Source organism: Micromonospora sp. WMMD964, from assembly GCF_029581455.1.
Lineage (GTDB): Bacteria > Actinomycetota > Actinomycetes > Mycobacteriales > Micromonosporaceae > Micromonospora.
Genome location: NZ_CP120860.1, coordinates 228,224 through 285,387, shown reverse-complemented (window position 1 = coordinate 285,387; position 57,164 = coordinate 228,224). Strand labels below are relative to the sequence as shown.

At 72.0% G+C, this 57,164-nt stretch carries 53 protein-coding genes and 1 pseudogene (2 of these 54 running past the window's edge); 30 read left to right on the top strand and 24 right to left on the bottom strand.

What is annotated here, in order from left to right; translation table 11 throughout:
• The 4 genes from O7616_RS01300 to glmM all read left to right on the top strand — a co-directional run.
• Positions 1-1,230: the 3' portion of a nitrate/nitrite transporter gene (locus tag O7616_RS01300; protein ID WP_282305301.1), read on the top strand. The gene continues 153 nt to the left of window position 1, outside the view; only the last 1,230 of its 1,383 coding nucleotides appear in the window; the start codon falls outside the window, past its left edge; the stop codon is at positions 1,228-1,230.
• Between the two features lie 221 nt (positions 1,231-1,451).
• Positions 1,452-1,895, top strand: a complete 444-nt coding sequence (gene rplM, locus O7616_RS01295) for a 50S ribosomal protein L13 (RefSeq protein WP_088987625.1) — start codon at positions 1,452-1,454, stop codon at positions 1,893-1,895.
• Between the two features lie 20 nt (positions 1,896-1,915).
• Positions 1,916-2,380, top strand: coding sequence for a 30S ribosomal protein S9 (gene rpsI / locus O7616_RS01290; RefSeq protein WP_088987626.1), 465 nt, complete (start codon positions 1,916-1,918; stop codon positions 2,378-2,380).
• A gap of 117 nt (positions 2,381-2,497) precedes the next feature.
• Positions 2,498-3,853, top strand: a complete 1,356-nt coding sequence (gene glmM, locus O7616_RS01285; RefSeq protein WP_282305300.1) for a phosphoglucosamine mutase — start codon at positions 2,498-2,500, stop codon at positions 3,851-3,853.
• 12 nt (positions 3,854-3,865) lie between these two features.
• Here glmM and O7616_RS01280 read toward each other — a convergent pair whose 3' ends face one another.
• Both O7616_RS01280 and O7616_RS01275 read right to left on the bottom strand, forming a co-directional pair.
• Complete coding sequence (locus O7616_RS01280) at positions 3,866-4,615, bottom strand: ABC transporter ATP-binding protein (protein WP_282305299.1); 750 nt, start codon at positions 4,613-4,615, stop codon at positions 3,866-3,868.
• A 3-nt stretch (positions 4,616-4,618) separates the two neighbouring features.
• On the bottom strand, positions 4,619-7,441 hold the full coding sequence (locus O7616_RS01275; protein ID WP_282305298.1) for an FtsX-like permease family protein: 2,823 nt from the start codon (positions 7,439-7,441) through the stop codon (positions 4,619-4,621).
• Between the two features lie 75 nt (positions 7,442-7,516).
• Between O7616_RS01275 and O7616_RS01270 the strand changes: the two genes are divergently transcribed.
• Complete coding sequence (locus tag O7616_RS01270) at positions 7,517-8,149, top strand: PadR family transcriptional regulator (protein WP_282264507.1); 633 nt, start codon at positions 7,517-7,519, stop codon at positions 8,147-8,149.
• Here O7616_RS01270 and O7616_RS01265 read toward each other — a convergent pair.
• On the bottom strand, positions 8,115-9,308 hold the full coding sequence (locus O7616_RS01265) for a pyridoxal phosphate-dependent aminotransferase (RefSeq protein ID WP_282305297.1): 1,194 nt from the start codon (positions 9,306-9,308) through the stop codon (positions 8,115-8,117). The genes O7616_RS01270 and O7616_RS01265 overlap by 35 nt on opposite strands.
• A 275-nt stretch (positions 9,309-9,583) precedes the next feature.
• On the bottom strand, positions 9,584-10,090 hold the full coding sequence (locus O7616_RS01260) for an MmpS family transport accessory protein (RefSeq protein ID WP_282264509.1): 507 nt from the start codon (positions 10,088-10,090) through the stop codon (positions 9,584-9,586).
• 880 nt (positions 10,091-10,970) lie between these two features.
• Here O7616_RS01260 and glmS point away from each other — a divergent pair.
• The gene (gene glmS / locus O7616_RS01255; protein ID WP_282305296.1) at positions 10,971-12,884 is read left to right on the top strand and encodes a glutamine--fructose-6-phosphate transaminase (isomerizing); all 1,914 of its coding nucleotides are present in this window, start codon (positions 10,971-10,973) and stop codon (positions 12,882-12,884) included.
• A gap of 4 nt (positions 12,885-12,888) precedes the next feature.
• Here glmS and O7616_RS01250 read toward each other — a convergent pair whose 3' ends face one another.
• Complete coding sequence (locus O7616_RS01250; protein ID WP_282305295.1) at positions 12,889-14,481, bottom strand: alpha/beta hydrolase; 1,593 nt, start codon at positions 14,479-14,481, stop codon at positions 12,889-12,891.
• A complete protein-coding gene (locus O7616_RS01245; RefSeq protein ID WP_282305294.1) occupies positions 14,478-14,774 on the bottom strand; it encodes a hypothetical protein in 297 nt (98 codons plus the stop codon). The genes O7616_RS01250 and O7616_RS01245 overlap by 4 nt, the downstream gene beginning before the upstream one ends.
• Before the next feature lie 173 nt (positions 14,775-14,947).
• Here O7616_RS01245 and O7616_RS01240 point away from each other — a divergent pair, with 173 nt between their 5' ends.
• From O7616_RS01240 to ung, 6 genes are all read left to right on the top strand, one after another.
• Positions 14,948-15,316, top strand: a complete 369-nt coding sequence (locus tag O7616_RS01240) for a holo-ACP synthase (protein ID WP_282264513.1) — start codon at positions 14,948-14,950, stop codon at positions 15,314-15,316.
• A gap of 55 nt (positions 15,317-15,371) precedes the next feature.
• Positions 15,372-16,841, top strand: a complete 1,470-nt coding sequence (locus tag O7616_RS01235) for an NAD(P)H-hydrate dehydratase (RefSeq protein WP_282305293.1) — start codon at positions 15,372-15,374, stop codon at positions 16,839-16,841.
• A 79-nt stretch (positions 16,842-16,920) separates the two neighbouring features.
• Positions 16,921-18,039, top strand: a complete 1,119-nt coding sequence (gene alr, locus O7616_RS01230) for an alanine racemase (RefSeq protein WP_282305292.1) — start codon at positions 16,921-16,923, stop codon at positions 18,037-18,039.
• Positions 18,036-19,139, top strand: a complete 1,104-nt coding sequence (locus tag O7616_RS01225; protein ID WP_282305291.1) for an alpha/beta hydrolase — start codon at positions 18,036-18,038, stop codon at positions 19,137-19,139. Before alr ends, O7616_RS01225 begins: the two co-directional genes overlap by 4 nt.
• On the top strand, positions 19,136-19,618 hold the full coding sequence (tsaE, locus tag O7616_RS01220; protein WP_282305290.1) for a tRNA (adenosine(37)-N6)-threonylcarbamoyltransferase complex ATPase subunit type 1 TsaE: 483 nt from the start codon (positions 19,136-19,138) through the stop codon (positions 19,616-19,618). The genes O7616_RS01225 and tsaE overlap by 4 nt, the downstream gene beginning before the upstream one ends.
• A 64-nt stretch (positions 19,619-19,682) precedes the next feature.
• Positions 19,683-20,384: a uracil-DNA glycosylase gene (gene ung / locus O7616_RS01215; RefSeq protein ID WP_282305289.1), complete on the top strand. Its 702-nt coding sequence runs from the start codon at positions 19,683-19,685 to the stop codon at positions 20,382-20,384.
• Between the two features lie 12 nt (positions 20,385-20,396).
• Here ung and O7616_RS01210 read toward each other — a convergent pair whose 3' ends face one another.
• On the bottom strand, positions 20,397-21,101 hold the full coding sequence (locus tag O7616_RS01210) for a helix-turn-helix transcriptional regulator (protein WP_282305288.1): 705 nt from the start codon (positions 21,099-21,101) through the stop codon (positions 20,397-20,399).
• A gap of 447 nt (positions 21,102-21,548) precedes the next feature.
• Between O7616_RS01210 and tsaB the strand changes: the two genes are divergently transcribed.
• From tsaB to O7616_RS01190, 4 genes are read left to right on the top strand one after another with little or no spacing between them, the layout of a single operon-like run.
• Complete coding sequence (gene tsaB / locus O7616_RS01205) at positions 21,549-22,226, top strand: tRNA (adenosine(37)-N6)-threonylcarbamoyltransferase complex dimerization subunit type 1 TsaB (protein ID WP_282305287.1); 678 nt, start codon at positions 21,549-21,551, stop codon at positions 22,224-22,226.
• A complete protein-coding gene (gene rimI / locus O7616_RS01200) occupies positions 22,223-22,705 on the top strand; it encodes a ribosomal protein S18-alanine N-acetyltransferase (RefSeq protein WP_282305286.1) in 483 nt (160 codons plus the stop codon). Before tsaB ends, rimI begins: the two co-directional genes overlap by 4 nt.
• Positions 22,698-23,744, top strand: coding sequence for a tRNA (adenosine(37)-N6)-threonylcarbamoyltransferase complex transferase subunit TsaD (gene tsaD, locus O7616_RS01195; RefSeq protein WP_282264521.1), 1,047 nt, complete (start codon positions 22,698-22,700; stop codon positions 23,742-23,744). The genes rimI and tsaD overlap by 8 nt, the downstream gene beginning before the upstream one ends.
• Positions 23,745-23,758: 14 nt before the next feature.
• Complete coding sequence (locus O7616_RS01190) at positions 23,759-24,013, top strand: hypothetical protein (RefSeq protein WP_053660576.1); 255 nt, start codon at positions 23,759-23,761, stop codon at positions 24,011-24,013.
• Positions 24,014-24,037: 24 nt separating this feature from the next.
• Here the strand turns inward: O7616_RS01190 and O7616_RS01185 are convergent, their stop codons facing one another.
• The 8 genes from O7616_RS01185 to O7616_RS01150 form a co-directional block, all read right to left on the bottom strand.
• Positions 24,038-24,778, bottom strand: coding sequence for a DUF4142 domain-containing protein (locus O7616_RS01185; RefSeq protein ID WP_282264522.1), 741 nt, complete (start codon positions 24,776-24,778; stop codon positions 24,038-24,040).
• A 125-nt stretch (positions 24,779-24,903) separates the two neighbouring features.
• Positions 24,904-25,200, bottom strand: a complete 297-nt coding sequence (locus O7616_RS01180; RefSeq protein ID WP_282264523.1) for a DUF1707 domain-containing protein — start codon at positions 25,198-25,200, stop codon at positions 24,904-24,906.
• Positions 25,201-25,219: 19 nt separating this feature from the next.
• Complete coding sequence (locus tag O7616_RS01175) at positions 25,220-26,401, bottom strand: ROK family protein (protein WP_282264524.1); 1,182 nt, start codon at positions 26,399-26,401, stop codon at positions 25,220-25,222.
• Positions 26,402-26,422: 21 nt separating this feature from the next.
• Positions 26,423-27,685: an ABC transporter permease gene (locus O7616_RS01170; RefSeq protein WP_282264525.1), complete on the bottom strand. Its 1,263-nt coding sequence runs from the start codon at positions 27,683-27,685 to the stop codon at positions 26,423-26,425.
• Entirely contained in the window at positions 27,682-28,500 is an 819-nt protein-coding gene (locus O7616_RS01165) for an ATP-binding cassette domain-containing protein (protein ID WP_282264526.1), read from the bottom strand. Before O7616_RS01165 ends, O7616_RS01170 begins: the two co-directional genes overlap by 4 nt.
• Positions 28,501-28,616: 116 nt before the next feature.
• Positions 28,617-29,714 carry a substrate-binding domain-containing protein gene (locus tag O7616_RS01160; protein WP_282264527.1) on the bottom strand — a complete coding sequence of 366 codons (1,098 nt, stop codon included), beginning with the start codon at positions 29,712-29,714 and terminating at the stop codon, positions 28,617-28,619.
• Positions 29,715-29,891: 177 nt separating this feature from the next.
• Entirely contained in the window at positions 29,892-30,371 is a 480-nt protein-coding gene (gene ybaK, locus O7616_RS01155) for a Cys-tRNA(Pro) deacylase (protein WP_282305285.1), read from the bottom strand.
• Positions 30,372-30,381: 10 nt separating this feature from the next.
• Positions 30,382-31,563 carry a methyltransferase domain-containing protein gene (locus O7616_RS01150; RefSeq protein WP_282305284.1) on the bottom strand — a complete coding sequence of 394 codons (1,182 nt, stop codon included), beginning with the start codon at positions 31,561-31,563 and terminating at the stop codon, positions 30,382-30,384.
• A 260-nt stretch (positions 31,564-31,823) separates the two neighbouring features.
• Here O7616_RS01150 and groES point away from each other — a divergent pair, with 260 nt between their 5' ends.
• From groES to O7616_RS01130, 4 genes are all read left to right on the top strand, one after another.
• Positions 31,824-32,138, top strand: a complete 315-nt coding sequence (groES, locus tag O7616_RS01145) for a co-chaperone GroES (RefSeq protein WP_030330046.1) — start codon at positions 31,824-31,826, stop codon at positions 32,136-32,138.
• Positions 32,139-32,208: 70 nt separating this feature from the next.
• On the top strand, positions 32,209-33,849 hold the full coding sequence (gene groL, locus O7616_RS01140; protein WP_282264530.1) for a chaperonin GroEL: 1,641 nt from the start codon (positions 32,209-32,211) through the stop codon (positions 33,847-33,849).
• A gap of 133 nt (positions 33,850-33,982) precedes the next feature.
• Positions 33,983-35,668 (top strand): molybdopterin-dependent oxidoreductase, encoded by a 1,686-nt coding sequence (locus O7616_RS01135; RefSeq protein WP_282305283.1) that lies wholly within the window; start codon positions 33,983-33,985, stop codon positions 35,666-35,668.
• A gap of 229 nt (positions 35,669-35,897) precedes the next feature.
• On the top strand, positions 35,898-36,101 hold the full coding sequence (locus tag O7616_RS01130; RefSeq protein ID WP_282305282.1) for a hypothetical protein: 204 nt from the start codon (positions 35,898-35,900) through the stop codon (positions 36,099-36,101).
• A gap of 134 nt (positions 36,102-36,235) precedes the next feature.
• On the opposite strand, the gene O7616_RS01125 is transcribed toward O7616_RS01130, so the two are convergent.
• Together O7616_RS01125 and O7616_RS01120 are read right to left on the bottom strand one after the other, a co-directional pair.
• Positions 36,236-36,820 (bottom strand): hypothetical protein, encoded by a 585-nt coding sequence (locus tag O7616_RS01125; protein WP_282305281.1) that lies wholly within the window; start codon positions 36,818-36,820, stop codon positions 36,236-36,238.
• A gap of 470 nt (positions 36,821-37,290) precedes the next feature.
• On the bottom strand, positions 37,291-37,674 hold the full coding sequence (locus O7616_RS01120) for a WhiB family transcriptional regulator (RefSeq protein WP_282305279.1): 384 nt from the start codon (positions 37,672-37,674) through the stop codon (positions 37,291-37,293).
• Positions 37,675-37,926: 252 nt separating this feature from the next.
• Here O7616_RS01120 and O7616_RS01115 point away from each other — a divergent pair, with 252 nt between their 5' ends.
• The gene (locus O7616_RS01115; protein ID WP_282305278.1) at positions 37,927-38,745 is read left to right on the top strand and encodes a response regulator transcription factor; all 819 of its coding nucleotides are present in this window, start codon (positions 37,927-37,929) and stop codon (positions 38,743-38,745) included.
• Positions 38,746-38,910: 165 nt separating this feature from the next.
• On the opposite strand, the gene O7616_RS01110 is transcribed toward O7616_RS01115, so the two are convergent.
• A complete protein-coding gene (locus tag O7616_RS01110; protein ID WP_282264534.1) occupies positions 38,911-39,330 on the bottom strand; it encodes a DUF5319 domain-containing protein in 420 nt (139 codons plus the stop codon).
• A 185-nt stretch (positions 39,331-39,515) separates the two neighbouring features.
• Between O7616_RS01110 and guaB the strand changes: the two genes are divergently transcribed.
• Positions 39,516-41,078 (top strand): IMP dehydrogenase, encoded by a 1,563-nt coding sequence (gene guaB, locus O7616_RS01105; protein WP_282264535.1) that lies wholly within the window; start codon positions 39,516-39,518, stop codon positions 41,076-41,078.
• 30 nt (positions 41,079-41,108) lie between these two features.
• Positions 41,109-42,227, top strand: coding sequence for a GuaB3 family IMP dehydrogenase-related protein (locus tag O7616_RS01100; protein ID WP_282264536.1), 1,119 nt, complete (start codon positions 41,109-41,111; stop codon positions 42,225-42,227).
• Positions 42,228-42,291: 64 nt separating this feature from the next.
• Here the strand turns inward: O7616_RS01100 and O7616_RS01095 are convergent, their stop codons facing one another.
• The gene (locus O7616_RS01095) at positions 42,292-43,407 is read right to left on the bottom strand and encodes a sugar phosphate isomerase/epimerase (protein ID WP_282305277.1); all 1,116 of its coding nucleotides are present in this window, start codon (positions 43,405-43,407) and stop codon (positions 42,292-42,294) included.
• A 185-nt stretch (positions 43,408-43,592) separates the two neighbouring features.
• Between O7616_RS01095 and O7616_RS01090 the strand changes: the two genes are divergently transcribed.
• Both O7616_RS01090 and O7616_RS01085 read left to right on the top strand, forming a co-directional pair.
• Positions 43,593-45,017 carry a M1 family metallopeptidase gene (locus O7616_RS01090; protein ID WP_282305276.1) on the top strand — a complete coding sequence of 475 codons (1,425 nt, stop codon included), beginning with the start codon at positions 43,593-43,595 and terminating at the stop codon, positions 45,015-45,017.
• A 104-nt stretch (positions 45,018-45,121) separates the two neighbouring features.
• Entirely contained in the window at positions 45,122-46,579 is a 1,458-nt protein-coding gene (locus O7616_RS01085) for a M1 family metallopeptidase (RefSeq protein ID WP_282305275.1), read from the top strand.
• A 7-nt stretch (positions 46,580-46,586) separates the two neighbouring features.
• On the opposite strand, the gene O7616_RS01080 is transcribed toward O7616_RS01085, so the two are convergent.
• Positions 46,587-47,705 carry an LCP family protein gene (locus O7616_RS01080; protein ID WP_282305274.1) on the bottom strand — a complete coding sequence of 373 codons (1,119 nt, stop codon included), beginning with the start codon at positions 47,703-47,705 and terminating at the stop codon, positions 46,587-46,589.
• A gap of 145 nt (positions 47,706-47,850) precedes the next feature.
• Here O7616_RS01080 and O7616_RS01075 point away from each other — a divergent pair, with 145 nt between their 5' ends.
• Both O7616_RS01075 and guaA read left to right on the top strand, forming a co-directional pair.
• A complete protein-coding gene (locus O7616_RS01075; protein WP_282305273.1) occupies positions 47,851-49,548 on the top strand; it encodes a GMC family oxidoreductase in 1,698 nt (565 codons plus the stop codon).
• Positions 49,549-49,615: 67 nt separating this feature from the next.
• Positions 49,616-51,172, top strand: a complete 1,557-nt coding sequence (guaA, locus tag O7616_RS01070) for a glutamine-hydrolyzing GMP synthase (RefSeq protein ID WP_282264542.1) — start codon at positions 49,616-49,618, stop codon at positions 51,170-51,172.
• A 7-nt stretch (positions 51,173-51,179) separates the two neighbouring features.
• On the opposite strand, the gene O7616_RS01065 is transcribed toward guaA, so the two are convergent.
• Positions 51,180-51,548 carry a PspC domain-containing protein gene (locus O7616_RS01065; RefSeq protein WP_282305272.1) on the bottom strand — a complete coding sequence of 123 codons (369 nt, stop codon included), beginning with the start codon at positions 51,546-51,548 and terminating at the stop codon, positions 51,180-51,182.
• A gap of 143 nt (positions 51,549-51,691) precedes the next feature.
• Here O7616_RS01065 and O7616_RS01060 point away from each other — a divergent pair, with 143 nt between their 5' ends.
• The 3 genes from O7616_RS01060 (at position 51,692) to O7616_RS01050 (ending at position 55,035) form a co-directional block, all read left to right on the top strand.
• Positions 51,692-52,642: an NUDIX domain-containing protein gene (locus tag O7616_RS01060; protein ID WP_282305271.1), complete on the top strand. Its 951-nt coding sequence runs from the start codon at positions 51,692-51,694 to the stop codon at positions 52,640-52,642.
• Positions 52,643-52,845: 203 nt separating this feature from the next.
• A complete protein-coding gene (locus tag O7616_RS01055) occupies positions 52,846-53,751 on the top strand; it encodes an NUDIX domain-containing protein (RefSeq protein WP_282305270.1) in 906 nt (301 codons plus the stop codon).
• A 345-nt stretch (positions 53,752-54,096) separates the two neighbouring features.
• A complete protein-coding gene (locus O7616_RS01050) occupies positions 54,097-55,035 on the top strand; it encodes a CDP-alcohol phosphatidyltransferase family protein (RefSeq protein ID WP_282264545.1) in 939 nt (312 codons plus the stop codon).
• A 90-nt stretch (positions 55,036-55,125) separates the two neighbouring features.
• On the opposite strand, the gene O7616_RS01045 is transcribed toward O7616_RS01050, so the two are convergent.
• The 3 genes and pseudogenes from O7616_RS01045 to O7616_RS01035 form a co-directional block, all read right to left on the bottom strand.
• Complete coding sequence (locus tag O7616_RS01045) at positions 55,126-56,379, bottom strand: phosphatidylserine decarboxylase (RefSeq protein ID WP_282305269.1); 1,254 nt, start codon at positions 56,377-56,379, stop codon at positions 55,126-55,128.
• 579 nt (positions 56,380-56,958) lie between these two features.
• Positions 56,959-57,144 (bottom strand): annotated as a pseudogene (locus O7616_RS01040) (hypothetical protein); the annotation flags it as partial.
• On the bottom strand, positions 57,141-57,164 hold the end of the coding sequence (locus O7616_RS01035; protein WP_282305268.1) for a PspC domain-containing protein. Its footprint extends 1,770 nt past the window's final position; only the last 24 of its 1,794 coding nucleotides appear in the window; its start codon lies off the right edge, out of view; it ends in the stop codon at positions 57,141-57,143. The gene O7616_RS01035 and the pseudogene O7616_RS01040, both read right to left, overlap by 4 nt.

Genomic DNA, 57,164 nt, shown 5'->3' with positions numbered 1-57,164 from the left:
GCCGAGCACATCGGCTTCTCGGTGTGGAGCCTCTGGTCGGTCACCGTGCTCTTCCTCGGCCCGGCGTACGGCATCGACCCGGCCGGGAAGTTCCTGCTCACCGCCGTGCCCGCCGCCCTGGGCGCGGTGCTGCGGCTGCCGTACACGCTGGCGGTGGCCCGCTTCGGCGGACGGCGCTGGACGATCATCAGCGCACTCATGCTGCTGGTGCCCACGGTGCCGATGACGGTGCTGCTGGAACCCGGGGTGTCCTACACCACCCTGATGGTGCTCGCCTGCCTGACCGGCGTGGGCGGAGGCAACTTCGCCTCCTCGATGGCGAACATCAACCTGTTCTACCCGGAGCGGCTCAAGGGCCGGGCCCTCGGGCTCAACGCCGGCGGCGGCAACCTGGGTGTCCCCGCCGTGCAACTGGTCGGGCTGGCGGTCCTCGCCACCGCCGGTGCCGCGTACCCCCGGTTGGTCCCGGCGGTCTACCTGCCGCTGATCGTGCTGGCCGCGCTGGCGGCGGCCCGCTGGTTGGACACGGTGCCCGGGGCGCGCAACGAGCCCGGCGCGCTGCGCGAGGCGGCCCGCGACCGGCACACCTGGGTCATGTCACTGCTCTACATCGGCACCTTCGGCTCGTTCATCGGCTTCGGCTTCGCCTTCGGCCAGGTGCTCCAGCTCCAGTTCGCCGAGCGGTTCCCCACCCCGGTCGACGCCGCCTGGCTGACCTTCCTCGGCCCGCTGGTCGGTTCGCTGATCCGCCCGCTGGGCGGGCACCTGGCCGACCGGCTGGGCGGGGCCCGGGTGACCTTCTGGAACTTCGTCGCGATGGCGGCCGGCGCGGGCACCGTGCTGTACGCGGCCCGGGAGCACTCGTTCTGGCTCTACCTGACCGGGTTCATCGCCCTCTTCGTCTTCTCCGGCATCGGCAACGGCTCCACGTACAAGATGATCCCGGCGATCTTCCGGGCCCGGGCGGCTGCCGCGGTCGCCACCGGTCGTCGTGACCCGGATTCGGCCGCCCGGTGGGCGCGGCGGATGACCGGTTCGTTGATCGGCATCGCGGGTGCCGTCGGCGCGTCCGGAGGGGTGCTGGTCAACATCTCGTTCCGCCAGTCGTTCCTCGGCTCCGGCAACGCCGACGCCGCCTACCTGGCCTTCATCGGCTGGTACGCGTTGTGCTTCGCGGTCACCTGGGCGGTCTACCTGCGGCCCCGGGCCGGTCGGCTCGCCGACGTGTGAGCCGACGTGTGAGCTGGGCCACCGGCGGCGGGTCGGCGCGGGGGACCGTACCCCCGTTTTGACCTGCGTACCGGGCGCCGGGTATCGTTGCCTGCTGTTGTACGACATCCAGAGGCGTGCCCCATCAGGTACGCTTGGTCGTTCGTGCGCGCTGGTCCGGCCTGCAAGATCTGGTCACCTCGGCGCGCGACCCCAGACCGACGACGAGACAAGGTAGACCTGTGCGTACGTACAGCCCGAAGCCGGGTGAGATCGAGCGTCAGTGGCACGTCATCGACGCCTCTGATGTCGTGCTGGGCCGCCTGGCCACCCACGCCGCCACGTTGCTGCGTGGTAAGCACAAGCCGACTTTCGCGCCGCACGTCGACACGGGCGACTTCGTCGTCATCGTGAACGCGGGCAAGGTCGCGCTGACCGGCAACAAGCGCCACACCAAGGTCGCTTACCGCCACTCCGGTTACCCGGGTGGCCTGAAGCAGGTCGGCTACGACGAGCTGCTGACCAAGCGCCCCGAGCGGGCCATCGAGCTCGCGGTGAAGGGGATGCTCCCGCACAACAAGCTCGGCCGTCAGCTGATCAAGAAGCTGAAGGTCTACGCCGGTGCCGAGCACCCGCACCTCGCGCAGCAGCCGGTGCCGTTCGAGATCAAGCAGATCGCGCAGTGAGCGCGGGCGAAGGAATCAGCATGACCGACATCACCGAGACCGAGGTCGCCCCCGAGGTCACCGAGGCACCGGCGCCCGTCGCCCGCGCGCCGCGTGGTGACCGCCCGATCCAGACCGTGGGTCGGCGCAAGGAGGCCATCGTCCGGGTCCGTATCGTCCCGGGCACCGGCAAGATCACCTGCAACGGTCGTGACCTCGAGGCCTACTTCCCGAGCAAGGTGCACCAGCAGCTCATCAAGGACCCGCTGGTCACCGCCGAGAAGCCCGAGGCGTTCGACGTCATCGCCAACCTGCGTGGCGGCGGCACCACCGGCCAGGCCGGTGCGCTGCGGCTGGCCATCGCGCGTGCGCTGATCGTCAGCGAGCCGGACGACCGCCCGGCGCTGAAGAAGGCCGGCTTCCTCACCCGGGACGCCCGGGTCAAGGAGAGCAAGAAGTACGGCCTCAAGAAGGCCCGCAAGGCTCCTCAGTACTCGAAGCGCTGATCTTTCCCAGCGCGTTGTACTTCTGACGGACGGCCGGTCCGCCTCCCCACGACGGGGAGGTGGGTCGGCCGTTCCGCTTTCTCCTCACTTGTTGTGCTCAATCGGAGGTTGGCGGGTATGGGTCGGTTGTTCGGCACGGACGGCGTACGCGGGCGGGCGAACGCGGATCTCACACCCGAGCTGGCGCTGGCGGTCGCCGTGGCCGCCGCGCACACACTGGCCGAGACAGACCGCAGCCACCCGCCACTCGCCGTCGTCGGTCGGGACACCCGGGCCAGCGGCGAGATGCTGGAGGCCGCCGTGGTGGCCGGTCTGACCAGCGCCGGTGCCAACGTGGTGCGGGTCGGCGTGCTGCCCACCCCCGCGGTGGCGTTCCTCACCGCGGAAGCCAAGGCCGACCTCGGGGTGATGCTCTCCGCGTCGCACAACCCGATGCCCGACAACGGCATCAAGCTCTTCGCCGCCGGCGGGCACAAGTTGCCCGACGAGATCGAGATGCAGATCGAGGCGGCCGTCGAGACGAACGCCACCACCGCCTGGGAGCGTCCGGTCGGCGCCGGCGTCGGTCGCGTGCACGACCTGCTCGACGGTGCCGACCACTACGTTCAGCACCTGGTCAGCACCGTGTCGCACCGGCTCGACGGGATCAAGGTCGTGGTCGACTGCGCCAACGGCGCCGCCGCCGAGGTCGCGCCCGTCGCCTACCGGGAGGCCGGTGCGGAGGTCGTCGCGATCTACGCGGAGCCCGACGGCCTGAACATCAACGACGACTGTGGCTCCAACCACATCGAGGCGCTGCGCGCCGCCGTGGTCGAGCACGGCGCCCACCTGGGCATCGCCCACGACGGCGACGCCGACCGCTGCCTGGCGGTCACCGCCGACGGCGACGAGGTCGACGGCGACCAGGTGATGGCGATCCTGGCGCTGGCCATGCGCGAAGCCGGGACCCTCACCCAGGACACCCTCGTCGCCACCGTGATGAGCAACCTCGGTCTGCGGCTCGCGATGTCCGCGCAGGGCATCCGGCTGATCGAGACCAAGGTCGGCGACCGGTACGTGCTGGAGGAGCTGCGCGCCTCGGGCCTCGCGCTCGGCGGTGAGCAGAGCGGTCACATCGTGATGCCCGCGCACGCCACCACCGGCGACGGCGTGCTCACCGGCCTGCACCTGATGGCCCGGATGGCGGCCACCGGCCAGTCCCTCGCCGAGCTGGCCTCGGTGGTCACCAAGCTGCCCCAGGTGCTGATCAACGTGCCGGTCGGGGACCGGACCGTGGGCGCCAACGCGCCGGCCGTCCGCGCCGAGGCCGAGCGGGCCGAGGCGGAGTTGGGTGAGACCGGTCGGGTGCTGCTGCGCCCGTCGGGCACCGAGCCGCTGGTCCGGGTGATGGTCGAGGCCGCCACCGAGGCGACCGCCCGCGAGGTCGCCGAACGGATCGCCGAGCAGGTCCGCACCGCCAGCCCCGTGGCCTGACGGCCCGAGCTGTCACAGCCGTAGCCGGGCGGCCCGCTCGTACGTGTCGGCCGGGTCCTCGCCGTCGGTGAGGTCGAGGTCTTCGGTGACGCGTCCGTCGTTGAGACGGACCAGTCGGTCGCAGCGGGCGGCGATGGACTGTTCGTGTGTGGCGAGCAGGATGGTCATGCCGTGCCGGTCACGAAGGTCGAGCAGCAGGTCGAGGATCTGGCCGCCGGTGACGGAGTCGAGGTTGCCGGTGGGCTCGTCAGCCAGCAGCAGACCCGGGGCCCCCATCAGCGCCCGGGCGATGGCGACTCGCTGCTGCTGGCCGCCGGAGAGCTGCGGGGGCCGGGCCCCCTCCCGTCCGGCCAGGCCGACCGCGTCCAGTAGCTCCCGCGCTCGTGCCGCATGATCGACCCGGCCTCGGCGGGGGAGGACTGGCGCGATCACGTTGTCCAGCACTGTCAACGCCGGCAGCAGGTGGTAGCGCTGGAACACGAACCCGACCCGTTGCCGGTAGCGCGCCAACGCGGCCCTGCGCAGGCTGCTGACCACCATGCCGTCGACGGTGACGGTCCCTTCGTCGGGCTGCTCGATCGCGCCGATCAGGTGCAGCAGCGTCGACTTTCCCGACCCGCTCGGCCCGGTCAGCGCCACCACCGAACCGGCCGCGATGGTCAATGAGACGTCGTCGACGGCCGTCAACCGGTCCGCGCCGGTGCCGAATCGTCGGACCAGGTGGTCGACCGCGATCGTGCTGCCGCTCTGCTCGCTCACCATCTGCTACTCCTCTGCCAGAAGTCGGGCGGGGCGTAGACGCGGCAACAGGGCGGCGGGCACCAGCGCGGCGAGGGCGCTGACCAGCGCGCCAGCCAGTGCCGTCAGCGCGGCGACCAGGAGCAGCGCTTCGGGCAGGTCGCCGATCAGCCAGCCCGCGCCGGCCAGACCGATCGCCGCTCCGGTCGTCGCGCCGACGACACCCAAGGCCAGCCCTTCGTAGCCGACCAGCCGTCCGAGGTCGGCGTCGGTCCAGCCGATCGCGCGAAGGGTGGCCAGCTCGGCGGCCCGGTCGCGGATGTTCAGGTAGAGCACGTCCGCGACCGCCGCGGCACCGAGCAGCACGGTGGCGGCGGCGGCCACAGTGTCCGCCCCGCGCACGCTCAACGAGACCACGTCGCCGAGCAGACTGCCGACGATCGCGCCCCGGAACGCCCACGCGGCGGCGGCGACCAGCGTCAACGCGGCCACCCCGATCGCCAGCGCACCGGCGCCGAGGAAGGTGCGCCCCGGGGTGCGGGCCAGATTGACCAGGGCCAGGCCGAGCAGAGTGCGCGGTCGGCGTACCCAGCCGGCGGGAGCGACGATCGGACGGAGGGCGGCGGCCGGGTGGGCGCGCGCCGCCCGCAGCGCCGGCACCAGGCCCGCAGCCAGCGCGAGGAGCAGGGCGATGGGTACGGCCAGGGCCGCCCGCCGCCAGTCGACGTCCATGCCGAGCGCCGTCCCGAGGGGCACCGCGAGGGCGAGCGAGAGCAAGCCGGCGACGAGCCCGAGCAGGGCGACCTCACCGAGGAGCAGCGCCGCGATGCGGCGGGCCGGCCAGCCGAGACAGGCGAGCACCGCCAGCTCGGAGCGGCGGTCGCGGACGGCGGCGCTGACCGCGTTGCCCAGGAACAGCACGCAGACCACCAGCACCAGCACGAAGAGCACCAGGCTCTTGTGGTCCACCGCCTGGGTGATGACCGATGCCACACCGAGGGCCGACCAGTCCTCGGTCAGCCGCAGCATCGGCCGGCCGAACGAGCCGGCGGGCAACTCCACGGTCTGTGGTGCGGCCGACGAGCCGAGGGTGACGTCGACGTCCAGCCCGGTGCGTGCTGCGATCTGTTCGGCGACCAGCCGGACCCGCTCGGCCGACTGTTCGGTGTAGCCGCCCACGTCCGCCACGCGTACCCGGATCGCGCTGATCGGTGACTTGGCCTGTGCCCCGCCACCCTCCAGGAGTTTCGGCACACTGCCGAGATTGGTGAGGAGCAGCGGCGGCGCCGAGAGGTAGCCGGCGGGATTGCCGCTGGGCGTCAACGGCCGGCCGCCTAATGCGGCCCGGCTGCGGTCGTCGGCACCCTGCGCCACCGGCGCCTGGTAGGTCTCCAGCGGCAGGCGGCCGAGGTCGCTGAACCCGGTCAGTCGGCTCGGGTCGAAGACACCGACGGCCCGCCAGAATCGAATGGTCGCGTTACCGCCAGTGGGTAGTGGCAGCGCGCGTACCGTTCGCGAGCCACTGTCGTCGGCGAGCCAGGGGCGGGGCAGCGGGTTGAACGCCTCCTCCTTGCCGTACACCTCCGGGTCGCCGGGCGGCTGCGACCGGGCGCGCAGGCTGCCGTCGGGTAGTCGGTCGTACTGCACTTCGCCCGACTGCACGACCGTCTGCAGTTGGCCGTGGCAGCACCCGGCCAGGGAGAGCTCTTCGGTGAGCATCGCCTGGTGCCCGGCAGTGAGGTCATACCGGCCGGACCCGGCCGGAGTCCCGCCCGGGCGGCTCAACGTCTGCTCCAGGTCGATCGCCTCCACCCCGGCGGGGCTGAGCGCGAGCCGGGTGAATCTGGCCGTCAGCGACTCGTCGATGAAGGGTCGGTTGGTGACGAGGACCGGGACCTCCAGGTTGTCGGCCGAGCCCCGGCGGTCGACGGCCGGCGTGTCGTCGGTGCGCACGGCTCGGCCCGTGACCACCGCGTTGTCGAGGCCGACAAGTCGCTCCTCGGCCACCGGGTCGACAGCGGCCAGGAGGAACGGCACGGTCAGGTCGTACGCCATCACCAGCCGGTCGGTGGGTGTCGAGGAGCCGTCCCGATCGGTCGCGAGGACATGGGAGTCGGCTTGGAATCGACCGTCGGGCAGCAGTTGGACGGCGTGCAGCGACCAGTCCTCGCGCTCGGAGTAGGTGCCCGGGTTACCCAGCAGCGCGTATCCCGGGTCGCAGATGGGGAGGCTGCGCCCGTCCGGCTGCACCTCGCGGGAGACCGGCCCACACGTGTCCGACCAGGGATAGGACCGCCCGTCGGAGTACGGCACGGCGTCCCTGTCGATCTCCCTCTCGATCCGGGGATGGATCAACGGCTTCGTCGTCACGTACACGTACCGGGGTTTGCCCGGTGCGCTGGAGAGACCGCGTTCGGCGTGGAAGGTCGGATCGACACGGATGACCTGGCGATCGAGCGAGCGGTCGACGGCCTCGGTGAGGTCGATCGGCGTCGGCAGCAGAGTGGTCGAATAGCCGAGCATCGCGATCGGTGCCGCCACCTCGATGCCGGGGACCTGCTTCACCTGCTCGTACTGCTGGGTCGTGATGCCGCCGAAGAGCCCGGAGAGGTAGTTGGGGCGGACCAAGCCGCGCTCGGCCTCCAGCGGTGTGCGGGTGCCTGCCGGTCGGACCAGGACCTCGTAGCCGACCTGAGTGTTGCGCTCGATCGTGCCGACGACGTTCAACTGAGAAGTGGTGGTGGCACTGGTCAGGACCACGAAACCGGTGGTGGCCACCAGCACGCCGACCAACAGCGCCACCGACCGCCCCGCACGGCCGCGCAGCTGCCTCCAGATGAAGCCGAGCATGTCGCGCCTCCCCGTGTGCTGTCCCCCACTCTGCGCGATACATTGTGACAATGCAAGACCCGTACCGGAGGTGACATGGCGATCCAGCACGCCGTCCTGGCCCTGCTCGCGGCCGGCCCCAGCCACGGCTACCAGCTCAAGGGCGCGTTCGAGGCCGCCGTCGGCCCGCAGTGGGGGCCGCTGAACATCGGCCACCTCTACCAGATCCTCGACCGGCTCTCCCGGGACGAGCTGGTCGTCGCCGAACGACAACCGCAGCCGATCAAGCCGGACCGGGTGGTCTACGAGATCACCCCGGGCGGCCGAGCGGAGTTGGCGCGGTGGCTGGCCGAACCGAGCCCGCGAAGTGGCGGATTCCGGGACGACTTCTTCCTCAAGGTCACCGCCGCCGCCCGATCCGGCTCGGCAGCCACCGTTCGTGCGGTCCTCACGAACCAGCGCGGGCACCTGCTGCGCGAGCTGCGCAATCTGGACGGCCTACGACGGGCCGCCGACGACCCGGTGGTCGGGTTGCTCCTCACCGCGGCGAGCCGGCACGTGACGGCGGACCTGTCGTTCGTGGACGACGCCGAATCGGTGCTGCTCGGCGACGAGGGCCGACTGCTCACCCGACTCGCGTCGTCCACCCCGGAACAGTCGACGACCGATTCGGAGCCGACCGGGTCCGGGCCGGTCAGCGGGTCGGGCGCAGACCGCGCAGCCGGGTGACCGCCTCGGTCAGCACCTCCGGGCGCTTGCAGAAGGCGAAGCGGACCAGTCGCCGGCCGGCGTCGGTGTCGTCGTAGAAGACCTGGGTCGGCACCGCCACCACCCCGCAACGCTCCGGCAGGGAACGGCAGAACTCAACCCCGTCCCGGCCGCCGAGAGCTGTCACGTCGGCGGTCACGAAGTACGTCCCCTCCGAACTGAGCACGTCGAACCCGGCGTCGGTGAGCCCGTCGACGAGTTGGTCCCGCCGTTGCTGGAGCCCGTCCCGGAAGCCGGTGTAGTAGTCGTCCGGCAGGGCCAGCGCCACGGCCACCGCCGGTTGCAGCGGCGCGGCGTTGACGTAGGTGAGGAACTGCTTCACCCGGAGCATCGCCGACACCAGCGCCGCCGGACCGCTCGCCCAGCCGACCTTCCAGCCCGTGCAGGAGAACGTCTTGCCGGCCGACGAGATGCGCAGCGTCCGCTCCCGCATCCCGGGCAGGGTGGCCAGCGACACGTGCGGGCTCGCCGCGTCGGTGAACACCAGGTGCTCGTACACCTCGTCGGTGACCGCGTACGCGCCGAACTCCTGGCACAGCTCGGCGACCAGTGCCAACTCGGCCGGGGTGAAGACCTTGCCGGTCGGGTTGTGCGGGGAGTTGAGCAGTACCAACCGGGTGCGCGGGCCGAACGCCGCGCGAAGCGCCGCCGGGTCGAACGCGTACCGGCCGTCGGCCTTCGGGCGCAGGGTCACCGGCCGCCGGACCGCACCGGCAAGGGCGATCGAGGCGGCGTACGAGTCGTAGTACGGCTCGAAGCAGACCACCTCGTCGCCCGGTTCGCAGAGCGCGAGAATGCTCGCCGCGACGGCCTCGGTGGCACCCGCGGTGATGACGATCTCGCCGTCCGGGTCGTACTCCAGGTTCTGGAACCGTCGCTGATGGGCCGCGACCGCCGCGCGCAGGGCGGGGATCCCCGGGCCGGGTGGGTACTGGTTCTGCCCACCGCGCAACGCCTCGGCGGCGGCGGCCAACATCTCCGGTGGGCCGTCGGTGTCGGGGAATCCCTGGCCGAGGTTGACCGCTCCGGTACGCACGGCGAGGGCGGACATCTCGGCGAAGATCGTCGTGCCGAACGGCCGCATCCGGGCCACCAGCGGGTCGACATCGGTGCTCGTCACCTGCGCCAGCCTAAGGCCACCCGCGGCTGAACCCCAGACCCGTCAGGCCCGCGCCCGCTCGCCCGCGCCCGCTCGCCCGCGCCCGCTCGCCCGCGCCCGCCCGCCCGCGCCCGCTCGCCCGCGCCCGCTCGCCCGCGCCCGCTCGCCCGTGCCCGCCCGCCCCCGCCCGCCCGCTTGATCGACACGAGATCGCCGATATCGGGGTATCAGCGGCGTTCCGATACCCCCACATCGGCGAACCGGCGTCGATCAAGCGGGATCGGCCACGCTCAGGCTCACTCCGGCGTGCAGGAGATGGCGTAATACCCCTGTTCCTTGATGACCACCGGCTTTCCGACGCCGGTGATCGTGACGGTGCAGTCGATCGGCGTGGCGTTGTTGATGTCGGGCCCGGTGGCCTCCACCATCACCCTGGTCTTGCCGTTGGTCCGGATGGTGGTGCGCCACGGCAACGTCGCGCCGTCGACATGCATGAGATCGCTCTCGGCGTCGTAGTACGCGATGTCGGCCTCGCCCGATCCGGTGACCTCGTAGACCACTGTCACCGGGGCCGGTCCCGACGTCGGCCGGGTGATCGGCTGCTTGCTCGGGGTCGGGGACGCGGGGCTGGGGATCCGGGGCGCGGAGCTGGGTCGCCCCGGGATGGGCGCGCTCGTGGTGGGTGCTGCCCAACCGTCGTCGGGAACGCCCCACGGCTCCTCGGCGACCGGCTCCGAGCCGGTCCCGTCGAGCAGGAAACCGGCCGCGCAGAGGCAGCCACAGACGAGCACGACCAGCACCACGAAGGCCGCGACGACGATTCCGACGATCCGCCCGGCGTTCGTGGTCCGGCCACCGCTGGCCTGCGGATAGCCGGGGTAGGCGTACGGCGGCGGGTAGCCGTATGGCTGCCATCCGGCCTGCGGCTGCCAGCCGCCCGTTGGTGGCTCTCCGCCGGGTGCGGACCAGCCGGTAGGCGGTGGCCATCCGGCGTGCGAAGACGGACCGGCGTGGGTCGGGTCCGAGGCTGAACCGGCGTGGGTCGGGTCCGAGGCTGAACCGACCTGGTTCGGGTCCGAGGCGTCGGGCGGTTGCGGTCCCCAGAGGGACGCCGGCGGGCCAGGCGTCCAGGGAGACCCTGGTGATCCGGGCACCCACGGGGACGCGGGTGACCCGGGCGTCCATGGGGACGGTGATCCGGGCGTCCACGGGGGCGTGGGCGGTGGTGGGGTCCACTCCGTCGTGGGTGGGGACGGTGTCCAGGGAGCCGGTGGTGCCCACGGCTGGCCCGGAGCGAGCGGGTCGGGTGGCGGGATCGGAGCCGAGGACGGCGGCGCAGTCGGATCCGGCGGCTGCGGGCTGGGCGTCGGATCCGGCGGCTGCGGGCTGGGCGTCGGATCCGACGGGGAGGAGGGGGACGGATCGGGCGACGGCGCGTCGGACATGGCTGCTCCGGACGGGATCGGGTATGGGACGAACGGGCCGAGGGCAGGCGCGCCGAACCCGCCGAGAGACTGTCGTACCCGCAGGCGTGCCGCAACCCCGTGGGCTCCCGTCCCTCCCCGCGTGGGCTGTGACGCTCGTCCCGTTGCGACCCGCCAACCACCTATCGCTCAGATTCCGTGATTGATAACCCGACTTTCGAGCACCCATCGTGAGTGAAACTGGGTTAGGCTGCGGGCCATGTGTGGAATCGTGGGATACGCGGGCGCGCGCCCCGCACTCGGCATCGTGCTCGACGGACTGCGGCGGCTGGAATACCGCGGCTACGACTCGGCGGGCGTCGCGATCGTCTGCGACGACCAGCTGCTGACCGAGAAGAAGGCCGGCAAGCTGGCCAACCTCGAGAAGGTGCTCTCCGAGCGGGCCGCCGACGACCCGACCTCCTGCGCGGCCAGCCCGATCGGCATCGGTGACGGCACCACCGGCATCGGCCACACCCGGTGGGCCACCCACGGCGGCCCGACCGACCGCAACGCCCACCCGCACGTCGCACCGGACGGCCGGGTCGCGGTCATCCACAACGGCATCATCGAGAACTTCGCCAAGCTGCGTGCCGAGCTGGAGGCCGACGGGGTCCAGTTCGCCAGCGACACCGACACCGAGTGCGCCGCCCACCTGCTCTCCGCCGCGCTGGCCGACCTGCGCGCCGCCGGCCAGCCGGACGGCCCGCAACTGCTCGCCGCCGGCATGCGGGTGGTCTGCCAGCGGCTGGAGGGGGCGTTCACCCTGCTCGCGGTGGATGCCGCGGTGCCCGGCGCGGTCGTCGGCGCCCGACGTAACTCGCCGCTGGTCGTCGGGCGGGGCGATGGGGAGAACTACCTGGCCAGTGACGTGGCCGCGTTCATCGAGCACACCCGGGAAGCGGTCGAGCTGGGCCAGGACCAGATCGTCCTGATCACCGGTGACAGCATCGAGATCACCGACTTCGAGGGCCAGCCCGCCGCCGGCAAGGACTTCCACATCGACTGGGACTCCTCGGCTGCCGAGAAGGGCGGCTACGACTGGTTCATGCTCAAGGAGATCGAGGAGCAGCCGCAGGCCATCGCCGACACGCTGCTCGGTCGGCTCACCGAGACCGGTGAGATCGCCCTCGACGAGGTCCGCCTCAGCGACCAGGATCTGCGCGACGTCGACAAGATCTTCATCGTGGCCTGCGGCACGGCGTACCACGCCGGGATGGTCGCCAAGTACGCCATCGAGCACTGGACCCGGATCCCCTGCGAGGTGGAGCTGGCCAGCGAGTTCCGCTACCGCGACCCGGTGCTCGACCGGTCCACGCTGATCGTGGTGATCTCGCAGTCCGGCGAGACGATGGACACCCTGATGGCGCTGCGCCACGCCAAGGACCAGAAGGCCCGGGTGCTGGCGATCTGCAACACCAACGGCTCGACCATCCCGCGCGAGTCGGACGCGGTGCTCTACACCCACGGCGGGCCGGAGATCGCCGTCGCCTCCACCAAGGCGTTCCTCACCCAGGTCGTCGCCTGCTACCTGATCGGTCTGCACCTGGCCCAGGTGCGCGGCATCAAGTTCGCCGACGAGGTGGGCGCGGTCGTCGCCCAGTTGCAGGAGATCCCGGGCAAGCTGCGCGAGCTGCTCGACCGGATCGAACCCGTCCGTGAGCTGGCCCGGGACCTGAAGTCCGAGCCGACGGTGCTGTTCATCGGCCGGCACGTCGGCTACCCGGTGGCCCTGGAGGGTGCGCTGAAGCTCAAGGAGTTGGCGTACATGCACGCCGAGGGCTTCGCGGCCGGCGAACTGAAGCACGGCCCGATCGCCCTGATCGACAAGGGCACCCCGGTGATCTGCGTGGTGCCGTCGCCGGTCGGCCGGGGCATGCTGCACGACAAGGTCGTCTCCAACATCCAGGAGGTCCGGGCCCGTGGTGCGCGGACCATCGTGATCGCCGAGGAGGGCGACGAGGCCGTCGTCCGGTACGCCGACCACCTGATCTACGTGCCGCGTACGCCGACCCTGCTGGCCCCACTCGTCACCACGGTGCCGTTGCAGGTGTTCGCCGCCGAGATCGCCGACGCCCGTGGGCACGACGTGGACCAGCCCCGCAACCTGGCCAAGTCGGTCACCGTCGAGTAGTAGCTCAACGGCCCAACACGACCCGGGCCATCCCGTCCAGCGCGGGGTTGCCCGGGTCCCAGTAACCGGTGTGGCCGCCCCGCCCGCCGTCGAAGACCCGGCCGCCGAACCCCGGGGCCGACGGGTCGTGACCGAACCACAGCTCATGCCCGGTCCGGTCGGGCCAGCCGAGCACTGCGGCCAGCGGCGCCGCGCCCAGCAGGGCGCGGCGACCGAGCTCGTCCGCCGAACGGGCCGCGCGGATCACGTCGCCGGAGGCGCTGCTCGCCCAGACCTCCCGGGGCGGCACGCCCAACTCGGCCGCGTGCGACGCGCCGACCCCGGGCGAGCCGACGAAGACCAGCGCGTCGGCGGCCAGCCCGTGCTCCCGGGCCGTCACACCCACCACCAGCGACCCGTAACTGTGCCCGAGGACGGTCTGCCGGGCCGGTGACCCCTCATGGGTGGCCCGCAACCCCTCCTGAAAGCGGTGCAGCGCCGGGCCGGCGTCGCGTGCCTGGCCCGCCGAGACGGCCTCGGTCAGGGAATCCGGAGCGTCGTAGTCCAACCAGAGCACCGCCGCGCTGCGCTCACCCGGAGCCAGCGCGGCGCACCGGTCCAGCACCCGCGCCGCCCTGCCCAGCTCGCCGGGGGCGTCGTCCAGGCCGGCGGTCATCCCCGGCACATAGGTCAGCACCCGGTCGGCCCGGTCCGGGTCGCCGAGCGCCACCACCACCCGGCCCTCACCGGCCGGATCCAACCCGAGCAGGTACGCCCGGGGCTCCCCGCCGGCTGCCAGCCGACCGGCCAGCGCGTCCAGGCCGGCCAACCGCCCGGCCACCCCGCGCAGCCGGACCGACGCTAAGGGCCCGGGCGGCACCCGGCCCAGCAGACCCCTGCGCTCGGCCAGCAGCTCCTCCCGCCACACCGCGAGCCGCAGCCGGTTGGCCTGGTCGCGGGCGGCCACCGGCACGCCGTCCCACCGGCCCACCAGTGCCGGCTCGTGCCCGACCAGCCAGCGTCGCTGCGCCGGGGTCAGACCCGACCACCAGGCGTGGACCAGCGTCGGCGCGGCGTCGAGGGCCGGTCGGCCCGGCGGTGGCGGGGACGCCCACCCGCTGGCGGCGGCCCGGGTCAGCTCGTCCAATCGGTCGGCGGCGAACCGGTCGGCGGCCCCCGCCTCGTCGAGTGCGTCCCGCAGGGCGGCCGTCACCCGGGCGGCAGCCACGCCATCCCGTTCGGTGGACCGGTGCCGGGCCGGATCGACGTGCACCCGGCCCGTGCGGTCCACGACCAGGCCGGACGCCTCCGCCCGAGCGACCGCGTCGGCGAGCCGCGCCTTCGCCGACGTCAGCCGACCGGCAAACTCGGCCAGCACCTGATCGGCCTCGATCAGGGCGGGCAGGACCGACGTCAGCTCGTCCCGCAGGCCGACGAGCCGGACGTCCGCCGCCGTGGCTGCCACACCCGACCAGCCGCCCCGCAACCGCCCGCCCGCCGCCCGCAGCTCACCGGCGCGACGCTCGACCGGCCCGGTCAACCCGACCCAGGCCACCCCCGCGGCCCGCCACCCGCTCGGATCCGCCGCCCACAGTTGCCGGTAGCCGACGCTGCTCACCGGGGCAGCACGGCGAACCGGTCGGCGGCCCGGTCGTCCACCGTCTCGTACGCCTCGGCTGCCGCCCGGACCCCCTGCGAGGTCACCTCGACCCGGGTGCCCAGCCGACAGAGCCAGGCGTGCGTGGCCGCCTCCAGCCCTGCCAGAGCCGCGCCGGCCCGCCACTCGGGCGCCGCCACCAGCAACCCCGGCGCTCCCGCGAGGCCCAGCGCCAGCCGGTGCGCCTCACCGTCGAGCGTGACGGCGACCGCCCGCAGCTCCTCCGGCCGGACGGCGAACGACTCCTCGGCCATGACTCCACCCCCGTGGACGATCGGCATCGACGTGCTGACGCTAGGCGCGGACCGGTGGTCGCCGGGTGCCCTGTGGACAGCCGCGGTGGGTCGTACCCCGGCCTGTCCACAGGCGTTGCCCAGCGCGAGCCCGACGGCTAATCTGCGGCCCCGACCGCCGGTAGGGTGATGTGGTGATCGTCGCCGTCGGCATCGACGTGGTCCTGGTCGACCGGTTCGCCCGGGCGCTGACCCGGACGCCGTCGCTCGCCGACCGGCTCTTCACCACGGCCGAGCGGCACACCCGCGCCGGTGCCCCGCGCTCGCCGGAGTCGCTCGCCGCCCGCTTCGCCGCCAAGGAGGCCGTGGCCAAGGCGCTCGGCGCCCCGGCCGGGCTGAACTGGCACGACTGCGAGATCGTGCCCGACCCGGACGGTCGCCCCCGGCTCGCCGTCTCCGGCACGGTCGCGGCGGCGGCGCAGGCGCGTGGAGTCAACCACTGGCATCTCTCGTTGTCGCACGACGGGGGGATCGCGTCGGCGATGGTGGTCGCGGAACGGTGACGTCGGCTGGGCGGGCCGCTCCGGCCCACCCGCGAACGGGATGGGACACGGTGGCATGAGATCGGTGTGGCGGGTGGCCGACGTACGGGCGGCCGAGGCGGGGCTGATGGGCACACTGCCGGACGGGACGCTGATGCAGCGGGCCGCCGCCGGGCTGGCCCGCCGGGCCGCTCTCCTGCTCGACGAGCGCGGCGGGGTCTACGGCAGCCGGGTCCTGCTGCTGGTCGGCTCCGGCGACAACGGCGGCGACGCCCTGTACGCGGGGGAGCGCCTGGCCCGCCGGGGTGTCCAGGTGTCCGCCCTGCTGCTCACCCCCGGGCGCGCGCACGCCGCCGGGCTGGCCGCGCTGCGCGCGGCCGGTGGTCGGCTGGTGCCGCAGCCGACCGGCCCGGTCGATCTGGTCCTCGACGGGATCGTCGGCATCGGTGGCACCGGTGGGCTGCGGGCGAACGCGGACGAGATGGTCCAACGTCTCGGCGAGTTGCGAGGGCGCGACGGTGCGCGGGCCACCGTCGTCGCGGTGGACGTGCCGAGCGGGGTCGCGGTGGACACCGGCCACGTGCCGCTGTCCGCGTCCGGCCGACCGACCGCCGTCCGCGCCGACGTGACAGTGGCGTTCGGCGCGCTGAAGCCCGCACTCGTGGTCGGGCCGGCCGCCGCCCTGGCCGGGCAGGTGGAGTTGGTCGACATCGGGCTGCGGCCGTGGCTGCGGGGCACCCCGGCGCTACGGGTCACCGAGTGGTCCGATCTGATCGAGTGGTGGCCGGAGTTGGGACCGGCGTCGGAGAAGTACACCCGGGGCGTGGTGGGCGTGGCGACCGGCTCGGAGACCTATCCGGGCGCGGCGGTGCTCTCCGTCGGTGGGGCTCTGGCCGGGCCGACCGGCCTGGTCCGCTACGCGGGCAGCGCCCGCGCCGAGGTGCTGCACCAGCACCCGTCGGTGATCGCCAGCGGGCGGGTCGCCGACGCGGGCCGGGTGCAGGCCTGGGTGTGCGGCTCCGGCCTGGGCACCGGCGCGGACGCGGCAGCCGAGTTGCGTGCCGTGCTGGCCGCCCCGGTGCCGGTGGTGCTCGACGCCGACGCGCTGACCCTGCTGGTGGACGGCTCGCTCGCCGACCGGCTACGCGGGCGCGACGCGCCGATCGTGGTCACCCCGCACGACCGGGAGTTCACCCGACTCTGCGGGGAGGAGCCCGGCGCCGACCGGGTCGGTTCGGCGCTGCGGTTGGCCGCCTGGATGAACGCCGTGGTGCTGCTCAAGGGGGACCGCACGGTGATCGGCACCCCGGACGGCCGGGCGTACGTCAACCCGACCGGCACCCCGGCGCTGGCCACCGGCGGCACCGGTGACGTGTTGGCCGGGCTGCTCGGCTCGCTGCTGGCCGCCGGGGTGCCCGCCGACCGGGCTGCGGCCTCGGCCGCGTACCTGCACGGGCTCGCCGGTCGGGAGGCGGCCCGGGGCGGGCCGGTGACCGCGCCCGACGTGGTCACCGGGCTTCGCCCGGTTGTCGCCCGGCTGGGCTGATCGTGCTGTGCCGTCCGGATCGGCACCCGAGGGCGTGCGTCGCCGCCCCGGTGATCACGGCGGAAAGTAGGCTGGGCGCATGTGGCAGGCCGAGGTACGCGTCGATCTTGACGCCATCCGCGAGAACGTGAGCCGACTCCGCTCCGGCACCACCGCCGAGCTGATGGCGGTGGTGAAGGCCGACGGGTACGGCCACGGCCTGCTCCCGGCCGCCCGCGCGGCACTCGACGGCGGCGCGGACTGGCTCGGCGTCTGCACCCTCGACGAGGCGCTCACGCTGCGCCGGGGCGGGGTGACCGCGCCGGTGCTGGCCTGGTTGCTCGCGCCGGGGCTGCCGCTGCACGAGGGGATCAGCGCCGGGGTCGACCTGGGCGCGGCGAGCCTGTCGCAACTGGACGAGATGATCAAGGCGAGTCAGCTCGCCGGGCGTCCCGCCCGCCTGCACCTGAAGATCGACACCGGCCTGTCCCGGGGTGGCGCGACCGTCGCCGACTGGCCGGCGCTGCTGAACGCCGCCGCGAAGGCACAGGCCGACGGCCTGGTCGAGGTGGTCGGTGTGTGGAGCCACTTCGTGTACGCGGACTCGCCCGGCCACCCCACCACCGACCGTCAGCTGGCCGTCTTCCACGAGGGGCTGGACATGGTCGAGCGGGCCGGCCTGCGCCCGCGCTGGCGGCACCTCGCCAACTCGGCGGCCACCCTGACCCGCCCGGACACCCACTTCGACCTGGTCCGCCCCGGCATCGCCATCTACGGTCTCTCCCCGATCGCCGGTGAGACGTACGGGTTGCGGCCGGCGATGACCGCGCGTGCTCGGGTGATGCTCACCAAGCGGGTGCCCGCCGGCACCGGTGTCTCCTACGGGCACACCTACACCACCGAGGCCGACGCGAACCTGGCCGTCGTCCCGCTCGGCTACGCCGACGGGGTTCCCCGGCACGCGTCCAACACGGGGCCGGTGCAGCTCGCCGGAGCGCGAAGGACCATCTCGGGGCGGGTCTGCATGGACCAGTTCGTGATCGACTGCGGCGACGACCCGGTGGTCGACGGCGACGTGGCGACCCTGTTCGGCGACGGCACCGACGGCGCCCCGACCGCCGACGACTGGGCCGAGGCCGTGGGCACGATCAACTACGAGATCGTCACCCGCTTCGGCGGCACCCGGGTGCCCCGGGTCTACGACGGCGAACGGCCATGAGCTACCGCATCCCGCGTCCGCGTACCGCGGCGGGTCGGGTCGCGGGCATCGTCGGCGCCGCGGTGGGCGTGGCCGCGGCGGGCCTGGCGGCCGGCGTCGCGACCGAACGCACCCTGGTCCGCCGCTTCAAGGCCGACCCGACCGACCGCTACGCGCACGAGACGTTCGGCGAGCAGCGGTACGACGAGGCGTTCCGGCTGGAACTGCCGGACGGCACGGACATCCACGTCGAGGTGGTCGAGCCGACCCGGCCGGTGCCGGGGCACCCGACGGTGGTGTTGGTGCACGGCTTCTGCCTTGACATGGGGACGTTCCACTTCCAGCGTCAGATGCTCGCCGAGCGCGGTGACTACCGGATCGTGGCGTACGACCAGCCCGGTCACGGCCGTTCCGGCCGGTTGGAGACCGGGGAGTACGACCTCGCGGTGCTCGGCCGGACGCTGCGCCAGGTGATCGACCGGACCGCGCCGGAGGGGCCGCTGGTGCTGGTCGGGCACTCGATGGGCGGCATGACCATCATGGCGTTCGCCGAGTTGTTCCCGGAGCTGTTCGGTGACCGGGTGGTGGGCACCGTCCTGATGGCCACCTCGGGTGGCCTCGTCGCGGAGACCAAGCTGGTCGCACCCGCGCTGCTCGGCCGGGTCGGCGGCCCGGTGCTGTACATGGTCAGCAACGCCACGCGGTACGGCGGCCCGGTGATCGACAAGGCCCGCAAGTCGACGTCGAACGTGGCCTGGCTGCTGACCCGCAAGTACGGTTTCGGCACCCGCAAGCCCAGCCCGTCGCTGGTGTCCTACGTGGAGACGATGAACTCTCGGACGTCGGCCGACACGGTCACCCGGTACCTGCGGACCCTGGCCACCCACTCACGCTTCCCGGCGCTGGCGGCGCTGGCGGCGACCCCGGTCCTGGTGGTGGTCGGCGACAAGGACATGATCACACCGGTGACCCACTCCGAGGAGATCGTCCGGCGGCTGCCGCACGCCGAGTTCGTGAAGATCAAAGACAGCGGTCACGTGGTGATGTTGGAGCACGCCGACGAGGTCAACGCCGCGCTCGCGCGGTTCCTCGAGTCGATCGCAGAGCCGGAGGAACGGTGAGTCACGTCGTCAAGCTGCCGACCGTCGAGGACACCCGGGAGTTCGGCCGACGCCTGGCCGGGCTGCTGCGCGCCGGCGACCTGGTGCTGTTGACCGGCCCACTGGGCGCCGGCAAGACAGCGCTCACCCAGGGCATCGGCGCCGGGCTCGGTGTCCTCGGGGACGTCACCTCGCCGACCTTCGTCATCGCCCGGGTGCATCGCCCCGACCCGTCCCGAGGTGGCCGGGTCGCGCTGGTGCACGCCGACGCGTACCGGCTGGGGGACGCCACCGACCCGCGCGCCGAGATCGACGATCTGGACCTCGACGCGTCGGTCGACGACTCGGTGACCGTGGTGGAGTGGGGTGAGGGCCTGGTGGAGCAGTTGGTCGACGCGCATCTGCGGGTCCGGATCGACCGCCGCGACGACGACACCCGCGTCGTCGAACTGGACCCCGTCGGTGGCGACTGGGCTCGGCGGCTCACCGACCTGGGCTAGATCGCCGCTGTCGTACCCGATCTCTAGAGTGCGGGGGACCGACCCACCGTGTGAGAGGTTCCCGATGCCCGACGACGCCCCCGCCCTGGATCTGTTGGCCCTGCTGCCGGAGCAGTGGCGTGCCGTGCTCACCCCGCACCTGGACCCCGCGCGCGCCGCCGCGTTGGGCGAGTTCGTCGCCCGCGAATACGCCACGCAGACCGTCTTCCCGCCGCTGGAGGACCTGTTCTCGGCGTACCGGCTGTGCCTGCCGCAGGCCACCCGGGTGCTGATCCTCGGCCAGGATCCCTACCACCGGGCCGGGCAGGCGCACGGGTTGAGCTTCAGTGTCCGCGAGGGTGTGACGGTGCCTCCGTCGTTGCGCAACGTCTTCAAGGAGTTGGGCGAGGACGTCGGCGTCTCCAAGCCGCGCAGCGGCAACCTCGACGGGTGGGCCGCCCAGGGTGTGCTGCTGCTCAACGCGGTGCTGACCGTCCGCCAGGCCACCCCGGGCTCGCACGCCAACTCAGGCTGGGAAGAGTTCACCGATGCGACGATCCGGGCGCTGGACGCGTCATCGGACCGGGTCGTCTTCCTGCTCTGGGGTGGCTACGCCCGCAAGAAGGCCGCCCTGGTCACCAACCCGCAGCACGTGGTCCTCGAAGCCGGCCATCCCAGCCCGATGAACCCGCGCGGCTTCCTCGGCAGCCGACCGTTCAGCGCCGCCAACAAGGCTCTCGCCGACGCCGGCCTGTCCACCATCGACTGGGAGCGCACCGCCGGCTGAGCCGGCGCCGGCTCAGCCGCCGTCGGTCGGCCGGCGGTCCCGGTAGCGGCGCAGCAGATCGGCGGCCCGGGCGTCGGTCAGCTCCAGCTCGACAAGCGGCACCACCTGGTAACTCCGCTGACCGTGGCGCACCTCGATCGTCTCGGGCAGTTCGTCGCACATGGTGGCCCTTATCTCGCCGTACGTGGTCGACCATCGGTGCTCGCCCGGCTCCTCCGGTTCCAACCACAATCCGCCGAACTCGCTCCAACGGGCGTTCCACCGCCGGCCGTAGTTGTTCTCCAGCCAGCTGGTGAACAGCTTGGAGTCCTGCCAGCGCAGGGCGATCTCCAGCGCCTCGACCGGCACCGGCGCGCCCTGCAACAGCGCAGCGGTGCTTCCGGTGATCACCGGCGGGAGGTCGGGAAGTCGGTCCAGCAGGTCGTCCAGCGCGAGCGCCTCGATCCGCTCGGCGATCGGACGCGCCGCCAGGTCGTCCATGCGGGCGTCGAGGTGCGCGTCCAGCGGTTCGACCCCGACGACCAACTGCACGCCCATCGCGGCGAGCAGTGCCTCGAGAACGGTGATGCTGGGGGTGCGGTTGCCGTTTTCGATCCGGGCCACCGCAGCCTGGCTGACCCCGGCCGCCTCGGCCAGCTCGCACTGGGTCAGATCGCGCAGGTGGCGTTGCTCCCGAACGACGCTGGCGATCAGGATGGCAAGTCGTGGGGACGGCACCCCGGCATGGTGGACCACGCCGGGTCGGAGCGGCTACCACAGAGCCGGATTCACGACTTGACGGTCTTCCGTGAAGATCCGTCGTCCGGATCGGGGGCCCCCGTCGCCCCGCGCTTCGTCGGTCCGCCGCGCGCTCCGGCCCTGGCGACAGGTGCCCCAATGAGCGATATACCTCTGAGTCATAAATATGACTCAGAGGTATATCGCTCATCAGCGAATGGCCTCCCGGCTAGCAGCGGATGCTGCCGGGCCGGCCGGAGCGGCTGCGTCGCGCCGGGTGGGGCCGTCCGACGGTGTGGACGTTCGCCGGCGTCGCGCGGGGTTGGGGCGTCACGCGGGTGGCCGAGTGGCGTCGGCCGGGCCTGACCAACGCGCTGGCCACCGACGCACTGCGGTGGGGCCGGGGCGTGACGGAGGGCTGCGGCGGGGCGGCTAGGCTGGCTTACCGTGCTCGTACTCGTGGTGGACAGCTCGACCCCTGCGGTGACCGCAGCGCTGGTGGAGGTCTCGGCAGACGGCGTGACGCCCCGGGCGCACCGGTGCACGGTCGATGCCCGCGCGCACGGCGAACTGCTCGCCCCCCAGGTGGACGCGGTCCTCGCCGACGCCGACGCGCGCCCACGTGATGTGACCGCCATCGTCGCCGGGCTCGGCCCGGGGCCGTTCACCGGGCTGCGGGTCGGCCTGGTCACCGCCGCGACGATGGGGCAGGTGCTGGGCATCCCCACGTACGGTGTCTGCTCGCTGGACGCCATCGGCCACCCGGCGGCGTCCGGCGAGCCGGTGCTGGCCGCCAGCGACGCCCGGCGCAAGGAGCTGTACTGGGCCGTCTACGACGGCGCGGGCCAGCGCATCGTCGGGCCCGAGGTGTCGACCCCGGCGGTGGCCGCGGTGCGCGCCCGGGAGCTGGGTGCCACGATCGCGGTCGGCGACGGCGCGCACCGGTACGCCGAGACGCTGGACCTGCCGGTTCGGGTCGAGCCCCGGTACCCGGACGCCACCGTGCTGGCGCTGCTCGCCGCCGAGCGGATCCGGGCTGGTGCCCCCAGCGAGCGGCTCACCCCGCTCTACCTGCGCCGCCCCGACGCGGTGGCGGCTACCGGTCGCAAACCGGTCCTGCCATGACGGAGGTACGCCTCGTCCCGTTCCGCTGGTGGCACATCGACGACGTGCTGCCGATCGAGGCGGACCTCTTCGGCGCCGAGCAGTGGTCAGCCGGCATGTTCTGGAGCGAGTTGGCCAACGGGCACCACTACCGGGTCGCCGTCGACGAGGACGGCGCGGTGCTCGGTTACGCCGGGCTCGCCGGAGTTCCCCCGGACGAGGTGTGGGTACAGAACATCGCCGTCCGCCGGGAGGCGCAGCGGCGCGGCGTGGGCCGTGCCCTGCTGGAGGACCTGCTCGCCGAGGCGGCCCGCCGCGAGACCCGCAGCACCCTGCTGGAGGTGGCCGTGGACAACGCCGCCGCCCAGCGGCTCTACGCGACGTACGGGTTCGAGCCGGTCGGGGTACGGCGCGGCTACTACCAACCGAGCAACACCGACGCGCTGGTCATGCGGCGCGACGCCGAACCGACCGGGGACGGACCACACGACAATGGCTGACGAACCGCTGATCCTGGGTATCGAGACCTCCTGCGACGAGACCGGCGTCGGCATCGTGCGCGGGCACACCCTGCTGGCCGACGCGCTCGCCTCCAGCGTCGAGGAGCACGCCCGGTTCGGGGGTGTGGTCCCGGAGGTGGCCAGCCGGGCACACCTGGAGGCCATCGTCCCGACCATGGACCGCGCCCTGACCGAGGCCGGGGTCACCCTGGCCGACATCGACGCGATCGCGGTCACCTCCGGGCCCGGTCTGGCCGGCGCGCTACTGGTCGGTGTCGCCGCCGCCAAGGGGTACGCGCTCGCCGCCGAGAAGCCCGTCTACGGCGTGAACCACCTCGCCGCCCACGTCGCGGTGGACACTCTCGAACACGGGCCACTGCCCGAGCCCGCCATCGCGCTGCTGGTGTCCGGTGGCCACTCGTCCCTGCTGCTCGTCGACGACCTGGCCCGAGGCGTCACCCCGCTGGGAGCCACCATCGACGACGCGGCCGGAGAGGCGTTCGACAAGGTCGCCCGGCTTCTCGGGCTACCCTTCCCGGGTGGTCCGCCCATCGACCGGGAGGCCCGTGCCGGCGACGCCGCCTCGATCGCGTTCCCGCGTGGCCTGACCGCCGCGAAGGACCTCGCCGCCCACCGGTACGACTTCTCGTTCTCCGGTCTGAAGACGGCGGTGGCCCGGTGGGTCGAGGCCCGTCAGCGCGCCGGCGAGCCGGTGCCGGTGGCCGACGTGGCCGCGTCCTTCCAGGAGGCGGTCTGTGACGTCCTGACCAGCAAGGCACTCGCGGCCTGCCGTGCCCAGGGCATCGAGACCCTGGTGATCGGCGGGGGAGTGGCGGCGAACTCGCGGCTGCGGGCGATGGCCGAGCAGCGCGCCGAGAAGTACGGCATCCGAGTGCGGGTGCCCCGGCCCAAGCTGTGCACCGACAACGGCGCGATGGTGGCCGCACTCGGTTCGCACCTGGTCGCCGCGGGGGTCGCACCGAGCCGACTGGACCTGCCGGCCGATTCGGCGCTGCCGTTGACCACGGTCAGCGTGTGACGGGGGCAGCGGACGTGATCGTGCGGATGTGGGAGGCGCGCGCCGAGGCGTACGGCGTCGCGGATCTGATCACCTGGGTGTGCGACACCGCCCTGCCCGAGTTGGAGCACGACCCGCTGCACGTCTCCAGCGAGGTCTTCTCCTCCACCGACCATCGGGTGGTGGTCATCTCCAAGTGGCGCAGCAACCCACGCCCGTTGCCGGATCCGCCCGCCCTGCTGGTGGCCCGCGCCCCGCACTCCTGGGACTTCACCCAGGTCGACCGCTGACGCGAGCCACCACGCAGGCAACGGTCAGCTGCGGCGCAGCATCCGATAGGTGGCGATTCCGCCGGTGCCCAGCGCCGCGAGGAAGACCAGCCAGACGACGGTGCTGCTGACGCCGACCTGCGGACCGGAGTTGGCCGAGGCGGCGGCCAACAACCCGTCCTCACCGGGGGCGGGCAGCGCGGCCGGCGGCAGCTCCGGCCAGCGGACCAGGCCGGTACTCTCCAACATCTGCATGTGGTGCTGGACGAAGCCGTTGGCGTCCTCGCAGAGCTTGCGGACGGTGGCGTCCCGGGTGCTGGCCCGCACCGCGCCGATCACCGGGAAGATCTTGCCGTGGGCGACCCGGAGCCGGGTGACGAAGATCTGGTCGAACCGGGCGCCGGAGGCCTTCTGCATCTCCGCCAGCCAGCCCTTCTGCTCGGCGGTCGGCTCACTGGGGATCGTCGCGCCCAACTTGTTGGCCGCCTCGACGACGAGTTCGTCGAGCCTCTGGTGCTCACTGGCGATGCCCGCGCCGATCTCCCGGACCTTGGCGGACTGCCCCTTCTCGGCTGCCATCTGGCCGGCCGGCATCTCCCACAGCCCGGCCAGCCGTACCCCGTTGAGCAGTGTCATGTCGGCGGCGTTGAGCTGCTGGCCACCGGCGGGGGCGGCGACTGCCACGCCGGGCAGGACACCGACCCCCGCGATGATCGCGACGAGCAGCATCGCTGCCCGGTGGGTCCGGTTGCCCAGTCGGCGACGGGCGGATCTGAGCGGTGCCATGTCTGTGGTGCCTCCTCGGTCCGGACCGGATCGCGTCTGGACCGGGCAGCCGTACGCTCCGGGCCGCCCGTCCGCCCACTGGTACGGACTGATCGCGTGATCAGTTCACCGGTTGGCGACCTGGATCAGCGAGTGATGGCGAGGAAGCCGCCGAGCAGCAGCAGGGTGACCGCGGCTGCGGCGAAGAGCATCAGCAACTCCCGACGCCCGTGCCCCACCGCGTCGCTGCCGACGGCCGGGTCGGCCAGGGCCGGCAGGTCGCGGGTCAGCGCGGCCAGGTCGCCGAGGGTACGTGCTGTCCACACCGCACCGGCCCGGTCGGAGAACTCGTCGAGGGTCAGCCGACCCGCCGCGGTGTGCCGGTGCAACTCGGCGACCACCCGGTTACGGTCGTCGTCGGAGGCGCGCAACTCGACATCCACGCCGGACAGCGTACGCGGGTCAGCCCACGTCGAGGGGGTCGGCGAGGAGCCGTTCGAAGGCCAGTTCGGCGGCCCCGATCAGCGGCGCGTCCTCGCCCAGTTTGGGAGTACGCAGCCGGACGTGTTCCAGGCAGGCGCCGAGCGCGTTCGAGTTGAGCCGGCTGCGAATCTGCGCGGCGGCGGCGAGGTAGAGGTCGCGCATGGTGCCGCCGAAGATGACCATTTCGGGGTTGAAGACGTTCACCAGATTGGCGACTCCGAAGCCGAGCCAGTCGCCGGCTTGGCGGACCGCCGTCTGCGCCCGGGCGTCACCCCGGTCGGCGGCGTCGAAGACCTCCAGCAACGCGTCACGGCCCCGGGCGTCGGAACGTCCGGCGGCGCGGAGCAGACCGTGCTCGCCGATCTCGGTCTCCCAGCAGCCCCGGGCGCCGCACTCGCAGGGCCTGCCGTCGCGGACCACCTTCATGTGGCCGACCTCGCCGCCGTACCCGCCGTGCCCGGTCAGCCGACGTCCACCGGCGATGATGCCGGCGCCGACGCCGACGTCCCCGTACAGGTAGAGCACGTTGTCGCAGCCGGCCGCCACCCCTCGGGCGTGTTCGGCGAACGCGGCGACGTCGGCCACGTTGCCCACTGTGACCGGTACGTCGATGCCCAACTCGTCGGCGACGGCGGCGCCGATCGGCTCGTCCACCCAGCCGGTGGTCGGGCCGAGCCGGACCAGGCCGTCGTCTCGACGGACCATCCCGCAGACGGCGACACCGGCGCCGACGCAGATCGAGTCGGCCGGGACCAGCTGCTGCATCTCCTTGACCGCGCCGGCCAGCAGCGGCGCGGCCTCGGCGGCCAGCAGACCGCGTGGTCGGTCCAGTTCGCGGCGGTCCAGGACCGCGCCGCCCAGCCCGATCCGGGCTGCGCGCAGCCGGTCCACCTCCACCGAGTACGCGTACGCGTAGACCCGGGCCGACTCGGGCCGAACGACGAGTGACGGTCGTCCGGCCCGGCCGGTCTCCTTCGGCGCTCCTTCGCTGACCAGCCCCACAGCGGACAGGTCGGCGGTGAGCGCACCGATGGTGCTGCGGTTGAGGCCCAGTGTGGTGGTCAGTTCGGCACGGGTGGTCGCCCCGTGGACGTGGACGTGTCTCAGCAGGGCACCGAGGTTCTGCCGTCGGACGTCGTCCTGGCTCGGTCCTGGGCGCATCGTGGTGTCACCTCCCGCGGGTCAGCGGGTGCCGGTGGCTGCCGCGCGGCGGCGGGAGAGCGCGTCGACGCTGGCGGCGAGCAGCAGTACGACGCCGGTGACCACGTACTTGACTCCTGCGCTGTACCCCATCAGGCCCATTCCGTTTTCGATGACCGCGACGACCGCGCCGCCGAGCACGGCGTCGAGGACCCGGCCCTTGCCGCCGAAGAGGCTGGTGCCACCGATCACCGCCGCGCCGACCGCGTAGAGCAGTACGTTACTGCCCCCCGTGTTCGGGTCGACCGAGTTGGCCCGGCTGGCCGCCACGATGCCACCGACGGCCGCCATGGACGAGCAGATCATGAAGACCGAGATCCGGATCCGGTCGACGTCGATGCCGGCGCGGCGGGCCGCTTCCCGGTTGCCGCCGACGGCGTAGACGTGCCGACCGTAGCTGGTGCGTTGGAGCACGAAGGTCCACACGATCAGCAGCACCGCGATGATCGGCACCACGATCGGCACGCCCTTGAGCGAGCTGATCAGGACGTTGCGGCTGCGTTCGAGGTTGAGCACGTACACCGCGGAGAAGAGGATGACGGCGAGCCCGCCGATCCGCAGCGCCACCACCGCGATCGGGTCGCTGATCAGGCCGCGGGCCACCCGGTTGCGGTGACGCAGCAGTTGCACCGCCGCATAGCCGACGACCGCGAGTACGGCCAGCGTCCAGCCCAGGGTGGGGGTGAGGTTGCGGTTGGCGATGGCGACCAGCACGTCGTCGCGGACGGAGATGTTGGTGCCCTCCTTCACCAGCAGCAGCACGATGCCCTGGAAGGCGAGGAAGCCGGCGAGGGTGACCACGAAGGACGGAATGCCGATCTTCGCGACGAGCAGGCCGAGGGTGGTGCCGATGACCAGTCCGGTGGCGATCCCGGCGAGCACGGCGACCCACCAGGGGTAGCCGAGGACGGTGACCACGTTGGCCAGTACCGCCGCGCAGACGCCGCTGGCGAAGCCGGCGGAGAGGTCGATCTCGCCGAGCAGCAGCACGAAGACCAGACCCATCGCGATCAGCGTGACCGCCGCGCCCTGGGTGAAGAGGTTCGCGAAGTTGCCGGCCGACAGGAACGACGACGGCTGCATGATCGCGAAGACGGTGCAGAGCACGATCAGGCCGAGCACGGCCGGTAGCGCTCCGACGTCGCCGCCGCGTACCCGGCTCAGGTAGTTGCGGGCGTGGCCCCCGACGGTCGGCGGCGGTGTGACGGCCGCGGGGCCGTCCTTCCGCACGGCGGTGGTGGTCATTCGGCGCCTCCTGAGATCGAGTCGGCCGGCCGCGGGCCGTCGCCGTTGCTGCCCGGGTCGGCGGCGATGCCGAGCCCGCCCGAGCGCCCGGCGGTGATCAGCTCGACCACCTGCGCGTGGGTGATGTCGGTGGTCTTCACCTGGGCGACCATCTGGCCGAGGTACAGCGCGGCGATCCGGTCGGAGACGGCGAAGACGTCGTTCATGTTGTGCGAGATGAGCACCACGGCCAGGCCGTTGTCGGCGAGACGGCGGACCAGTTCGAGCACCTGCGCGGTCTGTGCCACGCCGAGCGCCGCGGTCGGCTCGTCCAGGATGACCAGCTTGCTGTTCCACAGCACGGCCTTGGCGATGGCCACGGTCTGGCGCTGACCGCCGGAGAGGCTGGACACGTGTTGGCGCAGCGACGTGACGGTGCGGATGGAGAGCCCGGCCAGTGTCTCGGCGGCGAGCTGTTCCATCGTCGGCTCGTCGAGGACGATGCCGCTGCGCTTCTCGCGGCCGAGGAACATGTTCTGCACGATGTCCAGGTTGTCGCAGAGCGCGAGGTCCTGGTAGACGACCTCGATGCCGAGCGCGGCGGCGTCGCGAGGGCTGCCGATGTGCACTGGTTCACCGTTGAACAGGAACTCACCGGCATCGGTGGGGTGGATTCCACTGATGCACTTCACCAGGGTCGACTTGCCGGCGCCGTTGTCACCGACCAGTGCGGTGACTTCGCCCGGGTGGACGGTCAGGGCGACGTCGCGGAGCACCTGGACGGGACCGAAGCTCTTGTCGATCCCGCGGAGTTCCAGCAGGGGGGTCGCGGACACGGGGGGTCTCCTTCTTAAGGGAGTGTCGGGGCCCGTCCGGCGGGCGCCGCCCGGCACGAGAGGGGTGCTCCCGTGCCGGGCGGCGATGGTCGTCCCGGCGGGTACTGCGGCGTCGGTCAGCTGATGCCGGCGTCGGCGCAGAGCTTGGCGTACGCCCCGGCGCAGACCTCTTCCTTGGTCACGTAACCGTCGGCGATGACGTCCTTGACGTTGTCCTTGTAGATGGCCTTCGGGGTGAGCAGCACCGCCGGGACGTCGCGGTTGCCCTCCGGGTCCTTCACCGTCTGGCCGGTGTCCTTCCGCTCGCCCTTGGCGAGTGCGATGGCCAGGTCGGACGCGGCCTTGGCCTCTTCCCGGACGGCCTTGTAGACGGTCATGCACTGGTCACCGGCGAGGATGTTCTGCAGGCCCTCGGTGCTGGCGTCCTGCCCGGTCACCGGCACCTTGCCGTTGAGCTTGTTCTTCTTCAGGATCGAGATGGCCGCGTTGCCGAGACCGTCGTTGGCGGCGAGCACGCCGTCGATCTTGCCGTTGGCCTTGGTGAGCTGCTGCTCGAAGATGGTCGCGGCCTGCGCGTTGTCCCACGCCGGCACCGCGTCCTCGGGGCCCTTGACGTATTCGTTGGAGTCGAACTTCGGCTTGAGCACCGAGTCGTAGCCGGCCTTGAACAGGGTGGCGTTGTTGTCGGTGGGGGAGCCGTTCAGGTACGACACGACGGGGTTCTTGACGCCCTTGTCGGTCAGGCACTTCGACAGGCCCTCGCCCTGGAGCTTGCCGACGACCTCGTTGTCGAAGCTGACGTAGTACTGGGCGGAGCCGCCCAGGGTGAGCCGGTCGTAGTCGATGGTGGCGACGCCCTGCGACTTGGCCTTGTCGAGCACGGCCTTGCCGGTGCCGGAGTCCAAGTTGACGATCATCAGAACGGTGACGCCGCCGGTGATCATCTGGTCGGCGATGGTCTGGAAGGCGGTCTTGTCGTTCTGGGCGTTCTGGATGTCGGACTGGACGCCGGCGGCCTTGAACGCCTCCTCCAGGAACCGACGGTCCGCGGTCTCCCAGCGGACGGACGACTTGCTGTCCGGGAGGATCACGCCGATCTTGGGGGTCTTCTTGGAGTCGGTCGAACCGGAGCCGGCGTCGTCGCCGCCACAGGCGGTCAAGCCGCCGGTCGCGAGCAGGCCCACGGCGGCGATGGTGAGGATCCCCTTACGCATGTGCAGGGTCCTTTCGGGTGGGGGAGGTGTCGTTTTGTTGTGTCCGGCAACGTATTTCGCGTCACACCGGCTCCACAAGACCGCGCAGGTGCCAAGTTTGTTGGGAGCGATAACAATTCAGCAACGCGACTGTTACTCCCCGGCCATCCCGGAACGGGTCGGCCGTCATGAATGTCGTCAGCGGGTCTGCAGCGGCGCGGTTCGGGCGTCCGTGAGCGCCACCAGATCGGCCGCGGCCAGTTCGAGCTGCAGGCCACGCCGACCAGCCGAGACGTAGATCGTCGGGAGATCCAGCGCGGAGTCGTCCAGCACGGTCGGCAAGCGGCGGCGTTGCCCGAGCGGGCTGATCCCCCCACGTACGTAGCCGGTGGCCCGCTCGGCGACCGCCCGTTCGGCGAGCGTCGCCCGCTTGCCACCGACGGCCGCCGCGAGAGCCTTCAGATCCAACTCGCCGGTGACCGGGACGACCGCGACGGTGAGCCCACCGTCGACCTCCGTCACCAGCGACTTGAAGACGCGCTCCGGTGCCACGCCGAGCGCCACCGCCACCAACGCGCCGTAGTTCGGGGCCTCTGGCGACACCCGGTACGGGTGGGTGCGATGCGCAATTCCGCGCTTGACCAACAACGCCGTCGCGGGCGTGCCCTGTCCTGCCATGCCGACGACGCTAGGCCACCGGCTGTCCGATCAGCACTGTCGGTGCGCCGGCCACCCGGGTGAGCACCAGGCTCGCCGAGGCGTCGCCGGTCAGCCGCAGGTCCCGTCGAAGCTGCTCCGGGGTGAGGGCGGAACCCCGCTTGAGGATCTCCACCCGCCCCACCCCGCGCTCGCGCAGCAGCGCCCGCAGACGCTTGAGCGAGAACGGCAGCACGTCGGTGATCTCCAGGCAGCGCGCGTACGGGGTGCGGGTGGGGTGGTCGGCGTAGAGGTAGGCGATGCTCGGGTCGCCGAGGGTGGCGGCCAGTTCGGTGGCGAGTTCGGCGACGAGGTGCGCGCGGACCACGGCCGGGTCCGGGTCGTACAGGTAGCGACGGGTCGGGCCGACCGGCGCTTCGTCGGTGCCCGAGCCGGTGAGCTGGTGGATCTCCGTACGGAACACGCTGGCACGGCGGGGCACCTCGGCCAGTTCACCGCACCAGAGCGCGGCCTCGACCAGGTCGCCGTCCACACTTACCCACTCCGCCTCAGCGCCCGCCGGAACGAGCCCGTGGTCCAGGCCCGGCGCCACCTTCACGACGGTGCGCGGCACCCGGTCGGCCAACCCGGTCACGAAGTCCCACGGCGGCGAGTAGGCGCGCGGATCGAAGATCCGTCGCCCGGTGCCGGTCGTGCGGCGGGCCGGGTCGCAGAAGACCCCGTCGACGCGTGACACGTCGAACGCGGTGGCATCCCCGCACTCGACGGTGAACAGGTCGGCAAGCCCGGCCGCCGCGGCGTTGGCGGCGGCCATCGCCGCGGTCACCGGGTCGGCCTCCACCCCGTACACCCGGATGCCGGCACGGGCGGCGGCCAGTGCGTCGGCGCCCAGGCCGCACCCGAGATCGGCCAGGGTGCGCACCCCGGCGGCGTGCAGCCGGGCGGCCCGACGGTCGGCGACCACCCGACGGGTGGCCTGTTCCAGGCCGGGGCGGGTGAGGAACATCCCGGCGGCGGCCGGGCCGAACTTGCCGACCGCCCGGTGGCGCAGCTCGGCCTGGGTGAGCGCCGCCGCGGCCAGCGTCGGCGGCACCCCGGCGGCGCGCAACGCCGAGGCCGCGGTCAGTGGATCACCGCCGGCGAGACCGGCCGCCGCGGTGAGCGCGGCCGACCCCTCGGGGGTACGCAGCGCCGCCAGCTGATCGAGATCCACGCCGTCATTCTCCCGGTCGGACCAAGAATCCTGGCTGGCGGGGCGCGACGCGCTGGCACTCTCCTTGACGGAGTGCTAGCCACGGAATAACCTGCGATTAGCACTCTCACCCTGAGGGTGCCAGCTTCCGGGTCTCACGACCCGGGTGCGCAACGCCAGGCGGACCGGCACCCGCGACGACGGCCCCGCCCGGTGGCATGAGGCAGATTGACGCTGGTCGGCCCCGCCGGCCAGCAACGAAACCAGTACCCCAGGAGGGTATGCCCGTGACTACCGCGACCAAGGTTGCGATCAAGCCGCTCGAGGACCGCATCGTGGTCCAGGCGAACGAGGCTGAGACCACCACGGCGTCGGGCATCGTGATCCCCGACACCGCCAAGGAGAAGCCGCAGGAGGGCACCGTCCTCGCTGTGGGCCCGGGGCGCGTCGACGACAACGGCAACCGGGTTCCGGTTGACGTGCAGGTCGGCGACACCGTCCTCTACTCGAAGTACGGCGGCACCGAGGTCAAGTACGCCGGCGAGGAGTACCTGGTGCTCTCCGCCCGCGACGTCCTCGCGGTCATCGAGAAGTAAGCAACCGATCAGTTCCATTGCCCCGGTCCGGCTCGCCGGGCCGGGGCAGTGGCGCTTCGAAGGGACATTAATGGCGAAGATCCTGAGCTTCTCGGACGACGCCCGGCACCTGCTGGAGCACGGTGTCAACGCCCTCGCGGACGCGGTCAAGGTCACCCTCGGCCCGCGCGGGCGCAACGTCGTCCTGGACAAGAAATTCGGTGCGCCGACGATCACCAACGATGGTGTGACCATCGCCAAGGAGATCGAGCTCACCAACCCGTACGAGAACCTCGGCGCGCAACTGGTCAAGGAGGTGGCGACCAAGACCAACGACGTCGCCGGCGACGGGACCACCACCGCGACCGTGCTGGCCCAGGCGATGGTTCGCGAGGGTCTGCGCAACGTGACCGCCGGGACCAACCCGGCCGGCCTCAAGCGGGGCATCGACGCGGCGGCCGTCAAGGTCTCCGAGGCGCTGCTCGGCCGTGCCGTCGAGGTCACCAGCAAGGAGTCGATCGCGAACGTGGCGACGATCTCCGCGCAGGACGCCACGATCGGCGACCTGATCGCCGAGGCGATGGAGCGGGTCGGCCGCGACGGTGTCATCACCGTCGAGGAAGGCTCCATGCTCACCACCGAGCTGGACGTGACCGAGGGTCTCCAGTTCGACAAGGGCTTCATCTCGCCGAACTTCGTCACCGACCTGGAGAGCCAGGAGTCCGTCCTCGAGGACGCGTACATCCTGGTCACCACCCAGAAGATCTCGGCGATCGAGGAGCTGCTGCCGCTGCTGGAGAAGGTCCTGCAGAACAGCAAGCCGCTGCTGATCATCGCCGAGGACGTGGACGGCCAGGCGCTCTCCACCCTGGTGGTCAACTCGCTGCGCAAGACCCTCAAGGTCTGCGCGGTCAAGGCCCCGGGCTTCGGTGACCGGCGCAAGGCGATGCTCCAGGACATCGCGATCTCCACGGGTGCCGAGCTGGTCGCCCCGGAGCTGGGCTACAAGCTCGACCAGGTCGGCCTGGAGGTGCTCGGCACCGCTCGGCGCGTCGTGGTCGACAAGGAGAACACCACGATCGTCGACGGTGGCGGCCAGAAGGCCGACGTCGCCGACCGGGTGGCCCAGATCCGCAAGGAGATCGAGGCGTCCGACTCCGACTGGGACCGGGAGAAGCTGGCCGAGCGGCTGGCGAAGCTCTCCGGCGGCATCGCCGTGATCAAGGCTGGTGCGGCCACCGAGGTCGAGATGAAGGAGCGCAAGCACCGCATCGAGGACGCCATCGCGGCGACCAAGGCTGCGGTCGAGGAGGGCACTGTCCCCGGCGGCGGTGCCGCACTGGTGCAGATCCTCTCGGTGCTCGACGACGACCTGGGCTTCACCGGTGACGAGAAGGTCGGCGTCTCGGTCGTGCGCAAGGCGCTCGTCGAGCCGCTGCGCTGGATCGCCCAGAACGCCGGCCACGACGGCTACGTCGTGACGCAGAAGGTCGCAGACCTCAGCTGGGGCAACGGTCTCGACGCCGCCCAGGGCGAGTACGTCGACCTGGTCAAGGCCGGCATCATCGACCCGGTGAAGGTGACCCGCAACGCGGTCACCAACGCCGCCTCGATCGCCGGTCTGCTGCTCACCACGGAGAGCCTCGTGGTGGACAAGCCGGAGCAGGCCGAGCCGGCCGCCGCCGGTGGGCACGGCCACGGCCACGGCCACCAGCACGGCCCGGGCTTCTGATCCGGTAGCGACACCCGTTCCGGGGCACACCGTCGTACGGCGGTGTGCCCCGGCTCGTTCTCGCGCTTCTCTGGTCATTACCGAACGCTGACGTTGTTGGCGACCGGGCGAGATGATCGCGCACACTGGGCCGATGAGCACCACGTCGCCGCGCTACGCCGCGCTGGCCGGAGTGACCGCCGCCGCCGTCGCGATCGGGATCGCCGAGCCGGTGGCGGTGCTGACCGGTCCCCGGTCGGCGCCCCTGGTCGCGGTCGGCGGGGCGGTCGTGGACGCCGTCCCCGAGTCGTTGAAGCAACTCGCCATCGACCTCTTCGGCACCGCCGACAAGATCGCCCTGCTGGTCGGCACGGGCCTGTTGCTGGGAGGGTTCGCCGCACTGTTCGGTGTGCTGGCGGTCCGTCGGCTGGTGTTCGGCCTGACCGGCATCGCCGCGTTCGGCGTCATCGGCGTGACCGCCGCGCTGACCCGGCCCGGTGCGGACGCCTTCGACGCGCTGCCGTCCCTGGTCGGCGCCGCCCTCGGCGCCCTGGTGCTCTGGCTGTTCATCGACGGGCCGTTCGAGCTGGACCCCTGGCCCTGGTCCCCACCCACCCCGACCGCGCCGCCCGCCGGCGCGGTGTCGTCCGCCGACTCGGTGCCTTCTGCGGGTTCGGTGCCCTCTGCGGGGCCGGGTCCGGATTCGTCGATGACGCCCGCCGCTCCCGCGCCGGTGGTCCCCGCCGGGCCGGACGGCCCCGCCGAGGTCGACCCCGAGTCTCGGCGGCGGTTCCTCACCGGCAGCGGGGTGCTGCTCGGCACCGCCGTGGTGGCTGGTCTCGGTGGGCGCTGGCTGGCTGGACGACGCGGCGTCTCCGCCGCGCGGGACGCGATCCGACTACCCGCGCCGGTCGCCCCCGCGCCGGCCGTGCCGGCCGGCGCGGACCTCTCGCTGGCGCAACTCGCGCCGTACGTCACCCCGAACCTGGGCTTCTACCGGATCGACACCGCGCTCGTGGTGCCGCAGGTCGACCCGGACACCTGGCGGCTGCGGATTCACGGTCGAGTCGGCACCGAGCGCACCTACACGTACGCCGACCTACTGGCCCGGCCGCTGGTGGAGCGGTACGTCACGCTGGCGTGCGTCTCCAACGAGGTGGGTGGGGACCTGATCGGCAACGCCCGTTGGCTCGGCGTACCCCTGCGAGAGCTGCTGGACGAGGTGGACCCGGACGAGGACGCCGACCAGGTCGTCGGCCGGTCGGTCGACGGCTGGACCTGCGGGACGCCCACCGCGGCGCTGCGCGACGGGCGGGACGCTCTGCTGGCGGTCGGAATGAACGGCGAGCCGCTGCCGGTCGAGCACGGCTTCCCGGTCCGGATGGTGGTGCCCGGCCTCTACGGCTACGTGTCGGCGTGCAAGTGGGTGACCGAGCTGGAGTTGACCAGGTTCGCCGACTTCGACGCGTACTGGGTGCCCCGCGGCTGGTCCGCCCAGGGGCCGATCAAGACCCAGTCCCGGATCGACGCTCCCCGGCGACGCAACCGGCTGACCAGCGGCCCGATCACCGTGGCCGGCGTGGCATGGGCGCAGCACCGGGGTATCCGCCGCGTCGAGGTACGCGTCGACGATGGGGCCTGGCAGGAGGCGACACTGGCCCCGACGGTGTCGGTGGACACCTGGGTGCAGTGGTCGTGGCGCTGGGACGCCACGCCGGGTGAGCACCGCCTCCAGGTCCGGGCGACGGACGCCACCGGGGAGACCCAGACCGAGCGTACGCAGGGCGTCGCCCCCGACGGCGCGACCGGCTGGCACACCGTCACCGTCACGGTCCGCTGACCACGCGCTGGCGCGGAGCCGCCAGATGTCCGCCGGCGCGGGGGTGATCCGCCCTCGCCCAAGGGTCGGAGGCGCCTGACCCGGGTGGGCCGGAGCCTGGCCGTGCAGATCTTGGACAGTTTCCGTTACGTCGGAACGGAAACTGTCCAAGATCTCGCGGGCGAACGACTGCAGAAAGGCCGGCATCCGCCTCTGCGACGGGCCGGTCCGTGCCGCCCCGGTCCGTGCCGTGCTGGGCCATGCCGCACCGCGCCGGGCCGCACCGCGCCGGGCCGCACCGCGCCGGGCCGCACCGCGCCGGGCCGCACCGCGCCGGGCCGCACTGCGCCGGGCCGCACTGCGCCGGGCCGCACTGCGCCGGGCCGCACCGCGCCGGGCCGCACTGCGCCGGGCCGCACTGCGCCGGGCCGCACCGCGCCGGGCCGCACCGTGACACACCACGCCGTGCCAGGCCGCGATGTTGGACGGGGGCAGCGGCGAGCGCTTGTCGCGGACGGGTACGCCGCTGACCGGCACCCCCGGTTGTGGGGTGCCGGTCAGCGGTCGGTGTCCTGTTGGTGCGGTGGGTCAGCTGTTCCAGTACTGGCCGACCAGGTCGGCAGCCTGCTGCTCCCACTGGGCGTACGCGTCCGGGTAGGCGGAGACCTGCACGGTCTGCGCGGCGTCGGTCAGGGGCATGTCCTGCCACCCGTCAACCTGACGCAGGCCCTTCAGGAACGCCGTGGTCGAGTAGGCGGGGTCGGTGATCTGCTCCGGGGTACCCCAACCGCTGGACGGTCGCTGCTGGAACAGGCCCAGCGAGTCGTGGTCGTTGGCGTCGCCGAGGTGGCCCAGGTTCTCCAGCTTGGACTCCTGCAGGCTCGTCGCGATCGAGATCACCGCGGCCCGCTCGGGCAGGCCGGCCTTCTTCGTCGCGGCGATGATCGCCTTGACGTTGGCGGTCTGCTCGTCGTTCAGGTCGATGTGGGACTGGTTGCCCTGCGTGCCGTGCGGGATCAGCTTGGCGGTGTCCGGCTTGTCGGCCTGAACCGCTACCGCGACCGGCTTGGCGTCGACCATGTCGGTGTGGGCGGCGATCGGGCCGGCGAACACACCACCGGCGAACGCGAGACCAGCAACGGACAGCACGCTCTTACGCATGATCGTGTTCATGGGGGAAGCTCCTTCGGGGGTAAGGACACCCGCCGAGATCGCGCGGGTGTGAGCACCTCGTCCGGCGCTGCAACAAAGCCTTGGGGGATCATCGGCGGCCTACGAGCGGGGGCTCGCGGCGCCGGGACCGTGTGTAACGACCCGGGGTCGGGGGTCGTTCCCGGGGGCGGACCATCGGGCCGGCAGCCCCTGGTCCTGCGATCGTCAGGGTGTGTAACGACCCCGGCCCGGCCATGATTCCGACTCACGGGTGCGGCCGGTCACAGGACGAAACGCTCACAGGGCTTCGATCAGCCCAGCCGTGTCCAGTCCGAATGGGCGGATCCGGGCATAATTCTCAACCACTTGCCACAAGTGTCGCCTGGTGGCCGCGAGCGGGCATGTGCGGTGCCAAGCCGCAACGGGTACGGACACGCCGAAACGCGCCCCCTGACCGGGGGCGCGTTCGTGCAGTTCAGGTATGTGCCGGTTCAGGCCACGTTGCGCTGAATCGGGATAGTCGACTTGTGTGGGTGGCCGAGTCGGGCCTCCAGTCGCGTGATGTCGACCCGTGCGTGCCGACGGTCGGCCAGGTCCTCCCAGCCGACGGCGAGCAGTCGCAGCCGCTCCGACTCGCTGAAGCCGCCCCACACGCCGTACGGTTCGCGAACCGACAGTGCGTGGGCGGCGCATTCGGCCCGGACCGGGCAGGCGCGACAGACCGACTTGGCGGCGGACTCGCGGCGCAGTCGGGAGGAGCCTCGCTCGCCGTCGGGGTGGAAGAACTGGGCGCTGTCCCGCCCTCGGCAGGCACCGAGTCGCTGCCAGTCCCAGAGATCGACGATGGGTCCGGGCAGTCTACGTACGTTCGACATCAGCACCCCTCCTCCCGCGCGGCTCCGCGAGAATCCTTTGGCCGGTGTCCGGGCGGCGGGCCGCGCAGGCGCACCGTTCCCGGCCTGGACCTCCCGGTACCCGGGCTGTTGTCAGCTCACACGTGTGTGATCGAAAACGTCCCGCAAATTGCGGCTTTTGCCCCTTCTGTCGGAAAAGTTCGAAGGATTGCCGGGAACCCCCTCCCCAGCCGACCCCGTCATGGTCTGCTCGTTGGCGGAGAGGAGACCACAGTGCGTAGCGTCCTTGTGTGCGTTCGGACACCACTCGCGGCCCAGCACCTTACTTCTGCTGCCGCGCGGCTGGGGTTGTCAGCAATCGTTCGTACCGCCGTCTCCGATCCTGAGGTGATGCTGCGGTTGGCCGAGCGACCGGCCGACGTGGTGCTGGCCGACACGGCCCTCACCCGGCCGGACAGCGCGGGCTTCGTCCGTCGGGTGTTGGCGCGTGCGCCGCAGGCCGCGGTGCTGTTGCTCGGCACCGAGGAGTCCGAGGCCGCGGCGGCCACCATCAGCGCCGGTGCCCGGGGCCTCATCCAGAACGTCGACCACGACCTGACCAGCGCCGTGGCCAAGGCCCTGCTGCTGCTCGCCGCTCCCGGTCGAGCCTCCCGGCAACGGATCACCGACCCGGCCCGGAACGCCGCGGCGGTGGGCGGTTCCGGCCGCTCCGGACCGTCGCCGCGTGGCTCCGGCGAGCCCGGCTGGGCGGCCACCCCCGGCGAGGGGGCTGCGGGTGTGCCGTCGGTGCCGGTGCAGCGGGGCGACGACGAGGCCGAGTCGGCCACCGGCGATGCGTCGGCGGACCAGAGCGAGGCGGCCCGGCCCACCTCGAACGCCCTACCCACCCGTGCGTCGATCGGGCTCACCGAGCGTGAGCTTCAGGTGCTGCTGGGCATGGCCGAGGGCAAGAGCAACGCGGAGATCGGCCGGGAGCTGTTCGTGTCGGAGGACACCGTCAAGACGCACGCCCGCCGGTTGTTCCGCAAGCTCGGGGCGCGGGACCGGGCGCACGCGGTGGCGGCGGGCTTCCGCGCCGGCCTGGTCGCCTGACCCGTCCGCGCAGAGCGTCGCCCGCGCGACTGCCGCGACCGGGAGACCTTCGCCGAGGTGTCCGGCACGATCAGCACGCGAACGGCCGCGAGGACGGCCGCAACGGCCGCCGCGCCACACGACAGCACCGGCCCGCGCGACGACGGCCGCGACGCCCCGGCAGCGTTACTGCGCGGCGGTCGGGGTGCCCGGCTCGTCCTCGGTGCCCTCGGAGAGGGTGTCGTGCACCCCGTCGGCGTACCCCCGGGCGTAGTCCCAGGTCACGTAGTGGTCCGGGTCGGGGTCGTAGGCAGGCTCGTGCACCCGGGGGCGACCCGAGTTGAGCAGGTGCCGCAGGTTGCCCCGGAGCAGGTCCCAGTCGAAGTAGTGCGGCTCGCGGCAGTCCTCGCATTCGATCACCAGCCCGCGGACCCCGATCGGGGCCAGCAGTGCCTGGTATATCTCCAGGTCGGCGAGGTCTTCCAGCACGTCCTGCCGCTCGACGTCGGTCAGCGGATCCGGCGTCGCGTCATCGCCCGGGTCGTCCAGACCCGCGGTGGGATCGGCCGGGTCGCCGTTGAACGGGTCGATGGGCTCGTCGTGCACCCCTTCACCGTAGACCTAACGCGGCGCGGACGTCCGCCCCCCGGCCGCGCGCCGGGCCGGGCCGCCACGGACGGGTCGCCCAGCTCACTGGGTACGATGAGGCGACGTGCCGGCACCGTGGCGCGTTCCGGTGCCCGCCCGCGCCACCTCGCTGAAGCCCATCCGAGCAGCTCAGGGGAGCAATCGTGGAAAATTCGCCCAGCACTGATCTTCCGGCCGGCGTCGAGCACGCCGACCTGGGCGGCCACCTGCCCGAGCTGCCGGCCGGCTCGGCCCGGGTGGTTCCGCTCGGCCTCACCTTCGACGACGTGCTGTTGCAGCCGGGCGAGTCGGACGTGGTGCCCAGCCGGGTCAACACCCGGACGAAGCTAACCCGCAACGTCGAGTTGTCGATTCCGCTGCTCTCCAGCGCGATGGACACGGTGACCGAGGCCCGGATGGCCATCGCCATGGCCCGCCAGGGCGGCATCGGCGTGTTGCACCGCAACCTGTCCCTCGAGGACCAGGCGCTCCAGGTCGACCTGGTCAAGCGCTCCGAGTCCGGCATGATCACCAACCCGGTGACCGCCAGCCCGGACGACACGCTGCGCGAGGTCGACGAGCTGTGCGGGCGCTACCGCATCTCGGGTGTGCCGGTGGTGGACGGCGACGGCCAGCTGGTCGGCATCGTCACCAACCGGGACATGCGTTTCGTCTCCGAGCCGAACACCCCGGTCCGCGAGATCATGACCCGCACTCCGCTGATCACCGCGCGGGTGGGCGTCAGCAAGGACGACGCGCTGGCGCTGCTGCGTCAGCACAAGGTCGAGAAGCTGCCGATCGTCGACGACTCGGGTCGGCTGCGGGGCCTGATCACGGTGAAGGACTTCACCAAGAGTGAGCAGTACCCGGACGCCAGCAAGGACGACGCCGGTCGCCTGCGGGTCGCCGCCGCCATCGGTGTCGGCGAGGACGCGTACAAGCGGGCCCGTGCCCTTGTCGACGCGGGCGTCGACGTGCTGATCGTGGACACGGCGCACGGCCACCAGCGGGCCGTGCTGGACATGGTCCGCCGGCTGAAGGCCGACGTCGCGGTCGACATCATGGGCGGCAACGTGGCCACGTACGCCGGCGCGAAGGCGCTCGTCGACGCGGGCGCCGACGGCGTCAAGGTCGGCGTGGGGCCGGGCGCGATCTGCACCACCCGGATCGTCGCCGGGGTCGGCGTGCCGCAGGTGACCGCGATCATGGAGGCGGCCCGGGCCGCCCGTCCGGCCGGCGTGCCGGTGATCGGCGACGGCGGCATCCAGTATTCGGGCGACATCGCCAAGGCCCTGGTGGCCGGCGCCGACACGGTGATGCTCGGCAGCCTGCTGGCCGGCTGCGAGGAGAGCCCCGGTGAGCTGATCTTCGTCAACGGCAAGCAGTACAAGACCTACCGCGGGATGGGGTCGCTCGGCGCGATGCAGTCCCGGGGCCAGGCCAAGTCGTACAGCAAGGACCGCTACTTCCAGCAGGACGTGCTCAGCGACGACAAGCTCGTCCCGGAGGGCGTCGAGGGCCAGGTCCCCTACCGGGGGCCGCTGTCCCGGGTGGCCCACCAGCTGGTCGGCGGGCTGCGGCTGGCCATGGGGTACGCCGGTGCGGAGAACATCCCCGATCTGCACCGCCGGGGCCAGCTCATCCGGATCACCGCGGCCGGCCTGAAGGAGAGCCACCCGCACGACATCCAGATGACCGTCGAGGCGCCCAACTACCACACCCGCTGACCCACCACCCCCAACCACCTGGAGTCCCCCATGCGTGACGTGGTCGAGATCGGGCTGGGCAAGACCGCGCAGCGCGGTTACCACCTGGACGACATCGCCATCGTGCCGAGCCGCCGCACCCGGGACGTCGACGACGTCTCCACCTCCTGGCAGCTCGACGCGTACCCGTTCGGCATCCCCTGCGTCGGTCACCCCTCCGACGCCACCATGAGCCCGGCCTCGGCGGTGCGGCTCGGTCAGCTCGGCGGCCTCGGCGTGCTCAACGTCGAAGGGCTGTGGACCCGCTACGAGAACCCGACGAAGGTGCTGGAGGAGCTGGCCGGCCTCGACGAGGACGCCCGCGCCACCAAGCGGCTCCAGGAGGTGTACGCCGAGCCGATCCGTCCGGACCTGATCGCCGAGCGGGTTCGTGAGCTGCGTGCCGGCGGCGGCACGGTGGCGGTGCGGGTCTCCCCGCAGCACACCCTGGCGCTGGCTCCGGTGATCCTGGACGCCGGGGTGGACATCCTGGTCATCCAGGGCACCATCGTCTCGGCCGAGCACGTGTCGACCACCGACGAGCCGCTGAACCTCAAGGAGTTCATCGCCGACCTGGACCTGCCGGTCATCGTCGGCGGTTGCACCGACTACAAGACGGCTCTGCACCTGATGCGTACCGGTGCGGCCGGTGTGATCGTGGGCATCGGCGGCGACGAGTGGTCGACCACCGAGTCGGTGCTGGGCATCCGGGTGCCGATGGCCACCGCGATCGCGGACGCGGCGGCGGCCCGTCGCGACTACCTCGACGAGACCGGCGGCCGGTACGTGCACCTGATCGCCGACGGTGACATGCAGACCTCGGGCGACATCGCCAAGGCCCTCGGCTGCGGTGCGGACGCGGTGATGCTCGGTGAGCCGCTGTCGCTCTGCGAGGAGGCGCCCGCCGGTGGTGCCTGGTGGCACTCGGCGGCGAGCCACCCGTCGTTGCCGCGTGGCGCGTTCGAGGTCGCCGGTGAGCCGCTCGGGTCGATGGAGGAGCTGCTCTTCGGGCCGGCGGACGAGCCCGACGGCCAGCTCAACCTGTTCGGTGGGCTGCGCCGGGCGATGGCCAAGTGCGGCTACCGCGATCTGAAGGAGTTCCAGAAGGTCGGCCTGGTCCTCGACCGCTGACCCGTTCCCCGGACCTGCGAAGGCCGGCCCGCACGGGCCGGCCTTCGTCGTGTTCAGCCTGCTGTCACTTCTCCACGTAGATGGTCAGGTCGGACATGTTCCGGTAGCTGCTCGCCGCGAAGTCGAGCGACTGACCCCGGTTCTCGGTGCCGCCCGGTGCGGTGTCCATCTCCCAGTTGGCGTGGTGGAAGTTCCGTTCGCCGATGGTCTGGAAGAACTGCTGGAAGTTGATGTCGCCCTCGCCCAGCGGGACCATCTGGTGGCCGTTGGGGACGCTGGTGTCCCGGTCGCCGTCCTTGGCGTGGAAGAGCGGGAACCGGGTGGTCCGGTCGGCGACGGTGAGGATCGGGTCGAAGAGGTCGGTGACCTCCTGGCCGGCCGCGTTGACGTACTTCTGGTGCTTGTAGCGGGCCACGTAGGCCCAGTAGATGTCGAGTTCGAAGAAGACGTACCGCGGGTCGGTGATCTCGAAGAAGTATTCGAGTCGGCGGATGCCGGACGACCGGGTCTGCCGACCCTGCGCGTCGCGCGGACCACGGTCGATCAGGAAGCTGTACGCGGCGTCGTGGTTGTGCGTGTAGAGCCGCATGCCCCGGGCCTTGGCCTGCCGGCCCAACTCGTTCCAGATGTCCGCGGCGGCGTCCCACTCGGCCTTGTACGCGCTGTTGGTCGGGTCGCTGCCGGTGCCGATGTTCTTCATGCCGAGTTCCTCGGCGATGTCGAGTTGCTGCTGGAAGGTGGCGGGCTGGATCGTGGCGTGGGTGCCGTTGGCGACCAGGCCGTTGTCGTCGAGGATCTTGCGGATCTCGGCCGGGGTGATCTGCCGACCGAGGATCTCGGTGCTCTGCGTGTAGCCGGCGAACTCGATCTCCTTGTAGCCGATCTCGGCGAGTCGGGCGAGGACGCGCTCGAAGCCGTAGGGCACTCCGCTGTCGTCCGGCGCGGCGGTGATCCGGTCGCGGACGCTGTAGAGGATGATGCCGCGGTTGCGGGCCGGGATCAGCGGCTCGACCCGCAGCTTGCCGGCGTTGCCGGGGTTGGCGAGTGCGGGGGTGCCGGTGGCGAGGACCGGCAGGCCGGCCGCACCGATCGCGGCGGCGGCTCCGGCGGAGGCGGCGAGCAGGGATCGGCGGCTCAACCGGGGGGTGGGGGTGGCGTCGGGTGCGGTGTGGTCGGGCATGGTTCCACCTTTCGCGACGGTGGTCGGGAACAGACACTAACGTCGGTCTAAGTCGAAAGAAAGTGAAGATCGATCACTACTTTTGTTTGTTCCAACGAAAGTGACTGATGATCGTCGATATCGACCGCGCGACCGGTGGCGCTGACTACGCTCGTCCTGACCGTGATGCCGCAGGAGGAGAGTGCATGGTCCGAACCCGACGGACACCGGCCCGCAGTCGACCGACCGCCCTGGCCGCCGCGTTGACCTGCGTGGTCGCGCTGTTCACCGCCGGTTGTACGGGCGACGACAACGACGGCTTCCGGCCCGGCGCCGCCGACGCCGGTGACCCGTACGTGCCGGGGCACGGCAACGGCGGCTACGACGTCACGCACTACGGCCTGGACGTCCGCTACGACCCGTCGACCGACCGGCTGACCGGGCGGGCCGTCATCACCGCCACGGCCACCCAGGACCTGTCCCGGTTCAATCTGGACCTGGTCGGCCTGGACGTCGGCACGGTCCGGGTGGGCGATGCGGCGGCCGACCACGGCCGCGCCGACGCCGAACTCGTGGTGACCCCACGCGACGGGCTCCCGCGCGGTCGGCAGTTCACCGTGACGGTCGATTACGCGGGTGTGCCCACCGCCGTCGAGGACGGATCGTTGGGCAGCGGCGGCTTCCTGCACACCGCCGACGGTGCGGTCGCTCTCGGGCAACCCGACTCGGCCGCCACCTGGTTCCCGGTCAACGACCACCCCTCGGACAAGGCCACCTACGACCTCGCGGTGACCGTCCCGGACGGCCTCGCCGCGCTGAGCAACGGGGTGCCCGGCCCGAAGAGCAGCGCCGCCGGCTGGACCACCTGGCGCTGGTCGGAGCGCGCCCCGATGGCCAGCTACCTCAGCACCCTCGTGATCGGCGACTACCGGGTGGTGACCGGCACCCACGCCGGTCGGCCGATGGTCACGGCGGTGGCGGCGAGCCTGCCGGCGACCGGTGCGGCGGCCACCTCACTGGCCCGGACCGGGGAGATCGTCGACTTCCTGGCCAGCCGCTTCGGTCCGTACCCGTTCGACTCGTACGGCGGGATCGTGATCGCCGACGACCGGGTCGGGTACGCGCTGGAGACCCAGTCGCGCCCGGTCTACGGACCCGCCTTCTTCGCCGACGACCGGCCCAACCCGGGTGTCGTCGCGCACGAGCTGGCCCACCAGTGGTTCGGCGACAGCGTGTCGCTGGCCAGGTGGGGTGACATCTGGCTCAACGAGGGCTTCGCCAGCTACGCCGAGTGGCTGTGGGAGGAGCACGACGGCGGCCGGACCGCCCAGCGCAACTTCGAACTCCAGTACGCGAAGACCGACTGGTCGCAGCCGTCGGTGGAGCCGGGCCGCGAGCTGATGTTCGGCACGGCCGTCTACCAGCGCGGGGCGCTGGCCGTGCACGCGTTGCGCCGGACCGTCGGTGACGACACGTTCTTCCGCATCCTGCGGACCTGGACCGCCGAGCGGGCGGCGGGCAACGCGACCACCGCGGATCTCGTGGCGCTCGCCGAGCGCGTGGCGGGCCGGCAGCTGAGACCGCTCTTCGACGCCTGGTTGGTGGGCGGGTCCGCCCCCACACTGCCGTGACGGAGCCGTGATCACCGGTCGATATGCTCCGGCCTGCGAGAAGCGGGAAACCGTGGCCTCGCGCGGAGCGGCGTAGGCCGCCACCGCCACACGGGGAGGGTGGAATGCGGGTTACGCGGCACGGACTGCGGACGAGCGCCGGTCTGCTGGTGGTCGGGGCGCTCGCGCTGTCCGGATGCGGTTCGTCGGCGCCGAAGGCGGCACCGTCGCCGAGCGCGTCCCCCACCCCGTCGCGGACGTTCAGCGCGGGTGCCGAGGGAGTCGGCGACGCCTACTTCCCGACCTACGGCAACGGTGGGTACGACGTCGGGCGGTACACGGTCAAGGTTCGCTACGACCCGGCGAAGGACCGGCTGACCGGCACGACCACAGTGCAGGGCACCGCCACGGCCGACCTGTCGTCGTTCAACCTCGACCTGGCCGGTCTGACCGTCACCGCGGTCACCGTGGACGGCGCACCGGCGGCCCACAAGCGCAAGCGCAACGAGCTGGTCGTCACTCCGGCCTCCGGGCTGATCAACGGCAACGGGTTCGTCGCCGAGGTCACCTACGAGGGTGTGCCGAAGCCGCTGAAGAACGAGACCCTCGGTGAGGGCGGCTTCCTGCACACCGCCGAGGGGGCCATCGCGCTGGGCCAGCCCGAGTCGGCCAGCACCTGGTTCCCGGTCAACGACCACCCGTCGGACAAGGCGGCGTACGACTTCGAGGTCACCGTCCCGGACGGCCTGACCGCGGTCAGCAACGGCGTTCCCGGCGGCAAGACCAGCGCGGGCGGGTGGACCACCTGGAAGTGGTCGGAGAAGTCACCGATGGCGAGTTACCTCAGCACGCTGGTGATCGGCAAGTTCCGGATCACCACCGGTGAGCACAAGGGTCGTCCGGTGTACAACGCGGTCGCCACGAACGTGGCCAAGGGCGCGGCTGACTCGTCGATCGCCCAGACCGTCAAGGTGGCCGACTACCTGGAGAGCGTGTTCGGGCCGTACCCGTTCGACGCGTACGGCGGTGTGGTGGTCTCGGACAGCCGGATCTCGTACGCCCTGGAGACGCAGAGCCGGCCGGTCTACTCCGCCGGGTTCTTCCGGCAGGGCGAGAACACCGAGGTGGTCGCCCACGAGCTGGCGCACCAGTGGTTCGGTGACAGCGTCGCGTTGGCCACCTGGGAGGACATCTGGCTCAACGAGGGCTTCGCGACGTACGCGGAGTGGCTCTGGGCCGAGCACACCAAGGCGTACACGGCCAAGCAGGCGTTCGACATCCGGTACACCCAGGTGCCCGCGCAGGTGTGGAAGACGCCGCCGGGCAAGCCGGGTGTGAAGCAGTTGTTCAGCGAGTCGGTCTACCAGCGTGGTGGCATGACCCTGCACGCCCTGCGGGTGGCGGTGGGCGACAAGGCGTTCTTCGAGATCGTCAAGACCTGGGCCGCGGAGAAGCGCAACGGCACCGCCACCACCGCCGAGTTCGTCGCCCTCGCCGAACGCGTCTCCGGCAAGAAGCTCGGCCCGCTCTTCGACGCCTGGCTCTACGGAACGAAGAAGCCGGCCTCGCCCAAGCGCCTCTAGAGGACTGTCAGTTCTTGACGACCAGGGTGGGGTGGGCTGCCAGGTAGGCGTCGGCGCGACCGGCACGGAGTTCGGTGATGAAGTCACGGCCGACCTTGGTGAGCTGTTCGCCACGGTAGGCGCTGCCCTTGCCGACACCGGAGCCGGGCAGGCCCACCAGCACGAACTTGTTCTCCGGCACCCCGCTGAGGGCGTAGGCGATGTCGACGATCCGCCGTCCACCCACGTAGATCAGCGTGTCTCCCAGTGCGCCGACCACCTGGTCGACCCGATCCGGTTGGCGGGCCAGGTTCTCGTCCAGGATCTTGCGGGTGAGTGCCTTGATGAGTTGCTGCTGGTGGCGCTGCCGGGCGTAGTCGCCGCCGGTGATGTAGCGCTGCCGCGCGTAGTCCAGTGCCTGCCAGCCGTTGAGGTGTTGCTCGCCCTTCTCGTAGACCTGCTGCGGCCCGGTGTAGCCGCCCGGCGCGCTCTGCCGGTACTTGCCGTCCGGTCGGCGGTGCAGCGACTCGACCCGCTGGTCGACGTAGATGTCCACCCCGCCGAGAGCGTCGACCAGCCGGTCGAACCCGTTGAAGGTGAGCACCGCGCCCGCGTCGATGCGGAGCCCGGTGTAGCCGCTGACCGTGCTGCGCAGCAGCTCGTACCCCTGGGCGGTGTTCGGCTCCTTGGGTTTGCCCGGCACCCTGCTGCCGAAGCTCATCGCGTGGGTGAGCTTGGTCTTACCGCCCTTGTAGCCGGCCTTCGGGAACGCCGGGATGTCCACCAGCAGGTCGCGGGGGAGCGAGAAGAGGTACGCCTGACCCAACCCCTTCGGCACGTGCAGCACCAGCACGGCGTCTGAGTGCGGTTCCCACCCGGGCACGCTGACCCGGGTGTCCACACCGACCAGCAGCAGGTTGAGCGGGCCGGTGATGTCCGCGCCCGGCGGTGGGCCGCTGGGGCTCGGGGTGGGCGTGCCGATCGGCGACGGGGTCGGTGAGCCGGCAACCGGGCCGCCGCCCGGCTTGCTGTCACCGGTCAGCCGGGTGACCACCACCGCGCCGGCCGCGATCAGCGCGACGGCGGCGAGGGCCGTCAAGCCCAGCAGCAGCCACCGTCGGCGCGGCGCCATCGACCCGAGGATCATCTTGGATTCCTTCCACCCGTCTGGTGAACAACGTTCCGACGGGTGCTCCGGGTTGCGGCCGGGAGGCGCCGGGTCGGTCGGCCGGAGCATGATCGCGCGAAAACTGCCGCTGGCGCGAGCGTTACTCGCGAGTAATGATGCGTCCATGCGGTACGACGTGCTCGTCATCGGGTCCGGCTTCGGCGGAGCCGTCACCGCGCTCCGGCTGGCCGAGAAGGGTTACTCGGTCGCCGTGTTGGAAGCCGGTCGGCGCTTCACCGACGACGAGTTCCCACGGACGTCCTGGCGGGCCCGCCGGTTCCTCTGGGCGCCGAGGCTGGGCTGCTACGGCATCCAGCGGCTCACCCTGCTCCGCCCGGCCCGCCGAGGTGCCGGCAGCGGGGTGCTGGTGCTCTCCGGCGCCGGGGTGGGCGGCGGCTCGCTGGTCTACGCGAACACCCTCTACGAACCGTTGCCCGCCTTCTACGCCGACCGGCAGTGGCGCGACATCACCGACTGGCGGGACGAGTTGGCCCGTCACTACGACCAGGCCAAACGGATGCTCGGGGTCACCACGTATCCGGTGGACACCGGCGCGGACCGGGCCATGCGGGCGGTGGCCGAGCGGATGGGGGTGGGGCACACCTTCCACGCCACCCCGGTCGGCGTGCACATCGGCCGCCCCGGCCAGCGGGTCGCCGACCCGTACTTCGGTGGTGCCGGTCCGGAGCGCACCGGCTGTCTGCACTGCGGGTCGTGCATGACCGGGTGCCGGCACGGGGCGAAGAACACGCTCGTCAAGAACTACCTGTGGCTCGCCGAGCGGCTCGGGGTCACGGTGCTGCCGCTGACCACGGTGACCGCCGTCCGTCCGGCCGCCGACGGCGGGTACGACGTGCACGCCGAACGCACCGGCGCGTGGCTGCGCAAGCGGCGGCAGGTCCTGCACGCCGACCAGGTGGTGTTCGCCGCCGGTGCGCTCGGCACCCAACGACTGCTGCACGCCATGCGGGCCGACGGCGTGCTGCCCCGGCTCTCGCCCCGCCTCGGCGAGCTGACCCGGACCAACTCGGAGGCGATCCTGGGCGCCTCGGTGCCCCGCCGACGGGCCCGGTCCGAGCGGCTGGACTACACCGAGGGGGTGTCCATCACCAGCTCGTTCCACCCGGACCCGCAGACCCACGTCGAGCCGGTCCGCTACGGGCGGGGCTCCAACGCGATGGGCCTGCTCCAGTCGCTGCTGGTCGACGGTGGCCCACACCGGGTGCGGCGGTGGCTGGGCGTCATCGTGCGGCAACCGGGGCTGGCCGCCCGGATGCTGTCCGTGCGCGGCTGGTCGGAACGGACGGTGATCGCCCTGGTCATGCAGTCGGTGGACAACTCGCTGACGACCCGGTGGCGGCGCGGCGTGTTCGGCCGTCGACTGGTCACCGGCCCGGGCCACGGCACCCCCAGCCCCACCTGGATCCCGGCCGGCAACGCCGCCACCCGGCTGCTCGCCGAGGAGATCGGCGGCACACCGGGCGGCTCGCTCACCGAGCCGTTCGACATCCCGATCACCGCGCACATCCTGGGCGGGGCGGTCATCGGAGCGACACCGGCCGACGGGGTGATCGACCCCTGGCACCGGGTGTACGGGCATCCGGGGCTGCACGTCGTCGACGGCGCGGCGGTCTCCGCCAACCTCGGCGTGAACCCTTCCCTGACGATCACCGCCCAGGCGGAACGGGCGATGTCCTTCTGGCCCAACCAGGGCGAGCAGGACCTCCGCCCGCCGCTCGGGTCCCCGTACCGCCGACTGGCAGCCGTACCCCCCAAGCACCCGGCGGTGGCGGCGGACGCCCCGGGCGCGCTGCGTCAGTGAGCCCGGCGGACGCCGCAGGGCGAGCCGGTGCCGGGCATGGCCGTGACTGTCGGTAGGCTTTGTGCACATGAGCCTGCCTCGCCCCGTCCTCGTGGTGGACTTCGGAGCCCAGTACGCCCAGCTCATCGCCCGCCGGGTCCGTGAGGCGAAGGTCTACTCCGAGATCGTGCCGCACTCGATGCCGATCGCCGAGATGCTGGCGAAGAACCCCGCCGCGATCATCCTCTCCGGTGGCCCGTCCAGCGTCTACGCGCCGGACGCGCCGCAGATCGATGCGGGCCTGTTCAGCGCCGACGTGCCGGTCTTCGGCATCTGCTACGGCTTCCAGGCGATGGCCCAGGCGCTCGGTGGCACCGTCGCGAAGACCGGTAACCGTGAGTACGGCGGCACGCCACTGCGCCCCCGCCTCCTCGACCCCGGTGTGCTGCTGCGGGACCTGCCCGCCGACCTGCCGGTGTGGATGAGCCACGGCGACTGCGTCACCGAGGCTCCGGAGGGCTTCACGGTCACCGCCGAGTCGGCGGGCGCGCCGGTGGCCGCGTTCGAGGATCTGGCCGGACGGCGGGCGGGTGTGCAGTTCCACCCGGAGGTCGGGCACACCGCGCACGGGCAGGAGATGCTGACCCGCTTCCTCTACGACATCGCCGGCATCGAGCCGACCTGGACGCCCGAGAACATCATCGACGAGCAGGTCGCCCGGATCCGCGCCCAGGTCGGCGACAAGGAGGTCATCTGCGGCCTGTCCGGCGGGGTGGACTCGGCGGTCGCCGCGGCGCTCGTGCACAAGGCGGTCGGTGACCAGCTCACCTGCGTCTTCGTCGATCACGGTCTGCTGCGCGCCGGCGAGGCCGAGCAGGTCGAGAAGGACTACGTGGCCGCGACCGGCATCAAGCTGAAGGTGGTCGACGCCGCGGACCGGTTCCTCGGCGCGTTGGCCGGGGTGACCGACCCGGAGCAGAAGCGCAAGATCATCGGCCGGGAGTTCATCCGGGTTTTCGAGGCCGCGGCCCGCGAGATCGCCTCGCACGGCGACGTGGAGTTCCTCGTCCAGGGCACGCTCTACCCGGACGTCGTGGAGTCCGGCGGCGGCACCGGCACCGCCAACATCAAGAGCCACCACAACGTCGGCGGCCTGCCGGAGGACCTGAAGTTCGCCCTGGTCGAGCCGCTGCGCACGCTCTTCAAGGACGAGGTGCGGGCGCTCGGCCTGCAACTGGGCCTGCCCGAGGCGATGGTCTGGCGGCACCCGTTCCCGGGGCCGGGCCTGGCCATCCGGATCATCGGCGCGGTCGACCAGCAGCGCCTCGACCTGCTCCGCGAGGCCGACCTGATCGCCCGCGAGGAGCTGACCGCCGCCGGCCTGGACCGGGGCGTGTGGCAGTTCCCGGTGGTGCTGCTCGCCGACGTGCGCAGCGTCGGTGTGCAGGGAGACGGGCGCAGCTACGGGCATCCCGTGGTGCTGCGCCCCGTCTCCAGCGAGGACGCGATGACTGCTGACTGGTCCCGACTGCCCTACGAGGTGGTCGCCCGGATCTCCACCCGGATCACCAACGAGGTGGCCGAGGTGAACCGGGTGGTCCTGGACGTCACCAGCAAGCCGCCGGGCACCATCGAGTGGGAGTGAGCGCCGGTCAGGCGGCCGGCGGCGGGTCCGACGGGGTCGTCGGCGGGTAGGGCGGCGTCGGCGCGTACCCCGGCTGTGGTCCGCCGGGCGCGGGCCCGGCGGTGGGCGGCGGGCCCGCCTGCGGCGCGACGCCCGCCGGGTGCGGCCAGGCCGGCGCGCCGGTGGGCTCCTCCGGCATCAGGAACCACATGATCGGGTACGCGAACAGCGCGAGCCCGCCGGTGAGCAGGCCGGTGACGGCGAACGCCACCCGGACGAGTGTCGGGTCGACGGCGAAGTAGCGGCCGACGCCACTGGCGACCCCCGCGACCATGCGGTCGGTGGTGGGGCGTCGGAGCTGCTTGTACGGGGCCTGGGGAGCGGCGGTGGATGTCATACCCCCACGGTCCGCGTTGCCGCCCGGCCCGCCCTCGGTGACCGCCCGGATCCTTACCCTGACCGATCCCTGATCCGGGTCCGACAGTCAGGAATCTGACTCTTTTCCGTTCCGGTAACCCGGCCCGGGGAGAATTTGCTCCCGTGACCACCATGCTCGAGCCGCTCCGCAGGATCGCGGCATACGCAGTTTGTGCTGATTCAAGAGGCCGAGTCCTGCTGGTCCGCGCATCGGAGCGCTCCGGCACCCCCGGCACGTGGTCGCTGCCCGGTGGGGCGGTCGACCACGGCGAGGACCCGAACCACACAGTCGTCCGCGAGACCGCTGCCGAGACGGGTCTCTCGGTGGCCGTCTCCGGCCTGGCCGACGTGCTCGCCGACATGCGGGCGCTGCCCGAGCGGGGCATCACGATCCACACCGACCGGTTGATCTACCGGGTGGCGGTCCGTGGCGGCACCCTGGCCGACCGGGGCGGCGAGCGCCCGACCGACCTGGCCCGCTGGTACACGCTCGACGAGGCACGCACACTGCCGCTGCGCTCGTTCACCGCGCGTGCCCTCGGGCTGCCCACCTCCTCGGCCGACGTGGTGCCCGACGAGCCGCCGGAGTTCCCCTCCTTCTACGCGGTGCCCGGCCCGGACGGGCTGCACCGGGCGCAACGCTTCGCCGCGTACGCGGTCTGCACCGACCCGGCCGGGCGGGTGCTGCTCACCCGGGTCTCCGACGGCTACCCCGGCGCCGGCTGCTGGCACCTGCCCGGCGGCGGCACCGACTACGGCGAGCAGCCCGGCGCGGCGCTGATCCGGGAGTTGGTCGAGGAGACCGGGCAGACCGGCCGCCTGGTCGAGCTGCTCGGCGTGGCCAGCCACCGCGACGCCGCCTCGCTCGGCCCCGAGGGCTACCCGATCGACTGGCACGGCGTGCGCGCCTTCTACCGCGTCGTCGTCGACAAGCCCAACCCGCTGACCGTGGCCGACGTCGGCGGTTCCACCTGCGAGGCGCGCTGGTTCGGCCGCGAGGAGCTGGGCGCCCTCCCCACCGACCGCCTCACCGAGGTGACCGCCGAAGCAGTCCAAGCAGCCCAACTGACCTGACCCCAGCTCTCCCGGGTGACCACCGGGGGGCTGCCCGTGCTCGCCCTCTGATCGACTCGGCTTTCGGAAAGGCGCGGTATCCCAGGCGATGGGATACCGCGCCTTCCGTGATTCCGAGTGGATCATGACGTGACCCGACTGCCGCGACCCGGACGGGCTAACTTCATGATCGATGGGTCGGTCGACGCGGGGGAGGGGCGAGGGTGCGGTTTGCGCGGCGAGTGGGGGTCTACGGGGTTCTGCGGGACTCGGATCGGATCTTGGTGGTGCGGGACGGGGGCGACGGTGAGTTTCCCGGGGTCTGGCGGCTGCCGGGTGGTGCCGTCGAGCACGCCGAGCATCCCGAGCGCGCTGTCGTCCGCACGGTCGCCGAGCAGACGGGGCTGACCGTCACCACGGGTCGACTGCGTACGGTGATCGCCGACGTGACCGAGCGTCCCGAGGGTGTCGCAACGCACACCGACCGGCTGGTGTTCGACCTCACCGTGGGCGATGACGCGACAGGCGTCGGCGCGCCGGGCGGCCCGGTCGACCAGGTTCGCCGGCTCACCTCGGCCGAGTCGGCGCTGGTCACGCTGACGCCGTTCACCGCCGAGGTGCTCGGCCGGCCGGTCACGCCACTGCCCTCCGGAACGCACCGGCTGCCGGAGCCCCTTCCGCCGGCGCACCCTGATCGTCGGCTGCGCTTCGGGGCGTACGGGCTGGTCACCGATCCGGCCGGGCGGATCCTGCTCACCCAGATCGCGGACGGCTATCCGGGTGCCGGCCTGTGGCACCTGCCCGGCGGGGGCACCGATCACGGTGAGCAGCCGACGACCGGCCTGCTCCGGGAGTTGGTCGAGGAGGGTGGCCAGGTCGGCCGGGTGGTGGAACTCCTCGGAGTGGACAACCTGCACAACCCCGCCGCACTCGGTCCGGAGGGCCGCCCGCTGGACTGGCACGGCGTACGGGTGATCTATCGGGTGCTGGTGGACGTACCCACCGATGCGGTGGTCACCGAATCCGCCGGGGGTTCGACGGCGAGGGCCGGCTGGTTCACCAGTGCCCAGGCTGCTGACCTGCCGTTGAGCGACATCGCTGCCTCGGCAATCGGACAGAGTGGCCGATAGCACGCCGCTCACTGAGCCGAGATGGTGACCCTCCGGTACAGTCAAAGGCGGGAATGATGGAGGAAACGGGCGATGACGCCCGGGATGGGAACAAGCGAGCGGTTCGAGCGGTTTAAGCCAGATATAAGTACCGCCGGCAGCTATCGCCAAGCCATGTTCCCCTATGCGATGGTGTACTCCGCAAAACGGCTGCCGGGCCACGCAAGGTCCGGCACGAGACAGCCGGACACCCGCCACACGGCGGCCAGCCGATCCGGTGATGGAGGAAACGTGCCGAGAGCCCCATGGCGCCGGCGTCGTACTACTGACAGTCCGCGCCCCGCAGGGCGTCGCTGGGCGGGCCCGTTGCGCCGCAGCAGCACATTCGCCCGCCAGGTGCTGTTGGTCCGGGTCGGCCGCCGCGACGGCGACCTGCTCCCGACCGACGTGGCATCACCCGAGCACCGGTACGCCGATCGGCAGCGCCGTCGCTACGGCCTGGACCGGCTCAGCCGGCCGGCGGGAAGCGTCCGGCGGGCGGAGATCGAAGCGGTCATGCCGGTCAGCCCGGCGATGCCACCGATGGCGCAGGCCGACGAGGCCTCGGCTCGGTCGATCCCGTTGCTCCCGGGCGAGCGCACCATGGCCCGGCGGATGAAGTTCGGCCTGGTCAACGCCTGCACCCTGGCCAGCCTGATGCTCGGCATGCTGGCCATCTTCCTGGCGATGCAGGGCCAGGTGCGCGTCGCCGCGCTCTGCCTGATCGCCTGCGTGGCCTTCGACGGCCTGGACGGTGCCCTGGCCCGCCGACTCGGCGTGGCCAGCCCGTTCGGCGCGCAGATGGACTCCCTGGCCGACATGTGCTCGTTCGGTCTCGCCGCGCCGGTCGTCGTCTACGCGTCGCTGGCCGGCTCCGTCTCCACCGCCGCGGCGGCGGTGGCGTGCGCGCTCGTCGCGGCCTGTGCCGCGATTCGCCTGGCCCGCTTCAACGTCTCGCCGAAGGACGGCCGGTTCTTCTGCGGGGTGCCCACCACCATGGCGGCGGCGGTGCTCGCCGTGACCGTCGCGATCGGCCTGCCGGTGCCCGGTGCCGTGCTGGTCGCCGGTGTGGCGCTGTTGGCCTTCGCGATGGTGTCGAGCTTCCCGTACGCCAAGCTCGCCCGCCTGGTGAAGCTGCCCCCGTGGCTCTGGCTGGCCCCGGTGATCGGCGCGCTGATCGACATCCGGATCACGTTCGCCCTGATCGTGGTGGGCTACCTGGTCAGTGGCCCGGTGCTCTGGCTGCGGCAGCGCCGCACCGCCTGACCACAGCAAGCAGAACGGGGCGCCGCCGGTTGGCGGCGCCCCGTTTCGCGTTCACCTCTCAGCGCCAGCGGGCGATGACGGTTTCGTCGGTCAGCGCCAGCGGGCGATGACCGTGGACCCGCCGACCACCTTGTCGCCCGGCCCGACCAACGGGTCCGCGGCCTCGGCCGGGAGGTAGACGTCGGTCCGCGAGCCGAACCGGATCAGACCGAAGCGCTCGCCTCTGGCCAGCAGCGCGCCGATCGGCGCGCGCTGCACGATCCGCCGGGCGATCAACCCGGTCCGCTGCGCGACCACCACCGTGCCGCGAGCGGTGTCCAGCACCGTGTACGCCGCCACGTTGTGTTCGGCGTCCGGCTTCATCGCGTTGACGAACCCACCGTCGGCGACGAAGTAGTCGACCACCTTGCCGGCGACCGGGGCACGGTTGACGTGCACGTCCAGCACCGACAGGAAGACCGCCACCCGCAGCCACTCGCCGTCGCCGAAACGCTCGTCGTGCAGTCGCTGCACCGACAGGACCTTGCCGTCCGCGCTGGCGACCACGGCCGACGGGTCCTCCGGCACGTCCCGCTCCGGGTCGCGGAAGAACGCGGCGACCGGCCCGGCGGCCAGCGCCGGCAGCAACCAGAGCTTGGACGACGGACGCGCCACCCGGGCCAGCGCCGCGAGGCCGAGCGCGATGCCCGCCGCGGCCACGCCGTTGGAGTCGATGTGCATGCCGCGGGTCAGCGGCACGCTCGACGGGCGGTGCGCGGGGGCCAACCGGTCGGCCGAGGCGGGGCTGGCCGGGGTGAACCGCAGCCGGTAGACCCGCACCGGCGGGGAGTTACGCACCACCAGGTCGGTGCCGACGCCGTTGAGCGCGTCCTGTCGAGCCAGCTCGGCGGCCGCCCCGGTGGTCCGGCCGGGCGTGGCGACGGTGGCCACGCTGAGCACCGCACCGTCGGAGAGGTACTTGGCCAGGCCCTCGATGCCGCCACGGGTCTCCTCGGCAGTGCCGACGAACGCCTCACCGGCGATGACGACCTCGGCGGGCTCGGCCTCGGCCAGCGAGTCGACGACGCTCACCCGATCGGCGACCCAGCGGCCCTGGGCGGTGACATGCTCGCGGAGCGCGGTGGCGCCGACGGGTTCGACGGGTACCACGGTGAGCCGGTCACCGGGGAGCAGCGCCTCGATCGCCGCGGCCAGCACTGCGGAGTCCGGGCTCGCCCCGACCAGCAGGGCGGCCTTGGGATCGTTGATCCGGGCCAGCTCGGTGACGAGCGTACGGGCGGCTCGCTCGCCGATGCGGACCGGACCGGACCGGCCGGTGATGCGCACGGCGGGGGACTGGGTCATGTCGGGCGGGCTCCTGACGGGGGTAGAGACGGGAATCGCGGCGGGACCGCCATGGCGGGACGGGCCGGCCGGCGGAGGGCGAGATCTCCACCGGCCAGCATATGCGCCCGTTCGCGCCAGCCGCACCGCCGTAGCGGTGGAGTGGGCCGCCGCCGGCCGACGTCGGGATCAGAGGTTCCCGCGCCGGCCCTCCCGTTCGTCGTCCGTCTGGTCGCCGACGGCCTCCACCGGGTCAGCTGACCGGGTCGGCTCGTCTCCCTCGACCGGGGCTGCTCCGGTGCCGAGGCCGACGGTCGGCTCCTCGTGCCGGCCGGGGATCGGGGACGTCTGCGGCTCTGCCGGCGGGTGAGCCAACCAGGCCGGGTGGATCATCTCGGCGGTCGGTGGCTCCGGCGTCGCCGACGACGGGGGAGCGTCCCAGGTGGACCGGCCGGCTTCCCAGACCGGCAGCGCGTCGCCGGAGGTCGGCACCGCGTCGCCGGAGGTCGGCACCGCGGCCCCGGAGACGGGTGCGGTCGCGCCCGAGACCGGCGCGGTGGCGTCGGTGGCACCGGAGCCGGCGGTCGCCTCCGGCTGCGGCGACCGACCCGAGCGCAGCGCGCCGACCAGCCCGAAGACGCCGATCAGGATGAGTGCGCTGGCCAGGAACCAACCCACCGCCGGCAGGGCGAGCCCGAGCAGCTGAGCGAGCAGCCACCAGCCGGACAGCGCCAGGAACACGAGCCCGAAGGCGAACGACACCAGATCCGTGCGGTGAGCCTTCACCGGGTCACCTCCAGGTTGCC

Coding starts and splice junctions, on each gene's coding strand:
- rpsI (WP_088987626.1), top strand. CDS start 1,916: ATGACCGACATCACCGAGACCGAGGTCGCCCCCGAGGTCACCGAGGCA.
- glmM (WP_282305300.1), top strand. CDS start 2,498: ATGGGTCGGTTGTTCGGCACGGACGGCGTACGCGGGCGGGCGAACGCG.
- O7616_RS01280 (WP_282305299.1), bottom strand. CDS start 4,615: ATGGTGAGCGAGCAGAGCGGCAGCACGATCGCGGTCGACCACCTGGTC.
- O7616_RS01275 (WP_282305298.1), bottom strand. CDS start 7,441: ATGCTCGGCTTCATCTGGAGGCAGCTGCGCGGCCGTGCGGGGCGGTCG.
- O7616_RS01270 (WP_282264507.1), top strand. CDS start 7,517: ATGGCGATCCAGCACGCCGTCCTGGCCCTGCTCGCGGCCGGCCCCAGC.
- glmS (WP_282305296.1), top strand. CDS start 10,971: ATGTGTGGAATCGTGGGATACGCGGGCGCGCGCCCCGCACTCGGCATC.
- O7616_RS01245 (WP_282305294.1), bottom strand. CDS start 14,774: ATGGCCGAGGAGTCGTTCGCCGTCCGGCCGGAGGAGCTGCGGGCGGTC.
- O7616_RS01235 (WP_282305293.1), top strand. CDS start 15,372: ATGAGATCGGTGTGGCGGGTGGCCGACGTACGGGCGGCCGAGGCGGGG.
- alr (WP_282305292.1), top strand. CDS start 16,921: ATGTGGCAGGCCGAGGTACGCGTCGATCTTGACGCCATCCGCGAGAAC.
- O7616_RS01225 (WP_282305291.1), top strand. CDS start 18,036: ATGAGCTACCGCATCCCGCGTCCGCGTACCGCGGCGGGTCGGGTCGCG.
- ung (WP_282305289.1), top strand. CDS start 19,683: ATGCCCGACGACGCCCCCGCCCTGGATCTGTTGGCCCTGCTGCCGGAG.
- rimI (WP_282305286.1), top strand. CDS start 22,223: ATGACGGAGGTACGCCTCGTCCCGTTCCGCTGGTGGCACATCGACGAC.
- tsaD (WP_282264521.1), top strand. CDS start 22,698: ATGGCTGACGAACCGCTGATCCTGGGTATCGAGACCTCCTGCGACGAG.
- O7616_RS01185 (WP_282264522.1), bottom strand. CDS start 24,778: ATGGCACCGCTCAGATCCGCCCGTCGCCGACTGGGCAACCGGACCCAC.
- O7616_RS01175 (WP_282264524.1), bottom strand. CDS start 26,401: ATGCGCCCAGGACCGAGCCAGGACGACGTCCGACGGCAGAACCTCGGT.
- O7616_RS01170 (WP_282264525.1), bottom strand. CDS start 27,685: ATGACCACCACCGCCGTGCGGAAGGACGGCCCCGCGGCCGTCACACCG.
- O7616_RS01160 (WP_282264527.1), bottom strand. CDS start 29,714: ATGCGTAAGGGGATCCTCACCATCGCCGCCGTGGGCCTGCTCGCGACC.
- ybaK (WP_282305285.1), bottom strand. CDS start 30,371: ATGGCAGGACAGGGCACGCCCGCGACGGCGTTGTTGGTCAAGCGCGGA.
- groES (WP_030330046.1), top strand. CDS start 31,824: ATGCCCGTGACTACCGCGACCAAGGTTGCGATCAAGCCGCTCGAGGAC.
- groL (WP_282264530.1), top strand. CDS start 32,209: ATGGCGAAGATCCTGAGCTTCTCGGACGACGCCCGGCACCTGCTGGAG.
- O7616_RS01135 (WP_282305283.1), top strand. CDS start 33,983: ATGAGCACCACGTCGCCGCGCTACGCCGCGCTGGCCGGAGTGACCGCC.
- O7616_RS01125 (WP_282305281.1), bottom strand. CDS start 36,820: ATGAACACGATCATGCGTAAGAGCGTGCTGTCCGTTGCTGGTCTCGCG.
- O7616_RS01120 (WP_282305279.1), bottom strand. CDS start 37,674: ATGTCGAACGTACGTAGACTGCCCGGACCCATCGTCGATCTCTGGGAC.
- O7616_RS01100 (WP_282264536.1), top strand. CDS start 41,109: ATGCGTGACGTGGTCGAGATCGGGCTGGGCAAGACCGCGCAGCGCGGT.
- O7616_RS01095 (WP_282305277.1), bottom strand. CDS start 43,407: ATGCCCGACCACACCGCACCCGACGCCACCCCCACCCCCCGGTTGAGC.
- O7616_RS01090 (WP_282305276.1), top strand. CDS start 43,593: ATGGTCCGAACCCGACGGACACCGGCCCGCAGTCGACCGACCGCCCTG.
- O7616_RS01085 (WP_282305275.1), top strand. CDS start 45,122: ATGCGGGTTACGCGGCACGGACTGCGGACGAGCGCCGGTCTGCTGGTG.
- O7616_RS01080 (WP_282305274.1), bottom strand. CDS start 47,705: ATGATCCTCGGGTCGATGGCGCCGCGCCGACGGTGGCTGCTGCTGGGC.
- O7616_RS01075 (WP_282305273.1), top strand. CDS start 47,851: ATGCGGTACGACGTGCTCGTCATCGGGTCCGGCTTCGGCGGAGCCGTC.
- guaA (WP_282264542.1), top strand. CDS start 49,616: ATGAGCCTGCCTCGCCCCGTCCTCGTGGTGGACTTCGGAGCCCAGTAC.
- O7616_RS01065 (WP_282305272.1), bottom strand. CDS start 51,548: ATGACATCCACCGCCGCTCCCCAGGCCCCGTACAAGCAGCTCCGACGC.
- O7616_RS01045 (WP_282305269.1), bottom strand. CDS start 56,379: ATGACCCAGTCCCCCGCCGTGCGCATCACCGGCCGGTCCGGTCCGGTC.